This is a genomic window from Huintestinicola sp., from assembly GCF_050874005.1.
Taxonomy (GTDB): domain Bacteria; phylum Bacillota; class Clostridia; order Oscillospirales; family Ruminococcaceae; genus Huintestinicola.
Window position 1 is genome coordinate 56,999 of record NZ_JBNMJV010000001.1, and the last position, 57,671, is coordinate 114,669.

The 57,671-nt window shown below is 46.9% G+C and carries 52 protein-coding genes and 1 pseudogene (2 of these 53 running past the window's edge); 37 read left to right on the forward strand and 16 right to left on the reverse strand.

All coding sequences use genetic code 11. The features are described from left to right. From ACR0QN_RS00300 to ACR0QN_RS00320, 5 genes are all read right to left on the reverse strand, one after another. A protein-coding gene (locus ACR0QN_RS00300; RefSeq protein ID WP_432649191.1) for an ATP-binding protein crosses the window boundary here: on the reverse strand, positions 1-363 show its 5' portion. Its footprint begins 1,782 nt before the window's first position; 363 of the gene's 2,145 nt are visible here — the first part of the coding sequence; it begins with the start codon at positions 361-363; its stop codon lies beyond the left edge, outside the window. After that, the gene (locus tag ACR0QN_RS00305; RefSeq protein ID WP_432649192.1) at positions 356-1,318 is read right to left on the reverse strand and encodes a diacylglycerol/lipid kinase family protein; all 963 of its coding nucleotides are present in this window, start codon (positions 1,316-1,318) and stop codon (positions 356-358) included. Before ACR0QN_RS00305 ends, ACR0QN_RS00300 begins: the two co-directional genes overlap by 8 nt. 83 nt (positions 1,319-1,401) lie before the next feature. Next, positions 1,402-4,266 (reverse strand): hypothetical protein, encoded by a 2,865-nt coding sequence (locus tag ACR0QN_RS00310; RefSeq protein ID WP_432649193.1) that lies wholly within the window; start codon positions 4,264-4,266, stop codon positions 1,402-1,404. Between the two features lie 18 nt (positions 4,267-4,284). Next, positions 4,285-4,995, reverse strand: coding sequence for a hypothetical protein (locus ACR0QN_RS00315; protein WP_432649194.1), 711 nt, complete (start codon positions 4,993-4,995; stop codon positions 4,285-4,287). 18 nt (positions 4,996-5,013) lie between these two features. After that, a complete protein-coding gene (locus ACR0QN_RS00320; protein ID WP_432649195.1) occupies positions 5,014-5,196 on the reverse strand; it encodes a DUF4250 domain-containing protein in 183 nt (60 codons plus the stop codon). Between the two features lie 939 nt (positions 5,197-6,135). On the opposite strand from ACR0QN_RS00320, the gene ACR0QN_RS00325 reads away from it, so the two are divergent. The 4 genes from ACR0QN_RS00325 (at position 6,136) to ACR0QN_RS00340 (ending at position 9,904) form a co-directional block, all read left to right on the forward strand. Then, positions 6,136-7,131, forward strand: a complete 996-nt coding sequence (locus ACR0QN_RS00325; protein ID WP_432649196.1) for an AAA family ATPase — start codon at positions 6,136-6,138, stop codon at positions 7,129-7,131. Then, positions 7,118-8,158 (forward strand): 5-methylcytosine-specific restriction endonuclease system specificity protein McrC, encoded by a 1,041-nt coding sequence (gene mcrC / locus ACR0QN_RS00330; RefSeq protein ID WP_432649197.1) that lies wholly within the window; start codon positions 7,118-7,120, stop codon positions 8,156-8,158. The genes ACR0QN_RS00325 and mcrC overlap by 14 nt, the downstream gene beginning before the upstream one ends. A 19-nt stretch (positions 8,159-8,177) precedes the next feature. Then, a complete protein-coding gene (locus tag ACR0QN_RS00335; RefSeq protein WP_432649198.1) occupies positions 8,178-9,170 on the forward strand; it encodes an O-acetyl-ADP-ribose deacetylase in 993 nt (330 codons plus the stop codon). Between the two features lie 80 nt (positions 9,171-9,250). Then, positions 9,251-9,904, forward strand: coding sequence for a vWA domain-containing protein (locus ACR0QN_RS00340; RefSeq protein WP_432649199.1), 654 nt, complete (start codon positions 9,251-9,253; stop codon positions 9,902-9,904). Positions 9,905-9,955: 51 nt separating this feature from the next. On the opposite strand, the gene ACR0QN_RS00345 is transcribed toward ACR0QN_RS00340, so the two are convergent. Further along, positions 9,956-10,813 carry an N-acetylmuramoyl-L-alanine amidase family protein gene (locus tag ACR0QN_RS00345; protein ID WP_432649200.1) on the reverse strand — a complete coding sequence of 286 codons (858 nt, stop codon included), beginning with the start codon at positions 10,811-10,813 and terminating at the stop codon, positions 9,956-9,958. 81 nt (positions 10,814-10,894) lie between these two features. Continuing rightward, a complete protein-coding gene (gene alr, locus ACR0QN_RS00350) occupies positions 10,895-12,085 on the reverse strand; it encodes an alanine racemase (protein WP_432649201.1) in 1,191 nt (396 codons plus the stop codon). A 108-nt stretch (positions 12,086-12,193) separates the two neighbouring features. Between alr and ACR0QN_RS00355 the strand changes: the two genes are divergently transcribed. Next, positions 12,194-12,733, forward strand: coding sequence for an SLOG family protein (locus ACR0QN_RS00355; protein WP_432649202.1), 540 nt, complete (start codon positions 12,194-12,196; stop codon positions 12,731-12,733). A gap of 56 nt (positions 12,734-12,789) precedes the next feature. Here the strand turns inward: ACR0QN_RS00355 and ACR0QN_RS00360 are convergent, their stop codons facing one another. The 3 genes from ACR0QN_RS00360 to ACR0QN_RS00370 all read right to left on the reverse strand — a co-directional run bounded on the left by ACR0QN_RS00360 (position 12,790) and on the right by ACR0QN_RS00370 (position 16,101). Next, positions 12,790-13,077: a hypothetical protein gene (locus ACR0QN_RS00360; protein ID WP_432649203.1), complete on the reverse strand. Its 288-nt coding sequence runs from the start codon at positions 13,075-13,077 to the stop codon at positions 12,790-12,792. Positions 13,078-13,372: 295 nt separating this feature from the next. After that, the gene (locus ACR0QN_RS00365; RefSeq protein WP_432649204.1) at positions 13,373-15,229 is read right to left on the reverse strand and encodes a hypothetical protein; all 1,857 of its coding nucleotides are present in this window, start codon (positions 15,227-15,229) and stop codon (positions 13,373-13,375) included. Positions 15,230-15,330: 101 nt separating this feature from the next. Beyond that, positions 15,331-16,101 carry a hypothetical protein gene (locus ACR0QN_RS00370; protein WP_432649205.1) on the reverse strand — a complete coding sequence of 257 codons (771 nt, stop codon included), beginning with the start codon at positions 16,099-16,101 and terminating at the stop codon, positions 15,331-15,333. Positions 16,102-16,588: 487 nt separating this feature from the next. Between ACR0QN_RS00370 and ACR0QN_RS00375 the strand changes: the two genes are divergently transcribed. The 3 genes and pseudogenes from ACR0QN_RS00375 to ACR0QN_RS00385 all read left to right on the forward strand — a co-directional run bounded on the left by ACR0QN_RS00375 (position 16,589) and on the right by ACR0QN_RS00385 (position 17,316). Further along, positions 16,589-16,792 carry a hypothetical protein gene (locus ACR0QN_RS00375; RefSeq protein WP_432649206.1) on the forward strand — a complete coding sequence of 68 codons (204 nt, stop codon included), beginning with the start codon at positions 16,589-16,591 and terminating at the stop codon, positions 16,790-16,792. Positions 16,793-16,824: 32 nt separating this feature from the next. Beyond that, entirely contained in the window at positions 16,825-17,037 is a 213-nt protein-coding gene (locus tag ACR0QN_RS00380; RefSeq protein WP_432649207.1) for a hypothetical protein, read from the forward strand. After that, positions 17,034-17,316: pseudogene (locus tag ACR0QN_RS00385) on the forward strand (type II toxin-antitoxin system YafQ family toxin). The gene ACR0QN_RS00380 and the pseudogene ACR0QN_RS00385 overlap by 4 nt, the downstream one beginning before the upstream one ends. An 84-nt stretch (positions 17,317-17,400) precedes the next feature. Here the strand turns inward: ACR0QN_RS00385 and ACR0QN_RS00390 are convergent. The 3 genes from ACR0QN_RS00390 to ACR0QN_RS00400 form a co-directional block, all read right to left on the reverse strand. Then, positions 17,401-19,263 carry a methyl-accepting chemotaxis protein gene (locus tag ACR0QN_RS00390; RefSeq protein ID WP_432649208.1) on the reverse strand — a complete coding sequence of 621 codons (1,863 nt, stop codon included), beginning with the start codon at positions 19,261-19,263 and terminating at the stop codon, positions 17,401-17,403. Positions 19,264-19,616: 353 nt separating this feature from the next. Continuing rightward, on the reverse strand, positions 19,617-20,357 hold the full coding sequence (locus ACR0QN_RS00395) for a MerR family transcriptional regulator (protein ID WP_432649209.1): 741 nt from the start codon (positions 20,355-20,357) through the stop codon (positions 19,617-19,619). A gap of 138 nt (positions 20,358-20,495) precedes the next feature. Further along, on the reverse strand, positions 20,496-20,825 hold the full coding sequence (locus ACR0QN_RS00400) for a helix-turn-helix domain-containing protein (protein WP_432649210.1): 330 nt from the start codon (positions 20,823-20,825) through the stop codon (positions 20,496-20,498). A gap of 219 nt (positions 20,826-21,044) precedes the next feature. Here ACR0QN_RS00400 and ACR0QN_RS00405 point away from each other — a divergent pair, with 219 nt between their 5' ends. Both ACR0QN_RS00405 and ACR0QN_RS00410 read left to right on the forward strand, forming a co-directional pair. Then, the gene (locus ACR0QN_RS00405; RefSeq protein ID WP_432649211.1) at positions 21,045-21,191 is read left to right on the forward strand and encodes a hypothetical protein; all 147 of its coding nucleotides are present in this window, start codon (positions 21,045-21,047) and stop codon (positions 21,189-21,191) included. A 13-nt stretch (positions 21,192-21,204) separates the two neighbouring features. Further along, the gene (locus tag ACR0QN_RS00410; RefSeq protein WP_432649212.1) at positions 21,205-22,200 is read left to right on the forward strand and encodes a hypothetical protein; all 996 of its coding nucleotides are present in this window, start codon (positions 21,205-21,207) and stop codon (positions 22,198-22,200) included. A 66-nt stretch (positions 22,201-22,266) separates the two neighbouring features. Here ACR0QN_RS00410 and ACR0QN_RS00415 read toward each other — a convergent pair whose 3' ends face one another. Beyond that, on the reverse strand, positions 22,267-22,857 hold the full coding sequence (locus ACR0QN_RS00415; protein ID WP_432649213.1) for a pentapeptide repeat-containing protein: 591 nt from the start codon (positions 22,855-22,857) through the stop codon (positions 22,267-22,269). A 96-nt stretch (positions 22,858-22,953) separates the two neighbouring features. Then, positions 22,954-25,593 (reverse strand): pyruvate, phosphate dikinase, encoded by a 2,640-nt coding sequence (gene ppdK / locus ACR0QN_RS00420; protein WP_432649214.1) that lies wholly within the window; start codon positions 25,591-25,593, stop codon positions 22,954-22,956. 377 nt (positions 25,594-25,970) lie between these two features. Between ppdK and glmU the strand changes: the two genes are divergently transcribed. The 23 genes from glmU (at position 25,971) to ACR0QN_RS00535 (ending at position 50,923) form a co-directional block, all read left to right on the forward strand. Continuing rightward, positions 25,971-27,368, forward strand: coding sequence for a bifunctional UDP-N-acetylglucosamine diphosphorylase/glucosamine-1-phosphate N-acetyltransferase GlmU (gene glmU, locus ACR0QN_RS00425; RefSeq protein ID WP_432649215.1), 1,398 nt, complete (start codon positions 25,971-25,973; stop codon positions 27,366-27,368). Between the two features lie 65 nt (positions 27,369-27,433). Beyond that, positions 27,434-28,396 carry a ribose-phosphate diphosphokinase gene (locus ACR0QN_RS00430; protein WP_432649216.1) on the forward strand — a complete coding sequence of 321 codons (963 nt, stop codon included), beginning with the start codon at positions 27,434-27,436 and terminating at the stop codon, positions 28,394-28,396. Between the two features lie 351 nt (positions 28,397-28,747). Beyond that, positions 28,748-29,242, forward strand: a complete 495-nt coding sequence (locus ACR0QN_RS00435) for a hypothetical protein (RefSeq protein ID WP_432649217.1) — start codon at positions 28,748-28,750, stop codon at positions 29,240-29,242. Positions 29,243-29,269: 27 nt separating this feature from the next. Continuing rightward, complete coding sequence (gene pth, locus ACR0QN_RS00440) at positions 29,270-29,899, forward strand: aminoacyl-tRNA hydrolase (RefSeq protein WP_432649218.1); 630 nt, start codon at positions 29,270-29,272, stop codon at positions 29,897-29,899. A 7-nt stretch (positions 29,900-29,906) separates the two neighbouring features. Further along, positions 29,907-30,299 carry a hypothetical protein gene (locus tag ACR0QN_RS00445; RefSeq protein ID WP_432649219.1) on the forward strand — a complete coding sequence of 131 codons (393 nt, stop codon included), beginning with the start codon at positions 29,907-29,909 and terminating at the stop codon, positions 30,297-30,299. Continuing rightward, positions 30,299-33,793 carry a transcription-repair coupling factor gene (gene mfd / locus ACR0QN_RS00450; RefSeq protein ID WP_432649220.1) on the forward strand — a complete coding sequence of 1,165 codons (3,495 nt, stop codon included), beginning with the start codon at positions 30,299-30,301 and terminating at the stop codon, positions 33,791-33,793. Before ACR0QN_RS00445 ends, mfd begins: the two co-directional genes overlap by 1 nt. A gap of 255 nt (positions 33,794-34,048) precedes the next feature. Then, positions 34,049-36,373, forward strand: a complete 2,325-nt coding sequence (locus ACR0QN_RS00455; protein WP_432649221.1) for an EAL domain-containing protein — start codon at positions 34,049-34,051, stop codon at positions 36,371-36,373. A gap of 32 nt (positions 36,374-36,405) precedes the next feature. After that, complete coding sequence (locus ACR0QN_RS00460) at positions 36,406-37,491, forward strand: 6-phosphofructokinase (RefSeq protein ID WP_432649222.1); 1,086 nt, start codon at positions 36,406-36,408, stop codon at positions 37,489-37,491. Between the two features lie 138 nt (positions 37,492-37,629). After that, positions 37,630-38,274: a CatA-like O-acetyltransferase gene (locus ACR0QN_RS00465; protein WP_432649223.1), complete on the forward strand. Its 645-nt coding sequence runs from the start codon at positions 37,630-37,632 to the stop codon at positions 38,272-38,274. A gap of 136 nt (positions 38,275-38,410) precedes the next feature. Beyond that, positions 38,411-39,112 (forward strand): hypothetical protein, encoded by a 702-nt coding sequence (locus tag ACR0QN_RS00470; RefSeq protein ID WP_432649224.1) that lies wholly within the window; start codon positions 38,411-38,413, stop codon positions 39,110-39,112. Between the two features lie 94 nt (positions 39,113-39,206). After that, a complete protein-coding gene (locus ACR0QN_RS00475) occupies positions 39,207-39,620 on the forward strand; it encodes a peptide deformylase (protein ID WP_432649225.1) in 414 nt (137 codons plus the stop codon). Between the two features lie 13 nt (positions 39,621-39,633). Further along, entirely contained in the window at positions 39,634-40,314 is a 681-nt protein-coding gene (gene tsaA / locus ACR0QN_RS00480; protein ID WP_432649226.1) for a tRNA (N6-threonylcarbamoyladenosine(37)-N6)-methyltransferase TrmO, read from the forward strand. 201 nt (positions 40,315-40,515) lie between these two features. Then, a complete protein-coding gene (locus ACR0QN_RS00485; protein ID WP_432649227.1) occupies positions 40,516-41,904 on the forward strand; it encodes a FapA family protein in 1,389 nt (462 codons plus the stop codon). A gap of 60 nt (positions 41,905-41,964) precedes the next feature. After that, positions 41,965-42,666 (forward strand): SanA/YdcF family protein, encoded by a 702-nt coding sequence (locus ACR0QN_RS00490; RefSeq protein WP_432649228.1) that lies wholly within the window; start codon positions 41,965-41,967, stop codon positions 42,664-42,666. Beyond that, positions 42,666-43,730 carry a cysteine protease StiP family protein gene (locus ACR0QN_RS00495; protein WP_432649229.1) on the forward strand — a complete coding sequence of 355 codons (1,065 nt, stop codon included), beginning with the start codon at positions 42,666-42,668 and terminating at the stop codon, positions 43,728-43,730. Before ACR0QN_RS00490 ends, ACR0QN_RS00495 begins: the two co-directional genes overlap by 1 nt. Before the next feature lie 15 nt (positions 43,731-43,745). After that, positions 43,746-44,504, forward strand: a complete 759-nt coding sequence (locus tag ACR0QN_RS00500; protein ID WP_432649230.1) for an HAD family hydrolase — start codon at positions 43,746-43,748, stop codon at positions 44,502-44,504. Continuing rightward, complete coding sequence (locus tag ACR0QN_RS00505; protein ID WP_432649231.1) at positions 44,498-45,517, forward strand: glycosyl hydrolase; 1,020 nt, start codon at positions 44,498-44,500, stop codon at positions 45,515-45,517. Before ACR0QN_RS00500 ends, ACR0QN_RS00505 begins: the two co-directional genes overlap by 7 nt. Positions 45,518-45,695: 178 nt before the next feature. Continuing rightward, positions 45,696-46,526, forward strand: coding sequence for a prephenate dehydrogenase (locus tag ACR0QN_RS00510; protein WP_432649232.1), 831 nt, complete (start codon positions 45,696-45,698; stop codon positions 46,524-46,526). A gap of 59 nt (positions 46,527-46,585) precedes the next feature. Then, positions 46,586-47,242, forward strand: coding sequence for a Uma2 family endonuclease (locus tag ACR0QN_RS00515; RefSeq protein WP_432649233.1), 657 nt, complete (start codon positions 46,586-46,588; stop codon positions 47,240-47,242). A gap of 66 nt (positions 47,243-47,308) precedes the next feature. Further along, a complete protein-coding gene (locus ACR0QN_RS00520; RefSeq protein WP_432649234.1) occupies positions 47,309-47,911 on the forward strand; it encodes a pseudouridine synthase in 603 nt (200 codons plus the stop codon). A 117-nt stretch (positions 47,912-48,028) separates the two neighbouring features. Beyond that, positions 48,029-49,864 carry an asparagine synthase (glutamine-hydrolyzing) gene (gene asnB, locus ACR0QN_RS00525; RefSeq protein ID WP_432649235.1) on the forward strand — a complete coding sequence of 612 codons (1,836 nt, stop codon included), beginning with the start codon at positions 48,029-48,031 and terminating at the stop codon, positions 49,862-49,864. Then, positions 49,857-49,979 carry a hypothetical protein gene (locus tag ACR0QN_RS00530; RefSeq protein WP_432649236.1) on the forward strand — a complete coding sequence of 41 codons (123 nt, stop codon included), beginning with the start codon at positions 49,857-49,859 and terminating at the stop codon, positions 49,977-49,979. Before asnB ends, ACR0QN_RS00530 begins: the two co-directional genes overlap by 8 nt. Before the next feature lie 47 nt (positions 49,980-50,026). Then, the gene (locus ACR0QN_RS00535; protein WP_432649237.1) at positions 50,027-50,923 is read left to right on the forward strand and encodes a ribonuclease Z; all 897 of its coding nucleotides are present in this window, start codon (positions 50,027-50,029) and stop codon (positions 50,921-50,923) included. 63 nt (positions 50,924-50,986) lie between these two features. On the opposite strand, the gene ACR0QN_RS00540 is transcribed toward ACR0QN_RS00535, so the two are convergent. Further along, a complete protein-coding gene (locus ACR0QN_RS00540) occupies positions 50,987-54,808 on the reverse strand; it encodes a hypothetical protein (RefSeq protein WP_432649238.1) in 3,822 nt (1,273 codons plus the stop codon). A gap of 285 nt (positions 54,809-55,093) precedes the next feature. On the opposite strand from ACR0QN_RS00540, the gene ACR0QN_RS00545 reads away from it, so the two are divergent. The 4 genes in view from ACR0QN_RS00545 to ACR0QN_RS00560 are tightly spaced (at most 23 nt apart) and all read left to right on the forward strand, a layout consistent with a single transcriptional unit that may run on beyond the window. Then, complete coding sequence (locus ACR0QN_RS00545; RefSeq protein WP_432649239.1) at positions 55,094-56,206, forward strand: aldo/keto reductase; 1,113 nt, start codon at positions 55,094-55,096, stop codon at positions 56,204-56,206. Further along, entirely contained in the window at positions 56,203-56,844 is a 642-nt protein-coding gene (locus ACR0QN_RS00550) for a hypothetical protein (RefSeq protein WP_432649240.1), read from the forward strand. The genes ACR0QN_RS00545 and ACR0QN_RS00550 overlap by 4 nt, the downstream gene beginning before the upstream one ends. 2 nt (positions 56,845-56,846) lie before the next feature. After that, a complete protein-coding gene (locus ACR0QN_RS00555; protein WP_432649241.1) occupies positions 56,847-57,518 on the forward strand; it encodes a class I SAM-dependent methyltransferase in 672 nt (223 codons plus the stop codon). A gap of 23 nt (positions 57,519-57,541) precedes the next feature. Further along, positions 57,542-57,671 carry the start of an alpha-N-arabinofuranosidase gene (locus ACR0QN_RS00560; RefSeq protein ID WP_432649242.1) on the forward strand. 1,346 nt of this gene lie beyond the right edge of the window, so only the first 130 of its 1,476 coding nucleotides appear in the window; the start codon lies at positions 57,542-57,544; the stop codon falls past the right edge of the window.

Sequence of the window (57,671 nt, forward strand, 5' to 3'; positions counted from 1 at the left end):
AATGAAGATCCCCGTCATTATTATGCTTTGTATCCGCATAAATCCCGAATCCATATACATAAGCATTACTGCACATTGAAGTGCCATTGTGCAGAAGAATATGGTGGTGCTTTGAAAGACGCACCCCAGCATTACGGCTATGAGCATAAATGAACCGGTCTGCAGTATCTGATAGGCACGCTTTTTTATCCTGTTCTGCAAAAATACCAGCGCCAGAAAAACACCCAGCAGGGAAAAGCCGCCTGCGGTTCGTATGGGGAAGGAAGCGACCTTCAATGCCGCAGCCGAGATAATGACTATTATCGCTCCGATAAAGAAGAAAAACAAACCGTTTTTGCTTCCACGGTAAAAATCGTCATTCATTTCCGCCACCCCCTTCCGTTTCCTTTGGCACTGTTATTCCCTTCGGGACTTTTATTCCCTTCGGGACTACAAATTTCAGTCCCCTTTGCACTATCTGAGCCTCAAGAGAGGTAATGCCGCTCTGCAGCTCGCCGTCAAAATTCAGCATAAAGGGTGAACCGTCTGTGCGGCGTATGCCAAACCGCTGAAATTCTCCGCAGCGGCATATTTTTCGTCCATAGTCCATATCACGCTTGATAAGAGCGCCCATCATTTTAATTTCTTCTATAGTGTTGAGCTTCGGTGCGTTCAGATAGCCTCCTGTGCCGTCGGTAATGTCGTCCGAGTCGGAAAAATACAGATTGCCGCCGAAAATATTACCGTTTCCGAATATGGTCTCTGCGGTTATGTCCGAGACTTTTTTCCCGTCTATCTCAATGTCGTAACTGAGCTGTTGTGACAGGAGTATGGCGTGTATTATTGCCATAGTATAGGGCAGATTGTCGTTAAATATTTTCAGAATGCGGTATTCGTCCGTCAGCCGTACAGTATTGGAGTCAAGTCCAAATGAAATGGTGTTCAGAGCATAGCCGCAGTTAGTTTTTATGTAGTCCACATTGATGATGTCACCGTTTATCAGTTCTTCGATATTTTTAAAACGCTCTGCATCTGCGCCGAATGCCTTGAGAAAATCGTTGGTCATTCCGCAGGGGAAAAATGCCACCTCCGCATCGGACAGATCATCAAATCCGCAGAGCATATTCCGCATAGTTCCCGAGCCGCCGCAGCAGTAAAAGCGCAGCTTTTCCCCCTGGAAAAAATGCAGCACCTTTCCCACCAGATCTTTTTCATAGCCTGCACATCTTGTATTGAACACATAATAATTGAGACCGCTTATTCGGCTGAGCCTGTCACGCAGGTCGCCTGCAAGACTGCTCTGCCCCGAGTAGGGATTGATTATAAAAATGTGAGTCACAATGATCCCCCTGTTTCTTTTTACGGGCTTGTTTAAAAAGCCAAACGGGAGACGGATTGTATCTCCCGTTTAAAAACTTACTGTCAGTCAAGCTCAACTGTCATTATCTTTCCGAGATATGTGTCAAAGTTTATGCCGTTTTCCGTCGCAGCCACATACTGGATCGTTTTTGGCCCCGAAGCACGGACGAATACGCAGGCTTTTTCATATACCACATTCAGCCTGCATTTTTTCTTCATTACCTGCTCAATTGGCAGGGAGTTTGTGACCGCCTCGGGAAGGGGAGTGTAGAATATCTCAAAGGTGTCCTCGTCGGCGTCGGTGAAGTTGTACCATACGTTGTAGTCAGGCTTGCCCGAAAGGGTCATAGGCGCATTTTCATCGGACAGGATAGTGAAGCGGCCACGTTTGTTAAAGCCGATGAAATACTTGAATGGAATTTCTTCTTCCTTTGCGCTGAGAGCCTTGCGCTCGATAACGCCGCCCTTACGGCACATAATGAGACCGAATGCCACTCCGGTTTTGCCTGTTGGACGCTCAAGGCTGCCCCGATGGGGGTCTATGCCCCTGCTTTCCATAAGCCTGCACGCCTCCTCCGTACCCAGCGGCGGATAGAGGACAAATTCAAATTCCCTGTCGGTATCCAGAGCCTTGCGGAGCTTTTCTGCTCCCTCGGCAAACTTTTCTTCAAAAAGCTCTGAAACAAGCTTATTTCTGCAGGAATTTCCCGCAAGCATAATGTTCACTCTGTCGGGTACAGAAGCGTTTGCTGCGGTATAGGCAAGGCTCATTGAGGAGAAGAAATTGTCAATGCCCCTGCTGATATTGTCTTTTATAATGCCGACAAGCTTTTCGGCGGAGACTTCAAGCTCAAATCTCGGGATAAGCTCACCGTTTCTGTCGAAAAGGTCAACGCAGATAATGCCCCTCTGAAACTCGTCTGCAAAGCCCTCCGTATTTTCCCACAGAGGACGCAGATGCTCCATCATATGGCGCATATTCGCCTCTGCTTCCTTGGAGCGTGCCACGACCGCCGCAGAGCCTGCAAATTCGGGGCAGCGGGGCGGCAGGGTAAAGGTTATGCCCTTCTCGGCTATCTTGTCGTAATTATCACGGAAAACGGTGACGGAAAGAAGCTCAAGGAGATTTTCACCGCCCAGATATCTGTCTCCCCCTGCGCCGTAATTTTCAATGGTATAATCAAATTTGCGCTTGTCCGACGTTCTGCATACGCCAAAATCGAAATCAGCTGTGCCGCCGCCGAAATCGAATGTGCCGTAGTGGAATTCCTCGCCCTCCTCGGGAAATACGCCGTATTCCTTTAAGGCGCATACCGCATATGCCGCAGGCTCGCTTACAGAGCCGTCCACACGAAAATCCGCCATGACCTCCTCATTTTCGAGAATGGAAGGTGGCAGAGACTTCATAAGTCCCCGTTCAAAGGAGGCGGTTATACGCTCACGGACAGATTTTTCAAAGGTGACGGGGAAGGAAAGGTAATAATCAAGGAATATGCCGTTTCGCATATTGTTTATATACAGACCGATATAGTAAGCATACAGCTCAATGGGGTCAAAATCTGCGGCTTCACCGCTCATATAGGGCGGCAGGAGATATTCTCCGCCGGAGCGGTCGCATATCCTGAGAGGATAGCTGCCCTCGCCTGCCCATTGCTTTAAGTCGCAGAAGAATGAGTAATAATCCCTGCTGGCGCTGTTTTTCATATCCGAGTAGGCGGTGTGGGATATGGGCAGGTTTTCCCAGAGAGTTTCGGGTCTGCCTGTACGGGAATAGTATTTTGAAAGGAATGTCGCCATATCCGCAAATTCCATTACGGTGGGATTTTCGTAATGCTCCGCCTTGCCTGCGTCTGCAAGCCTGCCCGTACCTATAGCCATAGGCAGGGTGTGCTCGGAGGATTTCTGATATACCACAACGGTGCTCTTTGTGCCGAAGTCAATGGCGATTATGCCGTCTCTGTCCACGTCCGAAAGGGGATTTCGGGCAATAAGCGGCTCGGATATCTCAATTGCATAGGGAGGGTCGCCGCCCTCATTGCTCCAAAGCTCCCAATGACCTCTGTTTGGGTCGGAGAGCAGCTTTTCATCATATGGGTCAATGTCCGCACGGCGCTTTTCACAGCTTAGCAGGCTTATTTTCAGCGCCTTGGAAAAGTCCTCGTCCGCCTTTATCCTTGTTACCGCAAGGAGGGTGTCCATAGAAAAGTCCAGACCGTTCACGCTGCCTGCGAATGTGCCTGCGGCGATATCTCCCGAAAGCTTCTCGCAGTCAAAGAATATATGTCCCTCGGGGGAGAGACCCATATATCCTCTGTCGGATTTGTTAAGTCTTATCAGGTCATAAAAGCTGTCCTCCTCGGCAGGAGTAAGCCCTGCGGGCACAAGCTCCTTGTCAAGGAGCACCATAATAAGCTCCTCGCCTGCAAGGGGAAGTCCGTTTTTGCGGGTAAAGCGCAGGGAGGGGATACAAACAGCCTCGTGATGATTTGCGGTATTGAATCCGTAAACTGTACCGTCTGTGGGGTCATATGCCTTAGTAAGTCCGCCGTCCTTGAAAGCAAAGAGCTTTCCGGAAAATTTCGACAGTTTCTCCACGCCCGAAGCTCTCAACTCGGGGAGGGTCATAAGATTACCGTCAAAGCCCTCGAAGCTTTTTATGAATTTAGTCTCGGCAAAGGAGAAAAAAACATTCTGCTTTGACGGCTCAAAAAGGTCAAGATCGGGAAATATCCCGCTTACGGCGGTATTGAACCACACGCTGCGGTTGGATATCTTTACCCACAGTTCTCCCAGAACGGAGAGAAGCTTTTTGATAAGCGGATCGAAAAGTCTGACCTGAGACTCCACAGTCTGGGGAATACGGCCTATCACCGCATTGGCGATATAATCCCTTTCGGTGGGTATCAGACTTATCTTTTTAGTATCCACGGTAATTCACGCCTTTCGTTATAGGGTAACAACAGCTTTTCTGATGACCTTGCCGTTTGCGGCGGCGATACAGCCCTGAAGCAGCACAGTTTTTATTTTGCCCTGCTTGGCGGTGTCTGTATTGTGATGAAGCTTTTCGTCAAATTCATCTCCCGCTTTTACCTCGGTAAGCTTGTACACGGGACGGGTAAATGTGGAATTGTAGCAGGAGAGCAGATATGCATACAGCTCGCAGAGAATTGCAATGTCCGCTTTCGATTCTTCGTATTTGTTTATGGCAAGCTGCTCGGTATAGTCTCTGAGGCTCTTTAAATTCTCGGGAAGAACGCCGCAGAGAAATATTCCGCTGAGGGTGTTGTTTTTGAAAATGCCGCTCATTACTCTTGCGGAGCTTTCGGACAGGGTCTTGTATTTTTCATAGAGGGATATCTGCATAGCGTAAGAGCTGCAATAGCTGTTAAGGGTCTCTTTGCAGCGCTTGAGCTGGGAGGTAAGCTCGGCGTTTTCGGTCCGGAGCCTGCCTGCTTCAAGCTCTAAAAGAGCAATTTTTCTTGAAAGAGAGGCATTCTCGGCACTAAGCTCGGTTGCGTCTGTTCTGGGGAAAAGCTCTGTCTGTCCCTCGAGCCTGTCCTCATCAGCCTTTCCTGCGATAAGTTCAATAAGCTCCGCCTTTATCCTTTCGTCGCAAAGGGCTTCGGTAAATATTTCGTATAGCTTCTGCGGTTTCATAGCAGTATGTTCTCCTGTTTATTTAAATTGATTGGTTTCCTTGCTGTATTCATAGCCCACAGCTCTGAGCCTGCTCTCAAGCTCCTCGGGGGAAATTTGCATATCTTCGCAGAGAGCCTCAAGAGAGGGATAGCTGTCTCTGAGTTTCATATTCACAACGCTCAGGAGCATTATGGGGTCATTTGGTATTTGTATGCTCATTTTTCTTTTTTCTCCTTGGATAATTTTATTCCACTTTATATTATACTCCATTTTTTGACTTTCTGCAAGGGGAAAATGGGGAAATGCATACTTTTTTATTGTCTTTTTTATGCTGTCCTTATTATTATACAGATAATATGATATGATATTATCATAGGGAATTGTATTCCGAGGAAATTTGTGGTATAATTATAGAAAATGAAATGACGAATTAAGGGAGATGTTTCGGTAATGTCAAACAAGGAAAACAATGAAATGGTAAATGTATGCTGGTACGTTGGAGCATATACAGGTGAGGGAGATAAACACAGAGAAGAAGAATATATTTCAAATGGCTTATGGGTTAACGGATATACTGATAAATATCTTGATGTTGTAAATTCAGTTCAGGTGGGAGATAAAATTGCAATAAAATCTTCCTATACTCAAAAAAATGATTTGCCGTTTGATATTAACGGTCAGACAGCTTCTGTTATGGAAATCAAGGCAATTGGCACAGTTATTAAAAATCTTGGAGACGGCAGAACACTTAAAGTCGATTGGCAAAGATGTTCACCAACAAAAAAATGGTATTTCTATACCGTACGAAATACCATATGGAAAGTTGTGCGCAGTTCTGAAAATGAATTAGCAAATGCTTTACTTGATTTTACATTTGAAAACAAACCCCAAGATTATATGTTGTTTCTTAATCACAATTATTGGGTAAAAAAATATGGATTGAATGGCGATGAGGGTAAAATAACCTACATCAGCGAAATAATCGCCGCATTAAAAACTTTAGGAGGAATAGCATCGCTTAAAGAAATAACAAAAGAGATTGAAAGACGAGATAAACTTCCCTATATCAAAACAAATCCTAATTGGAAAAATGCCGTTTCTCTTTATATCCAAAAACATTGCAAAGAAACCAAAACTTATAAAGATGGAAATGCAGAGTTGTTTTATTCTGTTGAAGGTATCAGAAAGGGTATTTGGGGACTTGTTGATTATGACCCCGATAATGATGACAGCACCGAAGCGGAAGTTATCGAAGATATCACAGCACACCCTTATACCAAAAACGATTTTCTCAACGATGTCTACATATCCGAAAAAGAATACCACACCCTCCACTCCCTCCTAACCCACAAGAAAAACATAATTCTCCAGGGCGCACCGGGAGTAGGAAAAACCTTTGCCGCAAAGCGTCTTGCATATACGTTTATGGGAGAAAAGGACGAGAGCAGGGTAAAAACAGTTCAGTTTCATCAAAGCTGCTCCTATGAGGACTTTGTGGAGGGCTACAGACCTGCCGAGGACGGTGGATTTACCCTTAACGACGGCGTTTTCAAGAAGTTCTGCAAAGAAGCCGAAACAGACAGCGAACACAGCTACTTCTTTATAATCGACGAAATAAACAGGGGAAATCTCAGCAAAATTTTCGGCGAGCTGCTTATGCTCATAGAGGCGGACAAGCGTGGAGAAGGCTATTCGGCGGAGCTTGTTTACAGCGGAGATAGGTTCAGCGTTCCCGAAAATCTGTATATAATCGGAATGATGAACACCGCCGACCGCAGCCTTGCTATGATAGATTACGCTCTCCGCAGGCGATTTGCGTTCTATACAATGAAGCCTGCCTTTGAAAATCCCGTCTTTAAAAGTCAGTATGAAAATGTTGACTGCAAGCTGTTTCATAAGGCGGTCAGAGCCGTGTGCGAGCTGAATAAAACTATCCTTGAGGATAAAACTCTTGGAAAAGGCTTTGAGATAGGACACAGCTATTTCTGCAAATCTCCCGATGAGATAGACGATGTGCTTGTAAAAAATATTATCCGCTATGAGCTTATCCCAACTATCGAGGAATACTGGTTTGATAACGAAAACAAGTTAAATGGCGAGCGTACAAAGCTTGAAGCATTGCTTACGGACGGAGAAGAAAATGAAACTGTATAAGGACAGCATACCCGTAGGAAATATCTACTATATGCTTGCATATGCTTTCCGTGACCTGCGGGAACAGGGGATAGTTTCCGTCTGTCCCGAGGAATTTGACAATATCCGTCAGCTTATGGCGGAGATAATTATCCGAGGGGTATCCTATCAGCTTAAAAAGGGACTGCTCAGAAGCTATGAAAGCTGCACAGACGAGCAATCTTTCGTCAGAGGACGGATAGACATTTCCGAAACGGTTAACAGGGGCAGCCTTATCCGCCGCAGGCTTGTATGCAGCTATGACGAATATACCGAAGATACCCTTATGAACAGGATACTTAAATCTGTAATGATACTGCTTGTCCGTTCGGAGCTGAGACCCGGGCAGACAGACGAGCTGAAAAGACTTATACGGTATTTCGGGCAGGTATCGGAGGTATCTCTTTCGGATATACGGTGGGACGGGCTTTCATACAGCAGGAATAACCGTGAATACCGCCTGCTTATGAGCGTGTGCAGGATAATCTGCGAGAATATGCTCCACTCGGAAAATGACGGCGAGGCAAAGATTCTTGATTTCTCCGAGGACAACCTGCCTAAGCTGTACGAAAAATTTATACTGAATTACTTTACCGTTCATCACAGCGCCCTGTCTCCCTCGTCCTCAGAGATAAAATGGGCATTTTCGGGGGAGGGCGCAAAGCTTTTCCCGAAAATGCAGTCGGATATAATGCTCACAAAGGGGAACAGGCGGCTTATAATCGACGCAAAATTCTATTCTCACACTACAGCGGAGAATTACGGCAAGCACAGCTTTCATTCCCACAATCTATATCAGATATTCACCTATGTGATGAACGAGTCGGAAAGCTTTTCGGGAGATGTTTCGGGTATGCTTCTTTATGCGAAAACAAGCGATGATATCATTCCCGATGAGGGCTGTGCGGTAAATATCTGCAATAAGAAATTTTATGTGAGATGTCTTGACCTGCGTGGGGATTTTAACAGCATATGCAGTCAGCTTAACAATATACCGGAAATTTTATAAAACCGAAAGGAGCAATTTTATGCCGTTTACCATAATCAGAAACGATATAACCAAAGTTAAAGCGGACGCCATTGTAAATGCGGCGAATAACTCCCTGCTTGGGGGCGGCGGAGTGGACGGGGCAATACACCGTGCGGCAGGTCCGGGACTGCTCAGAGAGTGCCGCACTCTGGGCGGCTGTGAAACGGGGCAGGCTAAGATAACAAAAGGCTATGATATGCCCTGCAAATACATAATCCACACCGTAGGACCTGTATGGCAGGGGGGCGGTCACGGCGAAAAAGAGCTTTTGTATTCCTGCTATAAAAATTCCCTGCTTCTTGCAAAGGAGCGGGGTTGCGCTTCGGTGGCTTTTCCACTCATATCCTCGGGGGTATACGGATATCCCAAGGACAAGGCGCTTCAGGTCGCCACATCTGCAATAAGCGATTTTCTTTCCGACAATGAGATGGATATAACTTTGGTGGTGTTTGATAAAAACGCCGTTTCGGTCAGCGAAAAGCTGCTTAAAAATATCCGCAAGTATATTGACGATAACTATGCGGAGGAGCATTCCGACTTTGAGGGCAGGAGCAGAAGCGTTTTCGGCGGGCAGATGTTCAGAAAAGCGGCTCCCAAAGCCGTGCAGCTGTCAGCGGAGACTTGCGCCGCACCAATTTCCTTTGAGAATATGGACGAGTCATTCTCGCAGGCTCTGCTCAGAATGATAGACGAAAAGGGTCTTACGGACGTGCAGGTCTACAAAAAGGCGAATATCGACCGCAGGCTCTTTTCAAAGATACGAAGCGATGCGGATTACCGCCCCAAAAAGCAGACTGTCATATCCTTTGCCATAGCCCTTGAGCTTGACCTTGAGGAAACGGAAAAGCTGCTTGAAAAGGCAGGCTACACCCTTTCAAACAGCATTAAATTTGACGTGATAATAAAGTTTTTTATTGAAAATAAGATCTATGATATTTTTGAGATAAACGAGACCCTGTTTGCTTTTGACCAGAGCCTTATCGGGGTGTAAATGTCGCTTTAAATGCGACCAAAACCACCTCCGTATGATGTATCATTAAGACACAATAAATCAAACGGAGGGTCATTCTTATGAAAAAAGATTTAACGGAAATAGTTTTTATCCTTGACGAAAGCGGCTCAATGTTCGGGCTGAAAAGCGATACCATAGGGGGATTTAACAGCCTTATCGAGAAGCAGAAAAGCGAAAAGGGGAAAGCGGTCGTTTCCACTGTGCTTTTCAGTACCCAAAGCAGAGTGCTTCACGACAGAGTGCCCCTTGAGCGCATTGGAAAAATGACAGACCGGGATTATCGTCCGGGGGGCTGTACCGCTCTTCTTGACGCTGTTGGCGAAGCGGTCCATCACATCGGGAATGTGCATAAATACGCCCGTTCCGAGGACGTCCCCGAGCGCACCGTTTTCATTATCAACACCGACGGAATGGAAAACGCCAGCAGGAATTACACCGTTTCAAAGGTAAAGAAAATGATAAGCAGACAGCAGGAAAAATACGGCTGGGAATTTGTTTTCCTGGGAGCAAACATTGACGCCGCCGAAACCGCCGAAAGCATAGGCATAAGGCGGGAAAACGCTGTGGACTGCTGTGCGGACAGCGTAGGCTGCGCTGTGCAGTACGAAGCGATGAGCGCCGCTGTTTCCGGCGTAAGAAAGGGCGTTAAGCTGTCACAGTCGGCTGAATGGCGCAGGAATGCCGACAAAGATCACAGCAGCAGAAAAAGGTAAGGGTATTTTTCAGATGAAAAAAGGGACTTCTGCAGTCCCTTTTTTATATTCTTATTGTACTGTGATCTGGATCTTGACATAAACAGATTTATCTTCGGAGGATTTAATAGTTATCGAAGCCTTGCCGGATTTCAGGGCTTCAACTTCACCCTTGCTGTTTACCGATACAATAGAGTCGTCAGAGCTTGAAAATGTAACGTCCTTGCAGTTTGTGCTGACAGGGCGGAAGCTGTATGCAAGCTTGAATTTTGCGCCGCTTTGGATAGTAAACTCGGTATGTGTGACCACGATCTCCTCGGGAGGGATCTTCTCCTCGGAAGCTGTTGCTTCTTCCTTCGGAACGCCGGGTTTGTTATTGACTACGACCGTAACGCTGCTGTCTGCATCATCGGGATAGATCTTAGATAAGACCCTGCCGTTTCTGTCAAATTTTACTTTTTGACCGTCGATATCAACAGTTTTGGAAACCGCTCTTTTGCCGTTTGTGCAGTAGTAAAAATCTTCTCCGTCTGCTTCCTGCCAGCCTGTGAGCATTTTACCGTCGTCGCCGAAGAAGTAATAGCTTGTGCCTATCTTAACGCTGCCCGTGCACATAATGCCCTTTTTGGAAAAATAATATTTAGCGGACTTTGTTCTCAGCCAGCCTGTACGCATAGTTCCGTCGGAGTTGAAATAATATTTTTTGCCCGACTTTGTGGTGAGCCAGCCTGTTTTCATTATTCCCTTGCTGTTAAAATAATAGGTCTTTCCATCTATCTCCTGCATACCCGTAACTGCCTTGCCGCTGTCGTTTATGTAGGTCATACCATTGTCCGTTTCTTTCCATTCTGCGGCAAAACAGCTTCCTGCTGCCGATAATACGGCTGCTGCTGCCATAATTACTGCCGATGCTCTTCTGAATATTTTCATTATAAGTCAGCTCCTTTTTTCTTATATTTACATAATAAACCTTTTGGGGAGATTTGTCAAGCTTTGGTGCATTTCCTGTTATCAGTAATACTCCACCACATCGGAAATTTCCCCGTCTCTGTAAATGACCCTGGGTATACGCTTGGATATGCCGCAGATTATCTCATATCCGATAGTGCCGCAAAGCCCTGCAAGGTCGTCGGCGGTAATGGTCTCGCCGCCCTCTGTGCCCATAAGCGTTACCTCTGTGCCCTCACGCACATCCTCGATATCCGTAACATCAGCCATAAGCTGATCCATACATATCCTGCCGATAATAGGTGCTTTCCTGCCGTTTATTATCACATATCCCTTTCCCGAAAGACTTCTTGAATAGCCGTCAGCATAGCCGATGGGAATGGTTGCGGCGATAATGTCCTTGTCGGCACGATATGTCCTGCCGTAGCTTATAAAGCTGCCTGCCTTAACGGGCTTCACATAAGAAACTGCGGCTTTCAGATCCATTACGGGGGTGAGCTTTACGGGCAGCACAAGGCTTCTGTCGGGCTTTAAGCCGTAGAGCATTATTCCGAAGCGGACAAGAGTGCTGCGGCTGTCAAATCTGTAAGCACCTCCTGCGCTGTTGAGACAATGTGTGTGCCTTAGAGCTGTTCCCTGCGCTCTCACCCTGCCGCATACATCGAAAAATCTTTCGGTCTGTGCGGCGGTGTATGCGATATCTTCATCATCAAGGCTGTCTGCGGCGGCATAATGGGAAAATGCGCCGTCAAGGATAATTCCTTTGAGACTTGCGGCAGAGCAGATGTCTGCGGCTGCTGCGGCAAGAGACTCATCGTCCGAAGCGCATACGCCGATACGTCCCATACCCGTGTCCACCGCCATATGTATCTTTACCCGTACATTCGCCTGCAGCGCATATTCCGAAAGCTCACGGGCATATTCAAGTGAAACTGCCGCCTGTATTATGTCATATTCCGCAAGCTCGGCGGCGTATTCCGCAGGGGTGTGACCTAAAATGAGTATCTCGCCTTTCACACCGTTTTTGCGGAGATTTTCCGCTTCCTTGATGTTTGAAACGGCGAAAAAGCTTACGCCAAGGGACTCAAGATAGGGGGCGATGTTGCCGTCGTCGTGACCGTAGGCGTTTGCCTTTACAACGCAGGCTATCTGAGTGGTATTTTCATCAATAAGGCTCTTCAGTGCGGCGAGATTGCCTTTCAGTCTGTCAAGATGCACCTCAGCCCAGGCACGCCTGAGAAATTTTTTTTTCATATGTATATCTATCCTTTCCAGATGGGAAAGCTCCCGAAAAAATTATGCTTGATTATTTGAAAAATATGTGCTATAATAATTGTAAACACTTTATGTTCGAGGTGGAATATGGACATTATCAGAGAAAAGACCGTGTGCTTTACGGGACATCGCCCCGAGAAGCTGCCCTTCGGGGGAGCGGACGGTGCAGACGAGATAAAGGTCATCAAAAGTATGCTCTACAACGAGATATCCGCCGCCGCAGACGAGGGCTTTGACACCTTCATTACGGGAATGCAGCGTGGCGTTGACCTGTGGGCGGGGGAGATAGTTTTAGAGCTTGCCGCTTCACGCAGCCTGAAGCTTATCGCCGCCCTGCCCTACCGTGATTTCGGCAAAGGCTTCAAGGGAGCGGACAAGTGGAATTTCGGACGTATCACCGACAGCGCCGAAAGGGTTGTCATTCTGTCCGAGACTTATACACCTGCCTGTATGAACCTGCGAAACCGTTATATGGTGGATAATTCCGCACGCCTTATCGCCGTTATCGGCAATGACAGAAGCGGAACGGGACAGACAGTCCGCTATGCGAAAAGCTGCGGGCTTGACATACGCCGCATTGACCTTGGCGAGCTTTTTTCCGATAAAGACCAGCTTACTCTATTATAAACCAATCGGGAGATTTTTTCAAGTGCCGCAGTAAATTGTATCCACATTGTAACCTTTTAGTCTATCAGCATTATCAGCGCCGCCGCAGCGCAGATTATGACCGAAATGCGGAAAAGTCCGTTTATTATCCTGCCCGCAGCAATGCGGGCTTTTATTTTTCCGGGGGACAGGGGAGCGGCTGAAAAGCCGTTTTCAAGCCTTATCATCTGAGAGCGAGCCTCCTCCACGAGAGCGTTGTCTCCTTTGGGGATACCCTCCGAGCGGAGAAACAGAACTGCTTTTTCAAAATAAACGCTTTCGGGGAAGCTCACCTCCACTATCCTTTTGTTAACGCCCTTTATCATCTTTCCTTTGTCCTTTCTTTGGTTTTCTTTTGGGGATATTATATCCCGTTTGCCCGGAAAATATACATATGGTAATAATTACAGCTGTATGTGAACGTATTCATTCAAAAAAGTGTTGAAAACTCTGTTGAAAAGGTTGAAAACTCCCCTGAAAAATATGCCGCAGCCTGTCGAAAACGGTTGAAAAAGAAATATACGGAAAGTATTATCTGATATGGGCAAAAAAACACCCGGCGAACGCCACAGCGCCCGCCGGTAGGAAAATAAAATATATTTTAAGAAATGAGGAGAATTGTTATCTTACCTGATCCTCAAGTCCGCATCTGATAGCGGCTTCGTTCTCGCACCAAGCGAGGCATACGCCCTCGGGGTCATATTCCTTGCACTTAGCGGTCATATCAGCCACGATCTTGTCGAACTCTTCATCGGACTCTGCATAAACAGCGTTCCAGGAGGAGGTTACGATGGTGTTCTTTACCTGCTCCCAAACGATCTCCAGCTCATCGGACTTGGCGGACTCGGAGTAGGAGGTAGCAAGAGAAACCTTGTAGTTTGTGGTGTTCATATATTCCTGAGCATTGTAGCAGCCTGTGCGGTCTCTCCAGTCGGTAAGGATATCGTAAGTGGAGTCGGAGCGGCGGCTTGCCCAGTTTTCGCAGTTATAAGTTTCGCCGTTGGAGTCGGGGTTGGAAGCGTCCTTGGACCAGGTGGTGTTGTTAGCCTGGAAGGTACCCTCGTTAAAGGAGATGCCGCCCCATTCAGCAGGCATTATAGTACCCTTTCTGTCCTTGTAAGCCGACTCGCCCAGTTCGGTGAAGCAGCAGTGACCGTCTTCGTCATAGTACCAGCAAACGTCCTTGGGACCGTAGTTGTAAGTCATATATCCCTCGGGAGTTGCAAGGTAGTTGATGATAGCCATACAAAGCTCGGGATACTCGGTGTTTGCGCCGATCGTCCAGACTCTGTTGCCGCCCATAACGTTCATACCGTAGCAGAGAGGAGTAGCGTCGGCAGGTACCATAGGATACATTCCCTTGCCCTCGGAAAGGTGTGTCTCGGTGTTGTAGAGAGCAGAACCTGCGTAATCGAATATGGAGAAGAAGATACCGCCGTTCTGAGCCTTCTCACTCATCTTGTCATAGGTCTGAGTGATGGAGTTGGGGTCGATAAGACCTGCCTGATAAAGCTTGTTGAAGAACTTGAGGCTCTTGAGGTAGGGACCGTCAGGCTCGAGAGCGTCGTGGTACTTGCCTGTTTCAACATCATAAAGACCGAAGCCCATTTCATCATAGCCCCAGTAGCAGGTAGCGAATGCCTTGATGTACATAACCATATTGCCGTCCCAGTCGGGCCACATAGAAACTGCATATGTCTCGTTGCCTGCCTCGTCTGTGGGGCAGATCTCCTTCATAGAAACAAAGAGATTGTAAAGGTCATCGAGATTGTTTACCTCGGGATAGCCAAGCTCTTTGTAGAGATCCCAGCGGAGGTCCATTGTATAGAAGAATGCCTCGTGATCCTCGGGAGATGTGGCAACGTTGTGACCGAAGCCGTAAACAACGTCTCCTGCGCCGATGGAGTTGTTCAGATTAGCATTGTTCTCAAGAGCGTAGGGCATATGCTCCTTAACGTAGGGACCGTAATCCGAAAGGATATCGTCCTCGTTCCAGTCGAAGAGCATACCCGATGTAGCGGCTCTCTGGTAATCGTTGCCTGTGGAACCGAAAATAACGATATCGCCGAGATTGCCGGACTCCATACGTGTGTCAAATGTACCGTCGGAATCGGGGATAATGGTCATAACGCAGTTATACTTCTGCTTCATAAGCTCAGCAAACCAGCCTGTAAGCTCGCCGGAGTAGTTTGCCAGCTGGCTGTAGATGGTGATGTTGATGGTATCCTTGCCGTAAAGCTCGGCAAAGTCCTCGTCAGCCTCTCTTACCTCGCCGCTGCTGCCTGCCGCAGCTTCGGTATCGTTTTCAGCAGCAGAAGTTTCTGCTTCATCTTCATCGGTATCAGCACTGTCCACAGCAGCCTGTGTTTCGCCTGCCGCTTCGGTGGTCTTGCTTCCCTCGGTGGATCCGCTGCAGCCTGTTACAGCAGCCATCATAGAAACCGCAAGGATAGCGGAGAGGATCTTCTTTAATTTCATTTCACAGATCATCCTTTCATTTAAAAGCGAAGCCGGACATATTTAACAAAAAATCTGCCCGGCTGCGCCTGATTTAATTTTTTGAAACGTACCTCAGAAAATTACTTTCTCTTGGAAACAACCGCTGCAGCTGCTGCAACGCCCATAACTGCGAGAAGTGCGCCTGCTGCTGTGTTGCCTGTCTTAGGAGCTGTAGTCTCCTCTGCTGCGGGAGCTTCCTCTGCGGGAGCAGCCTCTTCAGCAGGAGCCTCAGTCTCTTCAGCAGCGGGAGCTTCCTCAGCGTCAGCGGAAGCAGCGCCGAGACCGCTTACTGTGAAGGAGATCTCGATAGAATCTGTGGGCATCATATAGCCGAAAAGACCGTCTTCTTTGCCGAGATCGTCGTTCCAGATGTTGATGCACATAGGCTCGAGGTAGTCCTTAGCGTCGGGGCTAAGATATGCCTCGTCAAAAGTGTACTTGGTGTTGCCGTCGAGAATTACCTTAACGTCGCTGATGGTCACGCCGCTGTCGAGAGGGATATCGGTGGAAACAAAGAGGAGGTTAAGAGTCTCGTCGGAGCCGAAGTCGAAGTCTGTAACGGAAACTGTGTATGTACCGTCGCCTGTGATCTCAGCGTCGCTGAATACGCCGCCCTTGTTAACAGCAGTAGGACCGTCCCAGCCTGTGATCTGGTCAAAGTAAACCATACCGTCGTCGCCGACAACGCCCTGACCGTAGTTGGGTTCATACCAAGCGTTTCTGAAAGAATAGCTTGCGGACTGAACGCCGATATAAGCGTGGTAGGTGTCCTCTGCGGAAGCAGATACGGGAATCATACTAACAGCCATAGCAGCTGCTGCGATAGCACTAAGTGTTCTTAACTTTTTCATAATTTCTTTTCTCCTTTAAAACAATAATTAAATCGTTTTCATTAAATACAACCTGTGTATTTGTATTTAAGATAAATGTACCACAAATCTCCGCAAATGTCAATACCTTTTTTACACAAATTACAATAAAAAAATCTGTTATCAAAAAAATTGTCGGAAATTTTTCCGAAGATATGACTTTAAAACATATTGTTTCAAATGACAGGATATGGTACAATTATAACGTATACAGACATTTTTTGGAATATAGATAGAAAACCGTCCCCGTGCGGCGGATAAATAAAAGAAATGAGAGAATGAAAAATGCAAGAAGAACAGCAAGGTACATTGCCGCCCGTGCCGCAGCTATTATGCTTTCGACTGCTGCACAAATCTTCAGAATATAATCATTCCCGAAAGCGTCAGAGCCATTGGAGCGTATGCTTTTGGGATCTGTTCAAGCCTTAAAGCCGTAAATATACCCGACAGCGTGGGCAGCATAACAGTTGTGCTTACCGTAACCGATAATTTGGGAAACACAGAAACGGTGAATGCGGTATTTACTGTCAACAAGCTTATAAAACCTGCGTCAGAGCCCGGGTCGGCGGTATATTATCCCATAGCAATAAACGGAAATGTTTTTGCCGACAAGCCCTCTGCACAGGCAGAACGCTTTAATTTCCGTAAGCCCTTGATTTTGCAGAGCTTTTGATGTATAATATAGTCAGAAGGGAGCTGATTTTTATGAGTACAAGAGAACTTGCTTACAGCATATTTGACTGCCTGACAGACGAGCAGCTTGAGGGCTTTGTTATGATGTTCGGAGGATTTGTGGAGCGTGAAAATAACATAAATGCCGAAACTGAGGCTGCAATCAAGGAAAGCGAACAGCTTCTCTCTGACCCGAATACGCCCAAATATGATGTTGAGGACGCTCTCAGGGAGTTAAAGAAATGAAGTATAAGGTTATCTGGACATCGCAGTTTAAAAAAAGAATATAAATTGGCAATGAAAAGAAAACTTGATATCTCGCTTATTGATAATGTTATACGGATTTTGGCAAACGGTGAGGCTTTGCCTTATGAGCGGCACGATCATGAGCTTTCAGGTAACTGGAAAGGGTATCGTGAATGTCACATAACTCCGGATTGGCTTATGATATACAAAGTTGAAAATGGCAGCTTGGTGCTTTCTCTCACTCGAACAGGCAGTCACAGCGATATTTTCGGAAAATAAGCAAAATATAAAGCGTTCTGCCCTTCATAAAACGAGGGCAGAACGCTTTTATAATACATATTATCAATAGAACTTAACAGAGCATCACTCAAAGACCTCGCCAAGAGAACGTGCCAGACCGTCAAGCTTGCTTGCTGTGGAAGCAGCGCTTGCGGAGATCTGAGCGTTCTGCTGTACAACGCCCGAAATGTGGGTCATGCTTTCGGATATCTGCTCAAAGGAAGCCGCCTGTTCTTCCGAAGCGGCTGCAATGCCGTCAATGATCTTGTTGCTTTCGGATACGCTCTTCATCATAGTGCGGAGCTGTTCTGCGGTCTCGTCGGCGATCTTGCTGCCTTCGGAAACAGCATTGAGCGTTTCGTCAATAAGCGCCGCCGTGCCCTTTGTAGCTTCTGCGCTCTTGGTGGCAAGGTTTCTTACCTCGTCCGCTACGACTGCAAAGCCCTTGCCGTGTTCGCCTGCTCTTGCCGCCTCAACTGCGGCATTCAGGGCAAGGATATTTGTCTGGAAAGCAATGTCCTCAATGGTCTTGACGATATTGCCTATCTTGCCCGAGGATTCTTCTATCCTGTGCATAGCGCCCTGCATTTCGCCCAGCTTTTCCGTGCCTGCGTCAAGAGTACGGGCGGTCTCTGCGGCAATTCTGCCTGCGTCTGCGGCAGCTTTGGCGCTTTCGTTTATCTGATGTGAAATGGTCTCGAAGGAAGCGGAGAGCTCCTCAACAGTAGCCGCCTGAGTGGAAGAACCGTCGGAAAGCTTTGCGGAGACCTCCTGCATTTCCTTTGATTCGCTGCCGATATCCGAAGATATCTTAGTTACGTGGGAGAAAATGCGCTGCTGTTCTTCGTTTACTCTTACTGACTCGTCAAGATTGCGGCGGATATTTGCAAGCATAGAATTAAGTCTGTCGCTGAGGGTAATGTACTCGGGACAGGTGCGGACGTCAAATTCAACGTTCATATCTCCGTCGGAAACAACGTCAAGCTTTTGGAGGATATCGTTTATTCCCTTGACGATGACCTTCTGGATAAGGCTGTTTATGAGGAGTATGACAATGACAAGCATACCGATGACCGAAATGCCGAATATCAGCATAAGTATGGTCCTGCCGCTGTATACCTCACTTTGGGGTATAGCAGCGATAAGGATATAATCATCGTTTTCGCCTGTGACGCAGTATACATTATTGCCGGCTATCTTGCAGAACACACCGTCAGCACCGTTCATCAGCTTATCTGAAACGCCTGCGTCTGCGGCAGCCGTGCCGATAAGCTCCTTATCGGGGTGTGCAGCGATAAGACCGTCCGCTCTGGAAACAGCCATAACAAATCCTGTGCTGCCCACGGTAAACGAATCGAGCACATTGCCGATGCTGTTTCTTTCAAGCTGCTGCTGAAGTCTTTCGGGTGCGTTTCCGACCTGAACGATACCGGTGGAATCCTTTCGTGAAACGCTTATGTACTGGAAAAGCTTGCCGCTTGCGCCGTTGGGCTGAGGCTCCTGTGCTATTTTTAAGGAGCTGTCGGTCAGTATTGGAAGGAATTCTTTTGTCTGGTCGCTGGAGCTGAAATCAAATCCATAGTAATCGGGCACGGTACCCCAGTATATAATGCCCTTGTCATCTGTAACGTGAAGCTCGTCCACGCCCAGCATATCCTTTATTTCATTAAGCTTGGCAGTGTCGTTGATGATAGACGGATCAAGATATACCATTTCGGCAAAAGCGTCCGCCTTGGCGATATATTCGGAGTTTATCTGTTCTGTCAGCTCTGCGGTTTCCGTTTCGTTGGAAACAAGCTCGTCCAATACATCGTTTATCCTGCTCACAGCCATATTTTTGGCGGTAGCCTTCATAACGCTTGTCTGAACGATAAACAGCACCGTCATCATAAATACCATTGCCGCAGCACAGGCGTATAATATACGCTTGGTCAAGGTTTTCTTCATAAAAAATGTCCCTCCGGTAAATCGGCATAATTATACAATTTATGCCATATTTCGATGATGTTTCTATCATATCATAAAAATATAATAAAATCAAGTAATTTACATAATTTTTATCTAAAAAGTGGAAAATTATTCCGATAATTTGTATAAAAAATCATTGAATTATGCAAAACCTTTATGAAATACTACCAAATGAATATGGATTAACTGACGGCAAAAAAATTCGGGACAATACTGATAATAAGCTTTTCGGTATTGTCCCGATAAATGCCCGGATATGCAGGCAGAGCGATTTTACAGCTCCTGTTTTATCAGATAGGAAACCGCAGATCCGTGTCGGTACAAAAGTTGATTTATTCGCAGTAAGCCTTTATAGCTTCTGACATAAACACAGCAGTTCCTTCGCCCTGCTTGTCAATGTTTTCCTTGAACCGTTCATCGGCGGTGTACATCTCGCCGAGTCCCGCAAGAATTTCCTTTGTGCAGGCGTAGTAATTCTCGGAAATATGATCCTGCCACTTCTTCACAAGAGCCTGCGCCGAAGGGTCGGAGGGCTTTGCGCCCGATCTTGCGCACTCCGCAAACTCCCCTATAATGTCATTCATACCATTGTTTATCTCTTTCCATTTATCCTTGTCATAGTTTGCGGTCTTTTCGGCGCTTTCCTTGTATGCCGCTGTGCCGCCCCATTTTTCCTTTGCCTCTTTTGCGTATTTTTCACGCTGAGCCTCAAATTCGCTGTTATCAAATACGTTCATACTCATATTTTCTCCTTTCATTGCGCTGTCAAGAGCATTTATTAGCCGCTCCAGCCGTTCCTTTTTCAGTATCAGCAGGTGCTTTTGCTCCCTGAGCGCAGTTTGCTTGTCGTAATCGGGAGAGGAAAGTATCTCGGAAATGCTTTTCAGAGGAAAATCAAGCTCACGGTAGAAAAGTATCTCCTGCATTCGCTGTAAGCTTTGTTCATCATACAGACGATAGCCGTTCTGTTCGTCAACAGAGCAGGGTTTAAGCAGTCCGATCTCGTCATAATAGTGCAGCGTGCGCACGCTCACACCCGTCAGCTTTGCAAATTCTCTGATGTGCATTTTCATAAATAACCATTCCTTTTCTGAGAGTTTTGTGTAATAAAACTCGACGTGAAAATTTTATTTTTTCACACATTTCTCCCTTGATTATGAGTATATACTATGACGTTACGTGAATGTCAAGGGGTTTTTGAAATTTTTTTGTTATTTTAGAGAATGCAGATATACAGCCAGAAGCTCAAGAGCAGTTTCTTTCTGCTTAAAGGTACATTTTTCCAGATCAGCCATCAGCTCCGCCTGCCTTGCAGAAAGCGTGGGATTGTCTTCGGTAAGAACCGTGTCGGGAGTAATGTGCAAGGCTTCACAAATTTTCAGAACGGTCTCTATGCGCATATTTACCGTTCCGCGTTCAATGTCGGCATAGGTTCTGTCTGATAAATTTGCCGCTTCGGCTACTTCACTCTGTGTTAATCCTGCTTTTTTGCGTATGGCAAGAAGTTTGTTGCCTATAACTCTGAAATCAAAAACAAGCATTTCAGTCCTCCGTTGTTTAATAAGAAGTATTCTTCCTGTTTAATCTAATTTTAATCTGTTTATAAGAATTATACTTCCAATTTAGCTTGACAAATAGGAAGTATGGTTGTATAATTATAGGAAGAATAGTTCTTGCTAATATAAAAGTAATTTTCTATAGTAGGAGACTGATATAATTATGGTTAAAAAATTTATAAGTATATGTAGGAGGCAGTAATAATGAATAATGTTACTAAAGGTATTATTTTGATTTTGGTACTTATCTATGTTATTTCTCCATTGGATGTTGCTCCCGGTCCGATAGATGATATTATAGTGCTTCTAATGGGTCTGGGTTCACAAAAAGTATTTTCTAACAGGGAATGAAAGGGGTATAAAGATGAAAAGGAAAAAATATATTATATTGTTTGCATTAGTCTTGATTGGATTAACAGGCTGTGCAACTAACACAGATAATATAAATAAGTTGGAAGAATCTGATAGTATCGAGGAGTCTAAAATTATCGAAGTATCTGAAGAAGCTGATGATGAAGACTATGATGATGAAGGTTATGATGATGAAGACTATGATGATGAAGATTATGATGATGAAGACTATGATGATGAAGACTATGATGATGAAGACTATGATGATGAAGATTATGAGGAAGATACCGACAAAGGCGAAACAGATAAGTTTAGTATAAAAATCTCTTCTGACAAATATACTGCTTACATCAATAAATATATCGGAATGAATGCTGCAGCTATTGGATATACATCAATTGGCGGAGAAAGAAGGGAAAATGTTGGTGCTGCTAACATAAGTGTGGTTTATGTTACAAATGACGGAACTTATGTTGGAGTGGACGATGAAGATGAATTAAAGAATTGGAAAGTTGTTTCTCAAAGCTTTGAACCAAACACAGAGTTGCAAATGACATTTGAAAAAGATAGTGAAGGGAATGAGTATTCAAACCTGATTGAATGGCAATCTATAGACGTGATTGACCTTGGAGTAATACCAGTGAAAAGCAGCGAATCAGCTCCTTCATTGATTTCTACCAAAAGTTCGCCCGATAAATATACTTATTACATAAGAAATTATGTGGGTAAGAACTTAGCTTCTGTCGGATATGTGTCACTTGGAGGAGATTACAGGGATAGATATGGTAAAGCTAACATCAAGCTTTCAATAAATTCCGATGATGGAAGCTACATAGAGATATCAGAAATTGAAGCATTAAAAAACTATGTTATTACCGAACAGAATATTGAACCCAATACTGAAATGACTTGTACATTTTCTAAAGATAGTGATGGAAATGAGTATGGTTTTGTCGATTATCAATCTATCAAAGAAATTTCCTTAACTGTTCATTCAATTACTGACTAAATGATTATTTAGAAGATACAAATCCCGTATCCGCCATAAAAAGCAGATACGGGATTTTTTTCAGACTCAGTATTCCACCTTTACCCCAAGCGACCCCAGCAGATCGATCGCCTCGGGAAAAGAAAACACAGCATTTTTCATTTTGCAGGAAAGGATATCCACAAGGTAGCCCGAAGCCTTTCTGAAATCGGCCTTCTGCATATCGCAGCGGAAAAATTCCGTCCTGTCAAGTTTGCAGCCTTTGAAGCTGCTTTCCGAAAGCTGACACTCGGCGAACATCGACTCGGTTATCTCATTGCCCGAAAAATCAAATTTTCTGAAATTTATCTCCGTAAACGAGTTGTATTTCAGAAAACAGTCCGTAAGAACTGCTATAGGGTCTGTAAAGGTTCCCTCGGGACGCAGTTCGCTCCAGTTTACCTCCGTAAGCCGACAGCCTATAAAGCGGCAGTCCTGCAGCTGGGAGCGGAGTGATGCCTTTGGCTTTGTGACGGTGCAGTTTTCAAATGTGCAGTCTGAAAAAATACACTCGGACAGCTCCACCTCTTCAAACTGACAATCCTTAAAGGTGCAGTCGGAAAATCTGCAGTCCTCAAATTTCTCATAGGTGAATGTCAGCGCTTCAAAAGTCTCGTTTTCAAAATCTTTTTCGTTCATTTCTGTTCCTTAATTTAGAAAAAGCCCCTGTATCTGTCAGCTGATGTCAGATACAGGGGCATATTTTATTTTACTTTAATTTCGTAAAACCTGCGATTACTTCATCTCAGCGATAGCAGCCTGAGCAGCAGCAAGTCTTGCGATAGGCACACGGAAGGGTGAGCAGGATACATAATCGAGACCGATCTTGTGGCAGAACTCAACAGATGTGGGATCGCCGCCGTGCTCGCCGCAGATACCGATGTGGAGCTTGGGATTAACGGGCTTGCCAAGCTTGATAGCCATTTCCATCAGCTTGCCTACACCTGTCTGATCGAGCTTAGCGAAAGGATCGTTCTCGAAGATCTTGGTGTCGTAGTAAGCGTTCAGGAACTTGCCTGCGTCGTCTCTGGAGAAGCCGAAGGTCATCTGAGTCAGGTCGTTTGTACCGAAGCAGAAGAAGTCAGCTTCCTTAGCGATATCGTCAGCAGTAAGAGCTGCACGAGGAATCTCAATCATTGTACCAACCTCGTACTTGAGATCGGAGCCTGTTGCAGCGATGATCTCGTCAGCAGTCTTAACAACAACGTCCTTAACGAACTTGAGCTCCTTTACCTCGCCAACGAGGGGGATCATAATTTCGGGAACGATTGTCCAGTCGGGGTGCTTAGCCTTAACGTTGATAGCAGCCTTGATGATAGCCTGAGTCTGCATCTTAGCGATCTCGGGATATGTTACAGCAAGACGGCAGCCTCTGTGACCCATCATAGGATTGAATTCGTGGAGACCTGCGATGATAGCCTTGATATCCTCAACGGACTTGCCCTGAGCCTTAGCGAGAGCCTCGATGTCAGCTTCCTCTGTGGGAACGAATTCGTGGAGAGGAGGATCGAGGAATCTGATTGTAACAGGGTTGCCCTCAAGAGCTTCATAAAGCTTCTCGAAGTCGCTCTGCTGCATAGGCTCGATCTTAGCAAGAGCAGCCTCTCTTGCTTCAACTGTGTCAGCGCAGATCATCTCTCTGAATGCTGCGATTCTGTCAGCCTCAAAGAACATGTGCTCAGTACGGCAGAGACCGATACCCTCGGCACCAAGCTCTCTTGCCTTCTTAGCGTCAGCGGGAGTATCGGCATTGGTTCTTACCTTGAGCTTTCTGTACTTGTCAGCCCAAGCCATAACTCTGCCGAACTCGCCTGCGATAGTAGCGTCAACGGTGGGAATGATCTCGCCGTAGATGTTACCTGTTGTACCGTCAATGGAGATGTAGTCACCCTCGTGGAATACCTTTCCGCCGAGCTCGAACTTCTTGTTCTCTTCGTCCATCTTGATATCGCCGCAGCCGGATACGCAGCAGGTACCCATACCACGTGCAACAACGGCAGCGTGAGATGTCATACCGCCACGAACTGTAAGGATACCCTGGGAAGCCTTCATACCTGTGATATCCTCGGGAGATGTCTCGAGACGAACGAGGATCACCTTTTCGCCCTTAGCATTCCAAGCCTCAGCGTCATCAGCAGTAAATACTACCTTGCCGCAGGCAGCTCCGGGAGAAGCACCGAGACCCTTGCCGAGAGGAGTAGCAGCCTTCAGAGCCTTAGCGTCGAACTGGGGGTGGAGAAGTGTGTCAAGGTTTCTGGGGTCGATCATTGCAACAGCTTCCTGCTCGGTCTTGTGGCCCTCGTCAACGAGATCACAAGCGATCTTCAGAGCAGCCTGTGCAGTTCTCTTACCGTTACGGCACTGGAGCATATAGAGCTTCTTGTTCTCAACGGTGAACTCCATATCCTGCATATCGTGATAGTGGTTCTCGAGAGTCTCGCAAACCTTGATGAACTCAGCATAAGCCTCGGGGAACTTTTCCTCCATCTGAGCGATGGGCATAGGAGTACGAACGCCTGCAACAACGTCCTCGCCCTGTGCGTTTGTAAGGAACTCACCCATGAGCTTCTTCTCACCTGTAGCGGGGTCTCTTGTGAAGGCAACGCCTGTACCGGAATTGTCGTTAAGGTTACCGAATACCATAGGCATTACGTTAACTGCAGTACCCCAGGAATAAGGGATATCGTTGTCACGGCGGTATACGTTTGCACGGGGGTTATCCCAGGAGCGGAATACAGCCTCGATAGCGAGCTTCAGCTGCTCAACGGGATCGGAGGGGAAGTCTGTGCCCAGCTGCTTCTTGTACTCTGCCTTGAACTGCTCAGCGAGAGTCTTGAGATCGGCAGCGGTAAGCTCAACGTCGTACTTAACGCCCTTTTCTTCCTTCATCTTGTCGATGAGCTGCTCAAAATACTTCTTGCCGACTTCCATAACAACGTCGGAGAACATCTGGATAAATCTTCTGTAGGAGTCGTAAACAAATCTCTCGAACTCGGGAGTGGGGTTGCCTGCGATCATAGCAGCAACAACTTCGTCGTTAAGACCGAGGTTCAGGATAGTGTCCATCATACCGGGCATAGAAGCTCTTGCGCCGGAACGAACGGAAACGAGGAGAGGATTGTTAAGATCGCCGAACTTCTTGCCGTTAAGCTCTTCCATCTTCTTAACGCCTTCCATAGCCTGAGCCATGATCTCGTCGTTGATCTTTCTGCCGTCTTCGTAATACTGTGTACAAGCCTCTGTAGTAATTGTAAAGCCCTGAGGAACGGGAAGACCGATGCTTGTCATCTCAGCAAGGTTTGCACCCTTACCGCCGAGAAGATTGCGCATGGTCATATCGCCTTCGCTGAACATATAGACCCATTTTTTTGCCATTGGATATTACCTCCGTTAATTTTGATTTTTCCTCACGCAGCAGTAATGTCCGCCCTTCCCTAAAAAGGCGCAGCATTATTATACGTGACCGTAAATATATTATAACAGAAATCTATTAAATTTTCTACTGTACAATAGAAGAAAAAATGAGGGCTGTTTTTGGCTATTTTGACCAAATTGAAAAACTTTGCGGAAATCGGGGAGCAATATGTGTAAAATATGCTTGAAAAATTCATTTTGATGTGGCATAATAGATGATAGATATTTAAGAGGTCAGAGGAAAGGAAAATATACATACAGTATTATTTAAAAACTGATATACATTTCGTAAATTACAGAACATAATACAAAATATAATAAATAGGAGAATTTATACTATGAGTAAAAAAACCTGCGCTATAATTTTAGCGGGCGGACAGGGCAAGCGAATGAAGTCCGACCTGCCGAAGCCTATGTTCAAGGTGCTGGATATGCCTATGCTCGACTGGGTAACAAGAGCCTGCGAGGAGGCGGGTGTGACGGATATCTGCGTTGTGACGGGCTTTAATAATGAGGTCATCGAACAGCACCTTGATGGCAGATACCACACCGTTTTTCAGCCTGAGAGAATGGGTACGGGACACGCCGTGATGATGGCTCTGGAATGGCTTTCCGAGCGTAAAGACAGCGATGTTCTCATCTTGAACGGCGACGCTCCCTTTATCGACAGGGACACCATTTTGGGCGCTCACGCTCTCCACGCCGAAAAGGGCAATGCTGTCACCGTTATAACTTCCGAAATTGAAAACCCCACAGGCTACGGCAGGATCCTCCGCACGCCCGACGGCATCAGCGGCATTGTGGAGGAAAAGGACGCCACCGTGGAGCAGAAGAAAATCCGTGAGATAAATTCCGGGGCATACTGGTTCGATACCGAGAAGCTTATCTATGCTCTCGGGGAGATAAAGCCCAATAATTCTCAGGGCGAATATTACCTCACAGACTCTGTATACGTTCTCATAAGCGCAGGTTTTCGTGCAGATGCATATATTTCTTCAAATTCCGACACAGTTTTAGGTGCAAATGACAGAAAAGGTCTTTTGTTATTGAATAATACGGCAAGATTTGCTATAATAGATAGGTTGATGGATGACGGAGTGGAATTTACCTGCACCGACGGCGTTACCATCGGCAGAGATGTAAAGGTCGGCAGGGGCACCGCTATCCTTCAGGGAGTTATCCTCAGAGGAAACACCGTTATCGGCGAAAACTGCGTTATAGGTCCTGACTGCATTATCGAAAACTGCCGGGTCGGAAGCGGTACTGTGCTCAACTCCGTTCAGGCTTTCGACAGCGTTATCGAAGATAATGTTAAGATAGGCCCCTTCGTTCAGATACGCCCCGGCAGCAGGATATGCACAGGGGTCAAGATCGGCGACTTCGTTGAGGTCAAAAATTCCGTTATCGGCAAAAATACAGCCGTTGCACATCTTACCTATGTGGGCGACAGCGATGTGGGCAGCGGAGTTAACTTCGGCTGCGGTGTTGTTACCGTGAATTACGACGGTGAGAACAAATTCCGCACCACTATCGGCGACGACGCATTTATCGGCTGCAATACAAATCTTGTGGCTCCCGTTAAGATAGGAAACGGCGCATATACGGGGGCAGGCTCCACAATTACCAAGGACGTTCCCGACGGAGCATTGGCCGTAGAACGGGGACAGGAGAAGATAATCGAGGGCCATGGCGCAAGAAAGCTCAAAGGCAGGATAGAAAAAAATCACAAGAGCTGATTTTCGACTGCCAAATAATATGTCCATTTTTTAGGAAATTTAAATATACTAAAGGAGAAGAACCAATGAATATTCACGGCAAGGATATCAAAATTTTTACCGCAAACTCCAATCCCAAGGTTGCCGAGGAGATCGCAAGGGAGCTTGGCAAGCCCCTGGGTCAGTCTGAGGTGGTAACATTTTCAGACGGCGAGATCAGCGTTTCCATCAAGGAGAGCGTAAGAGGCTCGGACGTTTTCGTTGTGCAGTCCACAAGCACACCCGTTAACGACAATATGATGGAGCTTCTCATTATGATCGACGCATTCAAGAGAGCTTCTGCAGGCCGTATCACCGCCGTTATCCCTTATATGGGCTATGCACGTCAGGACAGAAAGGCTAAGGCAAGAGATCCCATTTCCGCAAAGCTGGTTGCCGACCTGCTCACCGTTGCAGGCGCCGACAGGATCCTTTCAATGGACCTTCACTGCGCTCAGATACAGGGCTTCTTCAATATCCCCGTAGATCACCTTCTCGGTGTGCCTATCCTTGTTCCCTACTTTGTTGAGAAGTTCAAGGATATCAGAGACAACACCGTTGTCGTATCTCCCGACCTTGGCTCCGTAACAAGAGCTAGAAACTTTGCCGCTAAGTTTGACGCTCCTCTTGCTATCGTTGACAAGCGCCGTCAGAAGGCAAACGTATGCGAGGTAATGAACATCATCGGTGATGTTAAGGACAAGGACGTTATCCTGGTTGACGATATGATCGACACCGCAGGCACACTCTGCAACGCCGCTAAGGCAATTATGGAAAAGGGCGGAGCAAAGTCCGTTACCGCTTGTGCAACTCACGGCGTTCTTTCGGGTCCCGCTATCCAGCGTATTCAGGACAGCGTTATCAAGGAGGTTGTTCTTCTCGATACTATCGCTCTCCCCGAGGAGAAGAAGATCGACAAGATCACCGTTCTTCCCGTTGCTCCCGTATTCGCTCAGGCTATCCAGAGAATTTACGAGGACAGCCCTATCTCTCCTCTTTTCAACAACTGATCGCTGAATAATTTCGGCGTATCTCCATACATCTTACGGGGCTGGTGCACATTCGGCAGCAGCCCCGATTTTTGGGATATATCCATATGTGCTGAATGAATATATTTTGGAGCTGAATTTGTGCATTTATACGAAAGTGATATTATTATGCAACTTTTGTTCTGCTTGACGTTAACAAAATGGGACTAATGTGCTATAATACAACTGGGCTTCCGCATTAGGGTACTGCCGATTAAGAAGTATTTATCGGTACCGAGCCACAAGCTTTACCATCCTCAATGAATAAACCAACGAGGCGGCAAAGGGGCTCCCCTTGTCGGCAAGCCCTATAAGTGTTAAGGAGCTGCTTCTTTGAAAAAGAAAGTGACCATAGCTGCCGGTTTCCTTCTTGCGGCAGCCGCAGTTTTTCTCTGCATTTTCGGCAGAGTCCTTTATTACAGGCACTATCCCCACGACAGGATAACGGGGGATATAACCGTAATGCTTAACGGGCAGGCTGTCACCCTTGACGAAAGTGACTTTTCTTATTTCGGAAAAGGCGGATTTTCCGCTTATGATAACGGCGGTTCTGCACGTGTGTCTGTAGAGGGCGGAGAATACGGGCTGTATTCCTTTGATATTCACATTCCCGGTTTTGCGAAAACGGTTACAGCAGATATTATGATGTACAATTGGTGGAACGTTACGGATTTTAAGCTTGATATCGCTGTGGACGAGGCTTTGAAAACCGCTGAATACAAATATTTCTACACATACATTGCCGAGGACGGAAAAAAGCTGCCCGAAAGCGGCACGGACGTACAGAATATTGATACGGACGAATTAAGGGTAAGGCTGGGCGGCTGATAAGTGTAATTTAAGGAGAGTTTTTATATGAGCATTTTCGATATTTTCAATCAGATAAATAAAAACAAGGCACCCGAGCCTGCGGGAGCGGTGGAATTTATCATAGCAGGGCTGGGAAACCCCGGGGCGCAGTATGAAAATACCCGTCACAACGCAGGCTTTATGACGGTGGACACCCTTGCCGCAAAGCACAGTTTTGAAATAAAAAGGCTGAAATTCAAATCCCTTACCGCTGACACCGTGATATCGGGAAAGCGGTGCCTTGTGATGAAGCCCTCCACCTTTATGAACAACAGCGGCGAAGCCATTGTGGAGGCGATGAATTTTTACAAAATTCCTATCGAAAACGTGATAATATGTTATGACGATATAAGTCTGGAGCCGGGCAAGATACGCATACGCCGCAAAGGCTCTGACGGCGGTCACAACGGCATAAAATCCATTATCTACCTTACAGGCTCTCAGGATTTTCCCCGCATTAAAATTGGCGTGGGACAGAAGCCGTCAAAGGACTATGACCTGGCAAACTGGGTGCTGGGAAATTTCCCCTCGGAGGATATCCCGAAGCTCCACGAGGCAACAGACAACGCCTGCGCCGCAATTGAGCACATCGTGAGCGGCAATATTGACAAGGCTATGAATCTTTACAACAGTTGAAACGGATATGATCGATATGAAGAAGAATGTTTTATTTTCCGCAGGAGTGGCGGTATCGTCTCTTGCGCTTTTACTCGTTGTGTGCATTTTCTCAGCGGAGGTGCTTTTGTCGGGAAACGCTCTTACATCAAACGGAGCGGCGCTTATTTTATCATCTGCCGCATTTGTCATTGCCGACATTATTTCCGCCGTTTTCTGCCTTTCGGGGAGAATGAAGGACGACAAATCGGTGGTCTATTCCATAACAAGGCTTTTTATTATCGTTTATGCTCTGAATATGAGGGATAAGTCCGCCTTGTTCCTTGTTATCGCAGGGCTTAATGTCATAATGTACGCATTATCCTTATTTAAGGAGTTCAGAAAATTTGCCGCAAGAAACAGCGGCTCAGAGGTATCGTAATGAATAACAGTAAGTCCCTTTTCGGGAAAATAAGCCCTGTTCTCGCAGAGCAGGGCGATATCAGGGATATCTGCGAGACTCTTGCAAGGGGATATTCACCCTTAGCGGTATCGGGACTTTCCTCCGTTCACAAATCACAGCTTGCAATGCTCATAAGCGACGCTCTTTACGGCGAAAGATCCGTCCCCCTGCTTCTTATCGCAGACGATGAGGCAGGCGCAAAGAAAATATGCGACGACATAAATGAGCTTTACGGCGAAACCCTTGCTTATGTATACCCTGCAAAGGACATCACCCTTGCAAGGGTGGACAGCGTTTCAAGGGAATATGAGCACAGGCGGCTGGGAGTGCTTACCCGCATACTTGACGGCTCCTGCAGGATAGTCTGCGCTTCGGCGGAGGCGGTAATGCAGAAGACCATTCCCCCCAAGGCGCTTTCGGACAACACCATAGTTTTGTCAAGGGACAATCCCGTTGACCTGCCTGCTCTTACACAAAGGCTTGTGAGGGCGGGCTACACACGCTGCGACAAGGTGGAAAGCCCTTCTCAGTTTTCGGTGCGTGGCTCTATTGCGGACATTTACCCCGTTCAGGAAAAGGCTCCCGTAAGAATGGAGCTGTGGGACGACGAGATAGACGCATTTGCCTACTTTGACCCGGAAACTCAGCGCCGCACCGACAGTATTGACAGCTTAATTATTCCCCCTGCCTCGGAGGTGCTTTTCGACAGCCCCGAGGAGCTTGCGGCACGTATAAATAAGCTTGCTTCTTCCGTTAAGGGCAAGAGAGCCGAGGCTGTACTGGCAAATCTCGCAAAGGACGCTGACGCAGCTTTAAACGGTCTTACCCTTGCAAATATTGACAAGTATATCACAATTGCATACGAAAAGCCTGCTCTTATTTTTGATTTCCTGAAAAAGGAAAGCTGTGTGCTGTTCAGCGAATATCACAGCTGCTGCGAAAGGGCAAAGGGCGTTATTTCCCAGCACGGTGAGGACATCAAGATACTTCTTGAAGAGGGGGAGCTTTGCCGAGGCCTTGAGGGCTATATAGAGGGCTTTGAGGTCATTTCTCAGAAGGCGCAGGATTTTCCCTGCGTGCTTATGGACTCATTTCTCAGGACAAATGACCTGCGGTGCAAGAAGCTGTTGTCCCTTACGGCTTATCAGACTGCGCCCTGGGGCGGTGAGATACGTCAGCTTACGGAAGACCTGCGCTCTCTCATCAGCCGCAACTACTCGGTGGTAGTTCTGGCAGGTTCGGAAAAGACCCTGCCTATCATTGCGGACGACCTGAGAGAAGAGGGCATTCCCTGCGACATTATGAACGCCGACAGCGTTCTTACAAAAGGACGGGCACTCCTTACCACAGGCTGTCTTTCCTCGGGCTATGATTATCCCGATATAAAGACTGCCCTTATCACTCAGGCGAGGGCTATGACCTCAAAACGCAAGCTCCGCAAAAAGAAAAAGGGCGAGGAAATTAAGTCCCTTGCGGACATCACTCCCGGAGACCTTGTTGTCCACGCACTTCACGGAATAGGCAGATTTGAGGGTATCAGAAAGCTTGAGCTTGAGGGAATTACCAAGGATTACATTACCATAAAATATGCGGGTACGGACGTGCTTTACGTTCCCGTTACCCAGATGGACCTTATTTCAAGATATATCGGTCCCCGTGACGATACGGGTGTGAAGCTCAATAAGCTTTCCTCAAATGAGTGGCAGAAGACCCGTTCAAAGGTCAAGAAGGCTGTCAAGGATATGGCGGACGAGCTTATCGCTCTTTATGCAAAGCGTGCTCAGACAAAGGGATATGCATTTTCCGAGGACAACGACTGGCAGCAGGATTTCGAGGCGAGATTTGATTACACCGAGACGGACGACCAGCTTCGCTGTATCGAGGAGATAAAGCAGGATATGATGAAGCCCGTTCCAATGGACAGACTTCTCTGCGGAGACGTGGGCTTCGGAAAGACAGAGGTGGCGTTCCGTGCGGCATTCAAATGTATGCTTGACGGAAAGCAATGCGCAATTCTCGTCCCCACAACGGTACTTGCGTGGCAGCATTTCCAGAGTGCTGTAAAGCGTTTTGAGCATTTTCCCTTCAAGATAGAGCTGCTTTCAAGATTTCGCACAAAAAAGGAGCAGGAAGAGGTACTGAAACAGCTTAAAGCAGGCACCGTTGATATGGTCATAGGCACTCACAGAATTGTTCAGAAAGACGTTGTTTTCAAGGACCTTGGACTTGCCATAATCGACGAGGAACAGCGCTTCGGCGTGGCTCACAAGGAGCGGTTCAAGGAAGCTTTTGCGGGTGTGGACGTGCTTATGCTTTCGGCTACTCCTATTCCGAGAACTCTCAATATGGCTATGAGCGGTATCCGGGATATGAGCGTTATCGAGGAGCCGCCTGTGGACAGATATCCCGTTCAGACCTATGTTATCGAGCATAATATGGGCGTTATCGTTCAGGCGATAACAAAGGAGCTGAGACGTGGGGGACAGGTCTACTATATCCACAACCGTGTGGAGACCATTGAGGGAACTGCCGCTAAGCTCTCGGAGCTTATCCCCGACGCACGGATCGCTGTGGCTCACGGTCAGCTTTCCGAGGAGCGGCTTTCGGACATCTGGACGGAGCTTGTGGAGCACGAGATAGATATACTTGTCTGCACCACCATTATCGAAACGGGCGTTGACGTGCCCAATGTAAACACCCTTATCATCGAGGACGCAGACCATTTGGGTCTGTCCCAGCTTTATCAGCTCAGAGGAAGAGTGGGACGCTCGAACCGCCGTGCCTTTGCGTATTTTACCTTCAGACGGGGCAAGGTGCTTACGGAGGTGGCTTCAAAAAGGCTCGACGCCATCAGAGAATTTACCCAGTTCGGCAGCGGCTTCAGGGTGGCTATGCGTGACCTTGAGATACGTGGAGCAGGCTCAATTTTAGGCGGCAGGCAGCACGGTCATATGGAGGCGGTGGGATATGATATGTATCTCCAGCTTTTAAACGAAGCCATTGCCGAGGAGACGGGACAGCCTGTGCCCAGAGCGCCCGAGGAATGTCTCATTGACTTACAAATTGAGGCGCACATTCCCGATGATTATATCGAGAGCCTGTCGGGCAGACTTGACGCATACCGCAAGATAGCGGCTGTTTCCACCAAGGCGGAAAGCCTTGACCTCCTTGACGAATTCATAGACCGCTACGGAGACCCCCCAAAGGCTATCCAGGGTCTTATCACCGTGGCTCTTACCAGAAATCTGGCAGGAAAAGCGGGCATAAAGGAGATAACTCAGCGCAAGGACGTGCTTATGATATACGTAAGCTCCGCCACTATGGAGCAGATACAGGCGCTGGTTGCCGAGTTCAAGGGCAGAGTGTCGGTGAACGGCTCCTCAGAAAAGCCTTATATCGCAATAAAGCTCACTCCTGCCGACAAGCCCGTTGATGTAATGCAGCGTGCGGTAGAGATAATGGCAGGAGAATGATACTGCTTTTGTATAAAATGCGGTTGACATTAGACGATATTAGTCACTTTTTTAGCATAATGCACAATGAAAAAGAGGCTGTTTTTGAGCCTGTGGCAAAATATTATTAAATTTCAAATAAATAATTCACATTGACATATTGACATATCAGCCATAATAGTTGTATAATTATTCTAATGAATTATGCATTTTTTTCCGATTTCTGCGGATATTCTAAAAAATCTGTTCCCGAAACGGGGGAAAGGGGTGGAGCCTATGCGTAAGAGCAGCGGACAGAGCCTTAGTGAAAAAATAATTTTTGCTCTCACTTATACCCTCACCGACGTTGTTGCCATATGCCTTGTTATAAATGTTATAAAAAATAATCCCGACAGCGCTTCTGCGGCAATTTCCGCAGTCTGCTACGTTCTTGCGGCGGCTCTGTTTGTGGGCGCTGTTGCACTTGTTCAAAGCAGCCGGGCAAGCAAATTCAAGGAGCTGAAAAACTTCGAGAGGACCATTGAGCAGCTTAATTCTATGGTCGTTCTCTGGGATACATCTTTCAGCTATGTAAGAGCAAACAGCGCCTTTATCCGTACCACGGGCTATTCCGAGGAAGAGCTTCTCGATCCCGAGATAATGAAAAAGGTGCTCCCTCCCGACGCATTTTCGGAAAATCTCCAGGGCATCATCAACAGCCGTGACGAGGAATTCCTCATTCAGACAAAGAACGGTTCGTCTGTTTGTACAGTATGGAACACATCTATCGTTTCATCAATATCAAAGCGTGGTATCGGCGGAAAAGAGGACACCAGCGTTCTTATGTCCATAGGTCCCAACCTTACCGAGACAAACAAGATGAAGCAGGAGGTCATTGCCGCTTCAAGAAAGCTCCGTGAGTCCGAAAAGCGGTATGCTCTTTCGATGGACCTTTCCGAGATCGGTCTTATCCTCAAGGAGCAGGGCAGCAGCCGCTATTATGTTTCCGATCAGCTCTGCGAAATGCTGGGCATAGTTTCCGAGGGCGGATATGTCTCAGGTGACACCATAAGAGAGGTATTCCACCCCAAGGACAGAGTGGTTTTCGACACCTTTGCCTCCGGAATGAAAAATGCTTCCGAGGGACTTTCCCACGACGAGATACATTCGGTGGATTTCCGTGCAATGGCTGCCGACGGCGATTATCATTGGTTCAATTTCCGTTATCAGTCACCCGATTCGGGCAATCTGGACGTGGGCGGAGCCATTATGGACATCACCGCCGAAAAGGAAAAGGATCTTGTCATCGAGCGTATGGCGTATATCGACGAAGTTACCCAGATATATAACAGAAACAAGTTTATGATGATGGGCAACGAGATACTTGAATGTACAAGAGCCGACCAGAGTGTGAACTACTGGGTCATCGTTCTCGATATCGACAGTTTCCACATAATAAACGACACCTGCGGCTATACAAACGGAAACCATCTTCTGAAGGAGATAGCTGCGGTGCTGCTTTCAAACCTCACCGAGGGCGGTTTTACCGCAAGGATAGGCGGCGACAATTTTGCTCTGCTGGTAAAAGCCACCGGCGACGAGGAGCTGCCCATACGTCTTATCAAGCATATCCAGCTTGACCTGGCAAATATAAACGGTATGGGTCTTGAAACACAGAACATCACCTGCTCCGCAGGCTACTGCCTTATGAGCGACGGCGGAATGGGCGACTTTGCACAGGTGCTTGACCGTGCGGAATTTGCCCTCAGCCTTTCCGACGGCACAAGAAGCTCCATTCTCCGCTTCGATAATCACGCCCACGACGCCATTATTGCAGGCAATGCCCTTGAAAAAGACCTTGGCAGGGCTATCGAAAACAACGAGCTTGTGCTTTATTATCAGCCTAAGATCAATCTTGAGGACGGCTCTGTAATGGGTATGGAGGCTCTTATCCGCTGGATAAAGCCCGACGGCACCGTAGTTCCTCCCAGCGATTTTATCCCCGTTGCGGAAAATTCTATGCTCATTACTCAGATAAGCCGCTTTGTCCTCTTTGAAGCCTGCCGTCAGAACAAGCAGTGGCAGGATATGGGACTTGCTCCCGTTACCGTTTCCATCAACCTTTCGGCTATCGACTTCTATCAGACCAACGTTACCGAAACTATCCGCACCGCACTTAACGAAACGGGTCTTGCTCCCCAGTATCTTGATGTGGAGCTTACCGAGAGCCTTGCCCTCAAGGACATTGACCACGCCGTTATGCAGATGCAGGAGATAAAAGACCTTGGCGTTAAGCTCTCTATGGACGATTTCGGAACGGGATATTCTTCACTCAGCTATATCCAGATACTGCCCATAACTCTTCTGAAGCTCGACCGCTCCTTCATTATGTATCTTGAGGAGGACGAGATATCAAGGGAGATAGTTTCCGCAGTTATCCGTATCGCAAAGTCCAAGAAGATAGAAACTATTGCAGAAGGTATCGAGACTGTGGGACAGGGCGAGATACTCAAGCAGTCGGGCTGCGATTATGCCCAGGGCTATTTCTTCGGAAAGCCGATGCCTGCTGACAGGTTTGAGGAATTTCTGCGTGCAAGACAGTCCAAGCCTGTAACAGTTTAATAAATTACCTCGAAGAAAGGATGATCAAACAAATGGCTAAAAAAAGAATAGGTATCCTTACAAGCGGAGGCGACTGCCCCGGTCTTAACGCTACCATAAGAGGCATTGCAAAGGCGTGCTATGAGAAAATGGGCGTTGACAACGTGCAGATAGTCGGAATTCAGAACGGCTATTACGGTCTCATAAACAACATTGCCCGTGAAATGGAGCCTTCCGAGTTTTCGGGAATACTCACCCAGGGCGGAACAATTCTGGGAACGAAGCGTCAGCCTTTTAAGATGATCTCCAGTATCGGCGAGGACAACATCGACAAGGTCAAGCTTATGAAGGACACCTACAAGAAGCAGAAGCTTGACTGCCTGCTCACTCTCGGCGGCAACGGCACTCATAAGACCGCAAACCTTCTCAGCGAGGAAGGACTTAACATTATTGGACTTCCCAAGACTATTGACAACGATATTTACGGAACCGACGTTACCTTCGGTTTCCATACCGCTGTTGATATCGGCACCGACGTTATCGACAGACTCCATACCACCGCCGCTTCTCACAGCCGTATCCTTATGGTGGAGATAATGGGCAACAAGGCAGGCTGGCTCACCCTTTATTCGGGCGTTGCAGGCGGAGCGGACGCAATAATCATTCCCGAGATACCTTACGATATCGACAAGATCTGTCAGGCAATGCAGAAGCGTGCGGACAACGGTCACAGATTTTCCATTGTTGCCGTTGCCGAGGGCGCATTCAGCAAGGAAGAGGCAAAGCTCAAGAAAAAGGAGCGTGCAAAGGCTCGTCTTGAGGCAGGAATTACCACCGCCACAAACTCCATTGCCTCACAGATACAGAAGGCTACGGGCATTGAGACAAGAGTCTGCGTTCCCGGACATATGCTGAGAGGCGGCAGTCCCTCTGCATACGACAGAATACTTGCCACAAGATTTGGCGTAAGAGCAGCTCAGCTTATCGACCAGGGCAAGTACGGCGTTTCCGTTGCGATGATAAACGCAAAGATAGGCGAAAATCCCCTCAGCGAGGTGGCAGGCAAGACTAAGTTCGTTGACCCCGAGGGCAACTATGTCACTACTGCAAAGGATCTTGGCATTTCTTTCGGAGACTAAGCATAAACCTAAAATTATCATATCCGTTCCCGTCAGGTTTTGTCGGGGACGGATTTTTTGCCTCTCTACGGAGCGTTTATTTATTTTTCAGGAGTTATGTGTTATTATCATATCATCAGATCGAAAGGAGACGATGAAATGATATTTACACCTTCGGATATGGCTTCATATCCCCGCAGAGAGGTATTTATGTACTTCTCAAAAATGGCGCCTACGGGATACTCCATAACCGTAAATTTGGACGTCACAAGGCTGAGACAGAAAACCAAAGAGCAGGGAATAAAATTCTTCCCCGTCTATCTGTGGCTTGTAACGAAAAATCTGAACAGTCAGACGGAATTTAAGCTCGCGGAGTCGGAGGGACAGCTGGGATATTACGATACTCTCACTCCGCTCTACGCCCATTTTCACGACGATGACAAGACATTTTCACTGATGTGGACGGAATATTCCGATGATTTTATGGATTTTTACGGCAGATATCTTGAAAACCAAAGACTTTACGGAGACCGTCACGGCGTTCTGGGCAGACCGGGGCTTCCGCCCCCAAATGCATATACCGTTTCCTGTATACCCTGGGTGAAGTTTGAGCATTTTGCGGTCCACAGCTATGAAAACAAGCCCTATTATTTTCCCTCTGTGGAGGCGGGAAAGATCTTTCCCGAGGGGGAAAAGGAGCTTTTGCCCCTGTCCCTTACCTGCCACCACGCAGCTGTTGACGGATATCATATCAGCAGATTTCTTGAGGAACTGCAAAAGGATATTGACAGCTTCGAGGTCTGATTTTAAAGCCTGTTTTCCCCCTGCAAATTTTACCTCATCTGCTTGACATTATGAAAATTATATGATATAATTTTCTTTGGAGTGAAAGATATAAGGGCGTCAGACTGCCCTTAAATAATGACAGGAGGATCAAGCAATGAAACTGAAAAAACGTTATATTGTAGCCTGTGTGCTTCTCTGCATTGCGGCAGTAGCGCTGTGCGTGGGAGTGTTCAACATTGAGATGGGTCTTGCCCGTTATTCAAAGCTCAATAAGGTAACAAACGAGACTTGGTATGCCACATCGGCAAGCGACCTTGAGACCCGTCAGAGCACCGACTTCTTTATCACCGAAGTGCTGAAGGGCGAGGAAGCTGAAAACGCCAAGAATGACGCTCCCTTCGGATATATCGGAAAGCAGAGCTTTGCCAACGGCAAATATACCGCTTTCGGTATGGAAAAATATGCAGGCCCTATTACCCTTAACGGCAAAAACCCCAACACAGGCGAGGATTACAAGCTCGGCGACAAGATATCCGTTTACTACAAGCCCGATAATCCAAAGCTTATTTACGTAACAACGGATTATACGATCTATCTTGTTCTTCTTATCGTAATGCTGGTCATTACTGTTGCCCTTATCTTTGTATGCCGTATCGTTAACAAGAATATGAAGGATAACACCTTCAGCGAGGCTGCGGTAACGATAATGGATATACCTATGGCGGTTCTTGTGGCAGGATTTATTCTCTCCTTCTTTGCGGGAATGCTCATCGGAAATATCCAGGTTGACGCTACATACACCGTTATCAACGACACCATTGTTCAGGGACTTGAAGCAGGCGAGATCACATTCTGATCTGCTGTAAAGATCAAATATAAGCTCTAAAGGGTACACGTAAAAGTACGGGTACCCTTTTTCATTAAATTATCAAAGGAATTGATCATAAAAAATGGTGAGAGAGATAAAAAAAGGCGAAGAACTCTTTTCGGAAAAGGCATTGCCTGCGGAAAGAAGCGACATAAAGACCGCAAGAGACCTGCTTGACACTCTTAAAGCAAATTCCGAAATATGCGTGGGTATGGCTGCCAATATGATAGGCGTAAACAAGCGCATTGCAGCAATATCCGCAGGAAAAAGCTCATTTGTGATGATAAACCCTGTTATAACAGCACATTCCGCAGAAACCTATGAAGCGGAGGAAGGCTGTCTTTCCCTTGACGGAAAGCGAAAGACAGAAAGATATGAATGGATATGCGCCGAGTATTACGATATCAAATTCAAAAAGCAGAAGCAGAAATTTTCGGGATTTACCGCTCAGATAATCCAGCACGAAATGGATCATTTTGAGGGAAAGATCATTTAGGAGCTTTCATAAAATGGAAAACGGACTGAAGATCATAGCAAGGATAGAAAACGACTTTACCGGAAAATTCGGCGTTCCACGTCAGAGCGGACTTGCGGATATAACCTCAAAAATAGTATTTGAACCCGAATACCGTGTTCCCGAAGCTTTCAGAGGGCTTGAGGGCTTTACCCATATATGGCTTTTGTGGCAGTTTTCCGAGGCGGTGCGGGATAAATGGTCTCCCACCGTCCGTCCTCCGAGACTGGGAGGCAATACAAGAATGGGAGTGTTTGCTACCCGTTCCCCCTTCCGCCCCAATTCCATAGGGCTGTCATCGGTAAGACTTGACATGATAGAGCTGCAAACACCGCAGGGCCCCGTGCTTTACGTTTCCGGAGCGGATCTTATGAACGGCACTCCCATAATCGACATAAAGCCCTATCTTGCCTATACCGATTCCCACCCGGAAGCGTCGGGGGGCTTTGCTCTCACAGAGCGTGAAGGACGTCTTAGGGTGGAAATACCCGAAAACATTGCACAGCGTATTCCCGAAGATAAGCTGTCGGGGCTTACAGAGGTGCTTTCCCAGGACCCCCGTCCTCAGTATCAGTCCTCTCCGGACAGGGTATATACAATGAGCTTCGGCGGCTTTGAGGTTTCTTTTAAGACCGATGATCCGGTGCTTACCGTTACGGATATACAAAAAAGCTGAAAGACTTTCGTGTAAATGCAATAGGATATAATTTATTTTTGTGCATAGCGTACAGATTTACTGTAAAGCGGTTGCCAAAAGCTGTATAATATGGTATGATTATAATATAGAAAAATAGAATGGCAGTATTTTACCGGCAGAAGCGTCCTGCCTCTTGCCTCTAAAGATCTTGCCACTAATAGGGAAGGACTGATAATAAAAATGGCAGTACAAAATAACGTTAATCCTCCCGTAGACGGAGATGTTATCATAACCGTTCCGCCTAATTACTCGGCGGCATATATGTCTATCTACCCGCCCCAGAACGGCGGCAGAGATATCACCTTTGAAATAGTGATGTCAGCCCTCAGCGCAAAGGGTGTAAAGCATAATATCAATGAAGAACTTATCCGCAGCCTTATCGAAAACAAGGATTTCGATAAGGAAATAAAGGCGGCAGAAGCCGATATGCCCGTTGACGGCAAAAACGGCACCATTACATACAATTACGACAAGGAGCAGATAATCGCCCCCCAGGAGGACGAGAACGGCTTTGTTGACTACAAGAACTTAGGACTTATAAGAAATATTCATACAAACGATGTCATTGCCGTGATAACTCCCCCCGAAGCCGGAACAGACGGCAAGGACGTCCGTGGAGTTGTGATGAAAGCGGCTCCCGGCAAGCCTGCCCCTTACACTTTAGGCAAGGGCACCAAGCTTTCCGAGGACGGGCTTACCATTGTTGCGGCTATTGACGGTCACGTCTGCTACCGTGACAAGGCATTCTGCGTGGAGCCTATGGTCACAATAAACGGCGATGTGGACGCTTCCGTGGGAAATATCGACTTCCTGGGAGATGTTGTCATCAAGGGCGAGGTCCTTGAAGGATTTGCCGTCACCGCAGGCAAGAATATCACGATCGGCGGCAATGCCACAGGCGCAAAGATAAAGGCAGGCGGCTCGATAACCATAAAAAAGGGAGCAATAAACTCCAAGCTTATCGCCCACGGCAACATTTCCTGCCAGTTCTGCGAATATTCGGACATCTCCACCGACAGCGACCTTAACATTCAGAACTTTGTTATCTGCACCGTTTACTGCGGCGGCAATCTTACATCAAAGAGCATAAACGGCGGCAAATACACCGTTCTCGGAAATACGGAGGTCACATATCTGGGCACCAAGAATTACGCTCCCACCGAGGTCACAGCAGGCGATAACGCAATGCTTTCCGCCGAGAAAAATGAGTGCCTTAAAAAGATATCCGAGCTTGAGTCTACCGTTGAGCGGTGCAATCAGATAGCCGAGTTCTTAAACGCCAAGCGCAAGGAGCTTAAAAAGCTGCCCGAGGATAAGGAGGAGCTTTTAGGCTCTGCCATCAAGACAAAATTTTCCAGTCAGAACGAGATAAAGCAGATACGCAAGCGTATCGTCAGCATTGAGGAAAGCCTCAGCGAGATACAGCATTGCTTTGTTTCCGTAAAGGGTATGGCATATCCGGGTTCAAAGGTGGTCATCAATGAAGCCGTTAAGAAATTCGATGTGGAGACACCGAGAGTAAAAATATTCCTCGACGATAACGGCGAGCTTGTAACAGGTACAGTATGACATAAAAAGATCTCTCTCCGATTTATCGGGGAGAGATTTTCAGATTGAAAGGAAAGCAATATGTCTGACAAATCAAAGCACAGGCTCAGAACACTTTTTAAGATATTCATAATTCTTGTGATAATATGCATTGTAATGATCTGCGCCGCTATGGGAGTAAGCAAGTATGTTAAGCGCTCTGTCTCGGACAGAATGCTGTCCCCCGAAGCTGCGGCGGAGCTTCGTGATATTGACTGCATAATCGTTCTCGGCTGTCGGGTAAACGGTGATACGCCAAGTCCGATGCTCAGCGACAGGCTTACCGGAGGCGTGGAGCTTTATGATATGGGCGCCGCACCCAAGCTTCTTATGTCGGGAGACCACGGCAGGACAAATTATGACGAGGTAAACGCAATGAAGCAGTTTGCCATTGACAGGGGAGTGCCTTCCGAGGACGTTTTTATGGATCACGCAGGCTTTTCCACCTACGAGACTATGTACCGTGCCAAGGAGGTCTTTGCCGCAAAGCGTGTGCTTATCGTCACCCAGAGCTATCACCTTTACAGATCGGTGTATATCGCCGAAAAGCTGGGACTGGAAGCCTATGGCGTGTCCTCAGACTTACAGACCTATGTAAGGCAGGATTATTACGATTTTCGTGAAATGCTTGCAAGGGACAAGGATTTTGTAAAGGTGATTTTCAAGCCCAAGCCTACATATTTAGGAGAGGTCATTCCCATAAGCGGAAGCGGCGACCTTACCAATGACAAGGAGTTTACCTGATGGATAAATTTATGCACTCAAGCTATGACCCCAAAGACGTGACAGTACTTTTAAAGGACATTACGGGAATGGTGGAACCATTGCCTGCCGAAAAACGTGAACCTCTTATACAAAGCGGCGTTCACTACTGCGAAATGCTCCCCCTTGAATATGACCCTTCTCCCGATTATATCCGTGAATATGAGAATGCGTTGAAGCGATTTTCGGGGATAACCGCAAGGTGCATTGCAGAGGTCTCCGAATGGATAATAAGAGACAAAAAAGCTCCCGTACTCGTCTCCCTTGCAAGGGCAGGACTTCCCGCAGGAATAATGATAAAGCATTATCTTGAGAAAAAGTACGGCATAGATATCCCCCACTACGCTGTTTCCATTATCAGAGGACGGGGAATTGACAAAAACGCAATGAACTACATTCTCGAAAGACACCGTTCCGAAAGCCTGCAGTTTGTGGACGGCTGGACGGGCAAGGGAGCTATACAAAATCAGGTAAATGAAGCAATGAAGGATTATGAGGGCGTTGACCCCAGAATAGCGGTCATTTCCGACCCCGCCTGCATAACCCCCTTCTGCGGCACCCACGAGGACTTCCTTATAGCAAGTTCCTGCCTTAATTCGGTAGTCTCGGGACTTATGAGCAGAACATTTCTCAGAAGCGACATTATCGGGGAGAATGATTTTCACGGTGCGGCATATTACAAGGAGCTTGAGCCATTTGACCGCTCATACGAATACATAAACGCCGTTGAAGCCTGTATGGAATACGGTGATATCGCCCTTGACGATAAGCCCTTTGAATACGGCTCGGGGCGCTCTGAGACCGCAGAGGTGGCGAGGGCATTCGGGATAGCGGACATCAACCTTGTAAAGCCGGGAATAGGCGAGACTACAAGAGTTCTCCTGCGGCGTGTGCCATATATGGTGCTTATCGCAGAGGACGCACCCTGCGAATATGTGGCGCATATTATCGAGCTTGCCCGTGAAAAGGGCGTGCCCGTAAAGAAATATCCCCTTAAATGCTATCGTGCCTGCGGAATAATCAAGAATATGCCTGCGGATACGTAATACTTGGAGGTAAAAATGCTGTTTTTGTCCGACCTTGACCGAACGCTTATTTTTTCATACAAACGCCTGACCGATGATAACATCTGCGTGGAGGAAAAGGAGGGCAAAAAGCTGTCCTTTATGACCCCATTATCCGCAAAGCTTCTGTGTGAAATTTCCGAAAAAGTCACATTTATCCCCGTTACCACCCGTTCGATCGAGCAGTTTGAGCGGATAAAATTCCCCTCGGGAATGCCACGTTTTGCAGTCTGTGACAACGGGGGAAATCTCCTTGTAAACGGCGTTCCCGACCCTTTGTGGCGAAAGTGTGCAGAGGAGCATATCCTGCCTGCAATGGCTGAAATGGAGCGTATAAAAAGCTTTTGGGAGAGCCTTGATGAGGTGTATTTTGAAGTCCGCCTTGTGGACGGCACATTCATATTCACCAAAAGTCATACCCCGCTTGAAACGCTCCGCTTGACTGCCGAAAAGCTTTGCCCCGAAAAGGTCGGCCTGTTTGACAACGGGGATAAGATATACGCCGTACCCAAAGGGATAAACAAGGGAGCGGCTTTAAACCTGCTGAGGGAGCGCTTTGGTGAAGAAATTATCGCCGCAGGAGACAGCCTGTTTGACATAGAAATGCTCCGAAATGCGGATATCGCCATCATAAAGCAGGGGGAGCTGACCGGAGAAAGGCTGAACAATATTCAGTACTCCGAAGAGGGCGACGACCCCGATCATACCTTGCTTACAGTCAGAAAAATACTTGAGGAAAGAGGGATATTATGTTAAAAAAGATCATAGCACTTCTCTTGGCAATAGGTACAGCCGCATCTTCCGCCGCCTGCACACCCGAAAAAGGCAATACCGAAATCACCTCCGTCTCTCAAAGTGCCGAGCTGACTCTGTCAAACCCCAAAGCAAGCAAGGAAGCCAAAGCCCTGTACAAATACATCTGCGATACCTACGGAAAGGGCATAATCTCGGGACAGCAGGAGTCCACCTGGATGGGCAGCGACCAGTATGAGTTTGATTATATCTATGAAAATACGGGCAAATACCCTGCAATACGTGGACTTGACTATATGAACGACGACTTTGACGGCGTTAACAGGCGTGCGGAGGACTGGCACAACAGGGGCGGCATTGTCACCATCTGCTGGCACTGCGGCTCAGATTTCAGCCATAGCTGGGACGAATGTATGAAAACGGAAATATCCGACTGGGACAAGGCGCTCACCGAGGGAACTGACGAATACAAAAAGCTTATCGCAGGAATGGACAAGGGAGCAAAGGCTCTGAAAGAGCTTCGTGACAAGGGTATACCCGTTCTGTGGAGACCCTTCCACGAGCTTGACGGCGGCTGGTTCTGGTGGAGCAAGGGCGGAGCGGAAAATTTCAAAAAGCTGTGGAAGATAATGTACGACAGATACACAAACTACTGGAAGCTTGACAATCTCATCTGGGTATTCGGCTATTCGAGCAACGGCAGAGGATATGATAAGTGGTACCCCGGAGACGAGTATGTGGACATAGTGGGTGCAGACTCTTACAAAGACGGGGCAAACAATAACCTCTACAAAAAGGTAACGGACATTGTGGGAAATGATGTTCCTGTCTGCTTCCACGAATGCGGACGGATACCCACCGTATCACAGCTTAAAAAGAATAATACAAAATGGGTGTGGTTTATGACCTGGCATACGGAATACATCACCGACAAGAACAATGTTGATGACCTTAAAGCCATCTACAACGATGACTATGTCATAACCCTTGACGAGCTTCCGAAGCTATATAAGTAAAATGCAAACAGTCTCTCTCCGCCACAGTCGGGGAGAGACTGTTCTAAAAAGCAAATCACTTTACCGATTTAAAGCTTTCATGTGCTTATGCAAAGAAGTTACAGAGATATCACATAATGTTCATAAAAATAAGCTATAATGAAAATCGTAAAAATGACTTTGAAAGGACTATTATCATATGAAAATCGTAACAGTCGGTCTGGGACTTATCGGCGGCTCGCTGTGCAAGGCGATAAAGAAGCATACGAATCACCTTGTGGGCGGCATTGACATAGACAGAAAGACCGTTAAAATGGCTCTCTCTCAGAATGCAATAGATTACGAGGCAAAGGACGTTTCCGAAGCGGATATCACCATTGTCTCCCTGTTTCCCCCTACAATAATAAGCTATATCAAGGAAAATGCCGACCTTTTCAAGGAGGGCAGCATCGTTATCGACACAGGCGGTATCAAGAAAGCAATTGTTGACGAGGTAACGCCCATTCTTGCTGAAAGAGGAGTTACCTTCATCGGCGTCCACCCAATGGCAGGACGTGAATTTTCCGGCTTTGAATACTCCCTCGACAACCTTTTCGATAACGCAAGCTTTATTATGACCCCCACCGAAAGCACCCCCAAAGAGGAGATAAACATAATCGAGGACCTTGCCAACTCTATCCATTTCAAAAAGGTGGTAAAAGCCACCCCCGAGGAGCACGACAGGATAATCGCCTTCACAAGCCAGCTTGCCCACGTTGTGTCAAACGCATACATCAAAAGCCCCACCCATCAGCAGCAGCTTGGCTTTTCCGCAGGTTCATTCCAGGACCTGACCCGAGTTGCAAAGCTCAACGAAAATATGTGGACGCCCCTCTTCCTTATGAACAAGGAGCCGCTTCTTTTCGAGATAGACTATATTATTGACCGCCTCAGCGAATACCGCAAGGCAATTGCAGAAAATGACAGCGAAACTCTCAGAAGCCTTCTCCGTGACGGAAGAATACTCAAGGAAAACACCCCTGTGGACTGAATTTGCCTTGACTTGTATGGGGCAGATGTGGTATAATAGCTTTGAAAGGAGCTGATACTATGGCTGTCCGAGATGTAAAAATGACCGCAGAGGAATTTCGCTTATTGGAGTCCGACAAACGCTGCGAGCTTATAAATGGGGAAATAGTCTATATGTCTCCTTCCTGTGGACTTCCCTCTGCGTATCCGTTAATTATGGGTACCGAGCCGCAAACTGACAGTCTATACAAAAGTATAAGCGACTTACCAGCGGGGGTTCCCCGCCCGGGATTTCTCCATCAGAAAATATCGGGTGAAATTTTTTTCAGCATCAAAAGCTACATTTCAAAGCATAAGGGCAAATGTCAGGTCTATGCCGCACCTGCCGATGTGAAGCTAAGCGATGATACCGTTGTACAGCCCGACATTTTCGTATCCTGTGACCCAAGCAGGATAGACGGTCAGTATCATAACGGTGCTCCCGACTGGGTCATCGAGATACTTTCCCCCTCCACCGCAGGCATAGATTTAGGCAAAAAGCTTTTTCTTTACCGCTCCGCAGGAGTAAGGGAATACTGGGCAATAGACCCCGATGAAAAGAAGATAATCGTTTATCTCTTTGAAAATTCCCACAGCAATATCGAGTTTTATTCCTTTAAGGACAGTATATCCGCAGGAATTTACCGAAACAATGACGAACCTCTTGTGATAAGAGCCGCAGACTTTTTTGATGAATAAGTTTCTTTCAAAGCACAGAAAGTATGGTCATTCTGTGCTTTGATTTTTTGAAAGGCAGCGAAAATTATGCCCCATTATTATATGTTCCATAAACCGAAAGGCTGTGTCACCGCCAAAAAAGACAGCCTGAGCAAAACCGTAATGGACTATTTTCCCGAGGGAATACGAGACTCCCTCCACCCCTCGGGACGGCTCGATAAGGACACCGAAGGCTTTCTTCTCATAACCGACGACGGCGCCCTGACCTACAGCCTTATGCACCCAAGCAAGCACGTCTCCAAGACATATTTTTTCTATGCCATAGGCGTGCTCACCGAGGAAAAGATAAAAACGGTAGCCGAGGGTTTGACAATGCGGGGCAGCAATACTCCTGTCCGTCCCGCAAGAATAAAGTGCCTGTCCGAAGGCGTGATAACCGAAATTGCTGATCATCTCCCCGAGAATAAGCGTGAGCATTTTCTCAAATACCCTGCCCAGAAAATTTTTTCGGGAGAAATTACCATAGAAGAGGGAAAAAATCATCAGGTAAAGCGGATGCTCAGGGCTATTGACTGCTGTATCGTCTATCTCAAGCGGATAAATATAGGCGGCGTGCCCCTTGACGAAAGCCTTGCCCCGGGGGAGTACAGGGAGCTTACCGATGAGGAGCTTGCAATGCTCCGAAAATAAAAACGGGAGTTCCTATTGACCTTTTGCCATTAAAATGGTATTATAGTAATATGTCATAGCAATGGAAAGATAAGAGTATAATGCTATGAATACCTTAAATTACGGAGATGATAGTGTATGTGCGGATTTGTAGGGTTTACAAATGCCATTGACAACTCAAACAAGGTTCTCGGCGCAATGATGGATAAGATCAAACACAGAGGTCCCGATTCCGAGGGACGGTATATCGACGAATGTATCGCAATGGGCTTTCGCAGGCTCAGTATCATAGACATAACCGAAAGCGGCAACCAGCCTATATTCAACGAGGATAAGTCCAAGGTGCTTTTCTTCAACGGCGAGATATATAACTATATGGATATCCGCAGAGAGCTTGAAGCAAAGGGACATAAATTCACCACCAACACCGACTCCGAGACCCTTATCCACGGCTATGAGGAATACGGCGAGAAGCTTCTTGATAAGCTGAGAGGAATGTTTGCCTTTGTTATCTGGGACAAGGAAAAGAAGGAGCTTTTCGGCGCAAGAGACTTTTTCGGCATCAAGCCTTTTTACTATGCCCTTATGAACGGCACATTTATGTTCGGCTCGGAAATAAAGTCTTTCCTCCCTCACCCCGCCTTCGTAAAAGAGCTTAACACTACCGCTCTTGAAAATTATCTTACCTTCCAGTATTCCCCCACCAATGAGACATTTTTCAAAAACGTCTATAAGCTTCCCCCCGCCCATTGCTTCAAATATAAGGACGGCAAGCTTGATATAAAGCGTTACTGGGACGTTCACTTCAATGCCGACGAGAAGCCCGATATGGATACCTGGGTGGAGCGGATATCCGATACCTTCAAGGATTCGGTGGAAGCCCATAAAATTGCCGATGTAGAGGTAGGCAGCTTCCTTTCCAGCGGAGTTGACTCCAGCTATGCCGCATCCGTTGCAAATGTTGACAAGACCTTTACCGTAGGTTTCGGCGAGGACGAGAAATACAACGAGATAGGCTGGGCCAAGGAATTTTCCAAATATATCGGCAAGGAAAATATCAGCAAGGTCATAACCCCCGACGAATACTGGGACAATATCAAAAAAATACAGTACCATATGGACGAACCTCTTGCCGACCCCTCCTGTATCGCACTTTATTTTGTCTGCAATACAGCCGCACAGTATGTAAAGGTAGTCCTCTCCGGCGAGGGTGCTGACGAGATATTCGGCGGATATAACATCTATAAGGAACCCTTAGGCTCCCACGCCTATAAATCCCTGCCTAAATTTATCCGTAAGGGAATAGGCACAGTTGCCGAAAAGCTCCCTCCCAAAAGAGGAGTAAACTTCCTTGTGCGAAACGGCAAGGACCTTGAGGAAAGATTTATCGGCAATGCCTATATGTTCTCTCCCCGTGACAGAAAGCGTCTCCTTAAAATAAAAACCTCCGCCCCCGATCCCACCGCCATAACAGCCCCCTTCTTTGATAAGGTCAAGGACAAGGACGATATCACCAAAATGCAGTATCTTGACCTCCACCTCTGGATGGCAGGAGATATCCTTCTCAAAGCGGATAAAATGTCAATGGCAAATTCCCTTGAGCTTAGAGTGCCTTTCCTCGATAAGGAAGTAATGGCGCTTGCGGAGCAGATACCCTGGCAGTATCGTGTAAGCACCGAAAACACCAAGCTTGCAATGAGAAAAGCCGCCCTTAAAGCCGCACCTCCCAAGACCGCAAATAAAAAGAAGCTGGGCTTCCCCGTCCCCATCAGAGTATGGCTCAGAGAAGATAAATACTATAACATCGTAAAAGCGGCATTCACCTCTCCTGCCGCAGAGCAGTTCTTCAATACGGATATGCTTGTAAAGCTCCTTGATGACCACAAGGCAGAGAAGTTTGACAACAGCCGCAAGATATGGACAGTATTCATTTTCCTCCAGTGGTATGACGTATATTTCGGGGAGAATGTATGAAAATAATTATCACCCGATAATATCCGGGGTGATCCTCACAGCCTGCAGCGGCGTAGAATTGGAGACCGTGACCAATTCCGCCACCGCAATGACAGGCGAGGGCGTTCTTATTTAAGATATGGAAATGCAAAGCATTTCCGAATAAACCGAAAGGAAAATCTTATGATAGACATCTGCCTTCCGGGAACAGGCGGAATGAAGCCCCTGCCCCACCGTTTTCTCACAGGACTCTGGGCGGAGCATAAGGGGAAAGCCCTGCTTATCGACTGCGGCGAGGGAATGCAGATAGCCCTTGCCAAAGCAGGACTCAGCCTTGCAAGGCTTGATACCTTGCTTATCACCCATTTTCACGCCGACCATATCGCAGGACTGCCGGGACTGCTCCTGTCCGCAGGAAACTACGGCAAATCCTCACCTCTGGTGATATACGCTCCAAAAGGCGGCAGGGAGATAATACAAAGGCTTTGCTGTATCTGCCCCGAGCTGCCATTTGATGTAAGCGTCCACGAAATAAGCGGCGGGGGAACTATCTTCCGGAACGATCTTGAAATAAGCTTTATGCCCGTCAGACATCGTATAGACTGCTATTGCTACAGCATCACCGAGCGCCGTCCCCCCGTGTTCAGCCCCGAAAAGGCGGACAGGCTGGGGGTACCCCTTAATATGCGAAGCGTCCTCCACAAGGGGCAGAGCATAGAACTGGGCGGCAGTATCATCACCCCCGAAATGGTTACGGAAGGGGAGCGGCAGCCCTTAAAGATCACCTACATCACAGATACCGTTTATTTTGAAGACCTTGCCGCCTTTGCCGCAAATTCTAGGCTGCTTGTAAGCGAAGGAATGTACGGCGAGGACAAATACATCCCGAAAATGACGGAAAAGGGTCATATGGTCTTTTCCCAAAGCGCAGAAATTGCCGCACATTCCCGTTCAAAGGAGCTGTGGCTCACCCATTTCAGCCCTGCCCTCACAGCCCCCGAGGAACATCTCGAAGCGGCAAGAGCCATATTCGCAAATACGCTTGCGGGCATTGACGGAATGAAAAAAACAATAAGCTGACCGCAAAAAAATATCCCGCAGTTCCCATTTACGAGAACTGCGGGATAATTATTTTATCATATCTTACTCAACGACCAGAGTGTAATTCTTACCCTCAGAAGCCTTGAAGGTAAATCTTCCGTTCTTGTCGAGAGTGCCGGAAATTATCTCGGTCTTGGTGCTCTTTCTGCCGGAATAAATCGTAAAATCTTTTCCCGCATATTCGGCGCCCAGGTTGATAACGATAACTCCACGTTTGATATCGGAATTGACCTTTATCCTGTTCATATCAGCGTCATATGAGTAAACATAAGAATGTCTCCAGCCGTTTGCAATATATTCTGCCACAGCATTTTTAACAACGCTTATATATACCTTGGAAGCAGGCATTATAAAGCTGCCCTTTTCGGTTATAACAGCGATCCTGTTTCCGCTGCCGTCAGTAACGATGATGTCGTAGCCTAAGTTTGTGCCTACATTAACGACATCTCCTGCCTCTGCATAAGGCTTGTCAATAACAGCATTTCCGCTTACAATAACAGGATATTTTACAGCCGTCTCAGGCACGGGAGCAGGTACGGGAGCAGGGTCTTTCTTAACTGTGTCCTTGTAAGCGATAGCATAGCTTGAGAACTTGTCTGTCATAAAGCTTGCCTTGCCTGTTGCGGGGTCAAATGTGCAGTTAAGAATGTCTGTAACACCGTTGTGAACACGGATTATGAAATATTCTCTTGTAACCTTTTCATCGGCATTGATAAGGCTCTCGGGCACAGTAAAGGTAATAGTGATAGGTGCATTTGTATCGTGGATAGCAGTCTGAAGATCGCCTATCTTCTTGAAGAGAGAAATGTCAAGATACATTCCCACCTTCATATCCTCCGAAAGAACAGCCTCAGTCAGAGCCTTGTCCTTATCGGAAACGGTCTTGTCAGCATTCTGAACGTTAAGGATAATGTGAAGATCGTAGCCGCTGTTGATAAGCGCCTGTTCTTCGGGAGTGATGTCAACAGCGTTCTTTACCTCGACTGCGTCAACGACTGCGCCGCCCACATTGCCCTCAGTCTCGACCTTGATATTGCCTGCGCCGAGAGCGGGGATAACGAATATCTTAGTAACAGCCTCAGTGTTTGTACCGTCGGAAACGCTGACAATTATCTTGAGAGAGCCTTCATTTTCTTCTGTAGCGGGAGTAAGCTCAAATGCGGTAACTGCTGCCTCTGTGCCGCCCTTGTTGTCATCAACGATAGCCTTAACGTCATCGGGAGTGGTGTCGTTAGTGGGCTTGAGACCGTCAAGAGCGGTGTCAATGTCATCGGCAGCCTTTGCAGCCTCGTTTTCGGACGATGCAGGGAGCTTGTCGATAACGTATTCCTTGATAACAGTCTCAATGTTTTCACCGTCGGAAACGGTAATAATTACCTTGAGAGAGCCTTCCTTATCCTCTGTAGCGGGAGTAAGCTCAAATACGGTAATTGCTGCTTCTGTGCCGCCCTTGTTTTCGTCAACGATAGTCTTAACGTCATCGGGAGTAGTGTCGTTAGTGGGTTTGAGGCTGTCAAGAGCCTTGTCGATATCCTCGGCAGCCTTAACGGAAGGCCTTACCTCTCCGCATCTTGTGCATATGCCGTTCTCGTCATAATCGTGTCCGAGAGCGGGATCTTCTGCCTGATTCACAAGAACCTTGCCGCAAACGGAGCAGTGCTTGCCCTCTGTAATGCCTGCTTCTGTGCAGGTAGCCGAAACAGCAGCGTCAATGACCTCTGTGTGGCCGGTGTAATCCACCTTTTTGCTGCAGTCGGGGCAGTCGTGCCAATGTCCGTCCTCATCGGAAGACCACTCGTCGGATACATCGGGGTGTTCGCAGTCTTTTCCGGTAAGAGTTACGGTGATATTATAGTCCTTGAAATTAGCATATCCTGCATCTTCGCCTATTTCATAATCGTTGTTGTTGATATTTTCCTCCGAAAGAGTTTTTCCGGTAACTGGAACGGTAATAACATACTGTGTTCCGTCAGTAACATCTGCAGTAGTGCTGATAACAAGCTTGCCGTCGGATATCACAGCGCTTGTAATAGCAGGGTCGGTAAATACGGGAGTTCCGAAGGTCATATTCTCAGGGCATTCGGGAAGATCAACATAAACATCTTCCAGAACTTCACCGGCAAGAATATTGTCTTCCGCCTTAGCCAGATCCGGATCAACATCTGCAACGTCTGCAGAATAAATTACAACAGCTGTATATCCTTTATTGTCACTATAGTTTTCAAGAGTTGCCTTATAGTAAATAAAGTATACGCCTGCATTCGTGTAAGAAGGAGTAGTATCCAGGTCGTAAACTCCATCTTCGGTGCCGAACTTTACAGCTGCGTTTTCGGGAGAGAATGTAATAGGTACCGTATGAGACTGACCGTTATAATCCTCCATTACAGGAAAGGAATTACGAGCAGAAATATAACCCGGTTTGATAGTCCAGGTCTTTTCAATAGGAGTTGTGGTTTTATAATTTCCAATGCCCTCTACCGAAACGGTATAGGTATCGGGGGCAGTCGCTTTCATTGTGCCTGTTATCTTATAGTCCTTATCGAGGGTAAGCTCTTGTCCTGTAAAAGGAGATGTTACCTTCAGCGTGATCGATTTTTCACTGTTGTCATAAGTAAACAAGGTGCTCGATGTTACGGAAACGCTGCTTGAAGGCAGTTCCTTTGGAGTTATCTCAAACTCCGCATAAGCAGTCGCTTCCTCAATGGTCACACAAGCCTTATATGTTCCTGCTTCCGTAGGCTTGTCCGCACTGTCATATGCGGTGGTGCCGTCTGCGAGAGTACCCACATACTGAATAGCTATATTGCTCTGAGCAACAGGGAAGCCCGAATCAACGGTAAAGCTTGCGCCCGAATAAGCATAGCGTGAATAAGTCATTGGAGTATCCACAGCGCTTACGACTACCTTAGGATTGGCAGTCAGAGGACAGTCATCGGTATTTGTACAGTAAGCCTCAAGTGTATTTGCGTTCTCACCCGTACCTGCCCTATATGCCCAGCTGTGGGGGTGGTACTTTGAATATACCTCGGAAACAGTTTTCAGAACGTCGGTATCGGTCATTTTATTTGTTTTAGCAGCGTCATAATACATTTGTCCGTCGCCGACCGTGGGTGCACTGTAAGAATCGCATATCATATTGTTGTCGGTTCTGACAGATTGTGTGTTTTTGATAGAACCGTTATAGAAATTGAAAGTGCCGGAATAGGCTGACAATGAAGAATTTATTGTCAGATCACCGTACAAATTCAAAGTTCCGTTAGAAAAGACCATAGTGTTGTTCATTGCCCAAGGAGGATTGTTTTGAAGAACATTCAATGTAACATTTCCTTCAAAACTGATATTGGTTCTTGAGATTGTAGAAGTAATGCATCTGGCTCCATACTGACTGCAAATGATTGAAGAATTTTTCAGAACCACATTGCAGGCACTTTGAACATCTAAAGCTGCACCGTTATTTTCGGCAGAATTAAAGGTGATACCATCAAGAGTAAGGTCTGCATTGGCTATCAGATGTATAGTTCTGCCGCCGTTTATGTTTATAGTACCGTTTTTGAAGGTTGTCGCAGCATTTACCTTAAGGCCGTCATCAATATTGTTTGTTGTTGCATTTGCCTTAGTTATATTCAGAGTATTTCCGCCCAGGTCAAAAACGCAGGGCTGATCGATATGCAGCGTTTCGGTGCTGATACTTGACGTAAATTTGTAATATCCTCCTGTGGAAGCAGCAGTCTGCAGTGCTGACTCGGTTGAGATGTCCGTAAAGACATCCGCCGCCGCAGTTATCCCCGTAAACGGCATACACATCATCAGCATAGCCGCCGAAAGGAAAACCGCCAGCGCTCGCCTTAGCCTTGAAATTTTCATAAGAAAAAATCCTCCTTTATGTCTTTCGGGAAAAATCCCGATATTTATACATAAATCATCATAACACGACAAAGACGCCAAAAGAGCGCCACTTTTTATTGTTTTTCGATATAAATCTAAAAGTTAACAGAAAAATTACATTTATTCAATATTTTTGCCATCTGTAAAAAACTGTCAGTTCCCGCCCATTCATATATTTTTGTATAATGTACATAAAAATTTAATCTAATCCGTGCAGAAATCCGATATAATTAACTTAAATATAACAACACTCGGAGGTGCGCTATGATAACAAAAAAATTTCGTGATATAAGCCTGTCAGCCCTTGGAATGGGCAATATGCGCCTGCCTGTAAAGCCGGGCGGCTCTGACAGCGACATCGACCTGGGAAGAGGCACAGAGATAATCGACAAAGCAATGTCCGATGGCATAAACTACTACGATACCGCCTATATCTATCACGGGGGAAAGTCCGAGGAATTTCTCCGTGAAGCCCTCGTAAAACGCTATCCCCGTGACAGCTTTTATATAGCCGATAAATTTTTCATTCACGCAAACCCCGACTATAAAGCCGTATTTGAGGAACAGCTCACCCGTCTGGGCACCGACCGGATCGACTTCTACCTTATCCACAGCGTTACTGACAACACAGCGGAGACCTACATAAAAAGCGGCTGTATCGAATATTTCGAGGAGCAGAAAAGGCTTGGCAGAATAAAATACCTGGGCTTTTCATCTCATTCAAGCCCCGAAAAGCTGAAAGAATTTGCCGCATACCGTGACTGGGACTTTGCCCAGATACAGCTTAATTATTACGACTGGCTCTTCGGCTCGGCAAAAGCGGAGTATGAGATACTGAAAGAAAAAAATATCCCCATTATAGTAATGGAACCCGTCCGTGGCGGCAGACTTGCAAGCCTCACCCCCGAAGCGGAGACTATGTTAAAATCGGCTCACCCCGACCGTTCTTTAGCCTCCTGGGCATTCCGGTGGCTTATGCGCCTTGACGGTATCAAGGTGATACTCAGCGGAATGTCCGATAACGAGCAGATGTCCGACAATCTCAGGACCTTTTCGGAAAATTCCCCCCTCACCGACGATGAGGAAAAACTCCTTTTCAAAGCCTGCGAAATATTCCGAAGCGCCGTAAGAGTGCCCTGCACCGCCTGCCGCTACTGCTGCAGCGGCTGTCCCGCCGAAATAAATATCCCCGAGGTCTTAAACCTCTACAACCGCTATAAAATTGACGGCGAATGGGCGCTTGAGGATATGGACAAGCTTGATACCAAGGGCAAGCCCAAGGACTGCATAGGCTGTGCCGCCTGCGAGAATCATTGCCCCCAGGGAATAGCCATAAGCAAAATAATGGCAGAACTTGCGGAGAAAACATCGAAATGACCATACAGTATAAAAATTTCAGCATAACCTTCTCCCCCGAAGGAAAAGCTCTCGCAGAGCTTGTGAGCCGCACTCTCGGGGAAAATATGAGCAGGATAACCGCCTTTTTCGGACTTGACGGCATAGACCATTGTCAGAAAATAATTCTTTACCCCACCGCAGAAGAATACAAAGCCCATACCGAAAAGTTCACCGAATATTACAGCTGGATGATAGGCGATACATATGACGGCAATATAAACCTCCTCTCTCTCGATAGGTGCAGAGAAGCACAGGGACACGAAAATATGACCGATGAAGATTACATAAAGCTTATCCTCCACGAGTTCACCCACATCTGCCAGCAGCAGATAAACCCCAATGCCAACGGAGTAATATGGTTCTGGGAAGCCCTCGCCCAGAACCTCTCGGGACAGACAAATGCGGATATCGAACTGACCTGCACCCCGAAGGAGCTTTCGGAAGACTACATAAATCTTCCCGGCAATTACGCCATAAGCTGTAAGCTTGGCAGATATATGCTGCAAAGCTTTCCCCACGAAAGGATAATGGAATATGTAAGATACCCCGAAAAGCTTATGGAAGATACCCCGACCATTCTAAGTGAAGCAAGGAACTCGGAAAGGAGCGGCAAATAAAAATGGATATCGAAGCTCAGTTCAATAAAATAGCCCGTGAATACGACCAAAACCGCCGAAAATTCATACCCTGCTTTGAGGATCTCTACATCACCTCTACCGACTTCATAGCCGCAAATATCAAAGAGCCTCAGTCTGTCCTCGACCTCGGCGCAGGCACGGGACTTCTTGCATCAATGTGGTATAAGCACTTCCCCGACTGCAATTATGTCCTTACGGATATAGCGGAAGAAATGCTTGACGTGGCACGAAAGCGCTTTTCGTGCTGCGAAAACGTAAGCTTTGAGATATCCGACTATACCGCAGACCTGCCCGACCGGAGCTTTGACGCCATTATATCCGCCCTCTCTGTCCACCACCTTACAGACGAAGATAAGCAGAAGCTTTTCCTGCGCATATACGAAAAGCTTCCCGCAGGCGGCATATTCGTAAACTATGACCAGTTCTGCGCCGCCGACCCCACAACGGATACGTGGTATAACTCCTACTGGGAAAATAAGCTGTACACAAGCGGACTGACCGTGACCGACATTACCCTATGGAAAGAGCGCCGCAAGCTTGATAAGGAATGTTCGGCGGAGCAGGAGATAAAAATGCTCCGAAACAGCGGCTTCAAACCGGCAAGCTGTATCTATTCAAACCTTAAATTCTCGGTCATCGCAGCAGTAAAATAAACATACGGAAAGGACGACCCGAAGTGAAAAAAATATCAATGCTCATAAACGCCCGTGACAGGATATCCCATATAAATCCCGAGCTTTACGGCCATTTCTCCGAACATCTCGGCAGATGTATCTATAACGGCATTTACGTAGGAGAAAACTCGA

Bases quoted from the DNA above. Each gene is read 5' to 3' on its own strand.
- ACR0QN_RS00460 (WP_432649222.1), top strand. From the start codon at position 36,406: ATGGCTAAAAAAAGAATAGGTATCCTTACAAGCGGAGGCGACTGCCCC.
- ACR0QN_RS00445 (WP_432649219.1), top strand. From the start codon at position 29,907: ATGATCGATATGAAGAAGAATGTTTTATTTTCCGCAGGAGTGGCGGTA.
- ACR0QN_RS00505 (WP_432649231.1), top strand. From the start codon at position 44,498: ATGTTAAAAAAGATCATAGCACTTCTCTTGGCAATAGGTACAGCCGCA.
- ACR0QN_RS00415 (WP_432649213.1), bottom strand. From the start codon at position 22,857: ATGAACGAAAAAGATTTTGAAAACGAGACTTTTGAAGCGCTGACATTC.
- ACR0QN_RS00340 (WP_432649199.1), top strand. From the start codon at position 9,251: ATGAAAAAAGATTTAACGGAAATAGTTTTTATCCTTGACGAAAGCGGC.
- pth (WP_432649218.1), top strand. From the start codon at position 29,270: ATGAGCATTTTCGATATTTTCAATCAGATAAATAAAAACAAGGCACCC.
- ACR0QN_RS00540 (WP_432649238.1), bottom strand. From the start codon at position 54,808: ATGAAAATTTCAAGGCTAAGGCGAGCGCTGGCGGTTTTCCTTTCGGCG.
- ACR0QN_RS00555 (WP_432649241.1), top strand. From the start codon at position 56,847: ATGGATATCGAAGCTCAGTTCAATAAAATAGCCCGTGAATACGACCAA.
- ACR0QN_RS00465 (WP_432649223.1), top strand. From the start codon at position 37,630: ATGATATTTACACCTTCGGATATGGCTTCATATCCCCGCAGAGAGGTA.
- ACR0QN_RS00535 (WP_432649237.1), top strand. From the start codon at position 50,027: ATGATAGACATCTGCCTTCCGGGAACAGGCGGAATGAAGCCCCTGCCC.
- ACR0QN_RS00515 (WP_432649233.1), top strand. From the start codon at position 46,586: ATGGCTGTCCGAGATGTAAAAATGACCGCAGAGGAATTTCGCTTATTG.
- ACR0QN_RS00530 (WP_432649236.1), top strand. From the start codon at position 49,857: ATGTATGAAAATAATTATCACCCGATAATATCCGGGGTGATCCTCACA.
- ACR0QN_RS00520 (WP_432649234.1), top strand. From the start codon at position 47,309: ATGCCCCATTATTATATGTTCCATAAACCGAAAGGCTGTGTCACCGCC.
- glmU (WP_432649215.1), top strand. From the start codon at position 25,971: ATGAGTAAAAAAACCTGCGCTATAATTTTAGCGGGCGGACAGGGCAAG.
- ACR0QN_RS00485 (WP_432649227.1), top strand. From the start codon at position 40,516: ATGGCAGTACAAAATAACGTTAATCCTCCCGTAGACGGAGATGTTATC.
- asnB (WP_432649235.1), top strand. From the start codon at position 48,029: ATGTGCGGATTTGTAGGGTTTACAAATGCCATTGACAACTCAAACAAG.
- ACR0QN_RS00405 (WP_432649211.1), top strand. From the start codon at position 21,045: ATGAATAATGTTACTAAAGGTATTATTTTGATTTTGGTACTTATCTAT.
- ACR0QN_RS00390 (WP_432649208.1), bottom strand. From the start codon at position 19,263: ATGAAGAAAACCTTGACCAAGCGTATATTATACGCCTGTGCTGCGGCA.
- ACR0QN_RS00495 (WP_432649229.1), top strand. From the start codon at position 42,666: ATGGATAAATTTATGCACTCAAGCTATGACCCCAAAGACGTGACAGTA.
- ACR0QN_RS00380 (WP_432649207.1), top strand. From the start codon at position 16,825: ATGAGTACAAGAGAACTTGCTTACAGCATATTTGACTGCCTGACAGAC.
- ACR0QN_RS00545 (WP_432649239.1), top strand. From the start codon at position 55,094: ATGATAACAAAAAAATTTCGTGATATAAGCCTGTCAGCCCTTGGAATG.
- ACR0QN_RS00400 (WP_432649210.1), bottom strand. From the start codon at position 20,825: ATGCTTGTTTTTGATTTCAGAGTTATAGGCAACAAACTTCTTGCCATA.
- mcrC (WP_432649197.1), top strand. From the start codon at position 7,118: ATGAAACTGTATAAGGACAGCATACCCGTAGGAAATATCTACTATATG.
- ACR0QN_RS00510 (WP_432649232.1), top strand. From the start codon at position 45,696: ATGAAAATCGTAACAGTCGGTCTGGGACTTATCGGCGGCTCGCTGTGC.
- ACR0QN_RS00355 (WP_432649202.1), top strand. From the start codon at position 12,194: ATGGACATTATCAGAGAAAAGACCGTGTGCTTTACGGGACATCGCCCC.
- ACR0QN_RS00360 (WP_432649203.1), bottom strand. From the start codon at position 13,077: ATGATAAAGGGCGTTAACAAAAGGATAGTGGAGGTGAGCTTCCCCGAA.
- tsaA (WP_432649226.1), top strand. From the start codon at position 39,634: ATGGAAAACGGACTGAAGATCATAGCAAGGATAGAAAACGACTTTACC.
- alr (WP_432649201.1), bottom strand. From the start codon at position 12,085: ATGAAAAAAAAATTTCTCAGGCGTGCCTGGGCTGAGGTGCATCTTGAC.
- ACR0QN_RS00470 (WP_432649224.1), top strand. From the start codon at position 38,411: ATGAAACTGAAAAAACGTTATATTGTAGCCTGTGTGCTTCTCTGCATT.
- ACR0QN_RS00365 (WP_432649204.1), bottom strand. From the start codon at position 15,229: ATGAAATTAAAGAAGATCCTCTCCGCTATCCTTGCGGTTTCTATGATG.
- ACR0QN_RS00370 (WP_432649205.1), bottom strand. From the start codon at position 16,101: ATGAAAAAGTTAAGAACACTTAGTGCTATCGCAGCAGCTGCTATGGCT.
- ACR0QN_RS00345 (WP_432649200.1), bottom strand. From the start codon at position 10,813: ATGAAAATATTCAGAAGAGCATCGGCAGTAATTATGGCAGCAGCAGCC.
- ACR0QN_RS00335 (WP_432649198.1), top strand. From the start codon at position 8,178: ATGCCGTTTACCATAATCAGAAACGATATAACCAAAGTTAAAGCGGAC.
- ACR0QN_RS00315 (WP_432649194.1), bottom strand. From the start codon at position 4,995: ATGAAACCGCAGAAGCTATACGAAATATTTACCGAAGCCCTTTGCGAC.
- ACR0QN_RS00320 (WP_432649195.1), bottom strand. From the start codon at position 5,196: ATGAGCATACAAATACCAAATGACCCCATAATGCTCCTGAGCGTTGTG.
- ACR0QN_RS00550 (WP_432649240.1), top strand. From the start codon at position 56,203: ATGACCATACAGTATAAAAATTTCAGCATAACCTTCTCCCCCGAAGGA.
- ACR0QN_RS00430 (WP_432649216.1), top strand. From the start codon at position 27,434: ATGAATATTCACGGCAAGGATATCAAAATTTTTACCGCAAACTCCAAT.
- ACR0QN_RS00395 (WP_432649209.1), bottom strand. From the start codon at position 20,357: ATGAAAATGCACATCAGAGAATTTGCAAAGCTGACGGGTGTGAGCGTG.
- ACR0QN_RS00500 (WP_432649230.1), top strand. From the start codon at position 43,746: ATGCTGTTTTTGTCCGACCTTGACCGAACGCTTATTTTTTCATACAAA.
- ACR0QN_RS00475 (WP_432649225.1), top strand. From the start codon at position 39,207: ATGGTGAGAGAGATAAAAAAAGGCGAAGAACTCTTTTCGGAAAAGGCA.
- ACR0QN_RS00455 (WP_432649221.1), top strand. From the start codon at position 34,049: ATGCGTAAGAGCAGCGGACAGAGCCTTAGTGAAAAAATAATTTTTGCT.
- mfd (WP_432649220.1), top strand. From the start codon at position 30,299: ATGAATAACAGTAAGTCCCTTTTCGGGAAAATAAGCCCTGTTCTCGCA.
- ppdK (WP_432649214.1), bottom strand. From the start codon at position 25,593: ATGGCAAAAAAATGGGTCTATATGTTCAGCGAAGGCGATATGACCATG.
- ACR0QN_RS00410 (WP_432649212.1), top strand. From the start codon at position 21,205: ATGAAAAGGAAAAAATATATTATATTGTTTGCATTAGTCTTGATTGGA.
- ACR0QN_RS00490 (WP_432649228.1), top strand. From the start codon at position 41,965: ATGTCTGACAAATCAAAGCACAGGCTCAGAACACTTTTTAAGATATTC.